At 67.6% G+C, this 43,696-nt stretch carries 46 protein-coding genes and 3 pseudogenes; 26 read left to right on the top strand and 23 right to left on the bottom strand.

Annotation, left to right across the window (positions count from 1 at the left end; genetic code table 11):
• Positions 1 to 166: transposase (locus tag G3576_RS29420; RefSeq protein ID WP_164698059.1), on the top strand; the 166-nt coding region annotated here is incomplete at its 5' end.
• Between the two features lie 64 nt (positions 167 to 230).
• Here the strand turns inward: G3576_RS29420 and G3576_RS29425 are convergent.
• Positions 231 to 1,055: pseudogene (locus G3576_RS29425) on the bottom strand (IS5 family transposase); the annotation flags it as partial.
• Between the two features lie 3 nt (positions 1,056 to 1,058).
• Between G3576_RS29425 and G3576_RS29430 the strand changes: the two are divergent.
• The 8 genes and pseudogenes from G3576_RS29430 to G3576_RS29465 all read left to right on the top strand — a co-directional run.
• Positions 1,059 to 1,792, top strand: a pseudogene (locus G3576_RS29430) (transposase); the annotation flags it as partial.
• A gap of 61 nt (positions 1,793 to 1,853) precedes the next feature.
• A complete protein-coding gene (locus G3576_RS29435; RefSeq protein ID WP_164698060.1) occupies positions 1,854 to 2,696 on the top strand; it encodes a sugar phosphate isomerase/epimerase family protein in 843 nt (280 codons plus the stop codon).
• Between the two features lie 13 nt (positions 2,697 to 2,709).
• Entirely contained in the window at positions 2,710 to 3,450 is a 741-nt protein-coding gene (locus G3576_RS29440) for a maleate cis-trans isomerase family protein (protein ID WP_164698061.1), read from the top strand.
• Positions 3,451 to 3,549: 99 nt separating this feature from the next.
• Positions 3,550 to 4,509, top strand: coding sequence for a tripartite tricarboxylate transporter substrate binding protein (locus G3576_RS29445; RefSeq protein WP_164698062.1), 960 nt, complete (start codon positions 3,550 to 3,552; stop codon positions 4,507 to 4,509).
• Between the two features lie 570 nt (positions 4,510 to 5,079).
• Positions 5,080 to 5,256 (top strand): hypothetical protein, encoded by a 177-nt coding sequence (locus G3576_RS29450; RefSeq protein ID WP_164698063.1) that lies wholly within the window; start codon positions 5,080 to 5,082, stop codon positions 5,254 to 5,256.
• Positions 5,257 to 5,495: 239 nt separating this feature from the next.
• Complete coding sequence (locus tag G3576_RS29455; RefSeq protein WP_235952532.1) at positions 5,496 to 6,785, top strand: cation:proton antiporter; 1,290 nt, start codon at positions 5,496 to 5,498, stop codon at positions 6,783 to 6,785.
• Positions 6,786 to 7,327: 542 nt separating this feature from the next.
• Complete coding sequence (locus G3576_RS29460) at positions 7,328 to 8,383, top strand: thymidylate synthase (RefSeq protein WP_164698065.1); 1,056 nt, start codon at positions 7,328 to 7,330, stop codon at positions 8,381 to 8,383.
• 62 nt (positions 8,384 to 8,445) lie between these two features.
• Positions 8,446 to 9,324, top strand: a complete 879-nt coding sequence (locus G3576_RS29465) for a flagellar protein FlhE (RefSeq protein WP_164698066.1) — start codon at positions 8,446 to 8,448, stop codon at positions 9,322 to 9,324.
• On the opposite strand, the gene G3576_RS29470 is transcribed toward G3576_RS29465, so the two are convergent.
• The 4 genes from G3576_RS29470 to G3576_RS29485 all read right to left on the bottom strand — a co-directional run bounded on the left by G3576_RS29470 (position 9,314) and on the right by G3576_RS29485 (position 12,254).
• Positions 9,314 to 10,426, bottom strand: coding sequence for an ImmA/IrrE family metallo-endopeptidase (locus G3576_RS29470; RefSeq protein ID WP_164698067.1), 1,113 nt, complete (start codon positions 10,424 to 10,426; stop codon positions 9,314 to 9,316). The two genes, G3576_RS29465 and G3576_RS29470, sit on opposite strands and share 11 nt — an antisense overlap.
• Positions 10,419 to 10,748: a hypothetical protein gene (locus G3576_RS29475; RefSeq protein ID WP_164698068.1), complete on the bottom strand. Its 330-nt coding sequence runs from the start codon at positions 10,746 to 10,748 to the stop codon at positions 10,419 to 10,421. The genes G3576_RS29470 and G3576_RS29475 overlap by 8 nt, the downstream gene beginning before the upstream one ends.
• Positions 10,749 to 10,966: 218 nt before the next feature.
• Positions 10,967 to 11,869, bottom strand: coding sequence for a hypothetical protein (locus G3576_RS29480; RefSeq protein ID WP_164698069.1), 903 nt, complete (start codon positions 11,867 to 11,869; stop codon positions 10,967 to 10,969).
• A gap of 67 nt (positions 11,870 to 11,936) precedes the next feature.
• On the bottom strand, positions 11,937 to 12,254 hold the full coding sequence (locus G3576_RS29485) for a hypothetical protein (RefSeq protein WP_235952533.1): 318 nt from the start codon (positions 12,252 to 12,254) through the stop codon (positions 11,937 to 11,939).
• A 243-nt stretch (positions 12,255 to 12,497) separates the two neighbouring features.
• Here G3576_RS29485 and G3576_RS29490 point away from each other — a divergent pair, with 243 nt between their 5' ends.
• Entirely contained in the window at positions 12,498 to 12,695 is a 198-nt protein-coding gene (locus tag G3576_RS29490) for a hypothetical protein (protein WP_164698070.1), read from the top strand.
• A gap of 21 nt (positions 12,696 to 12,716) precedes the next feature.
• Here the strand turns inward: G3576_RS29490 and G3576_RS29495 are convergent, their stop codons facing one another.
• Together G3576_RS29495 and G3576_RS29500 are read right to left on the bottom strand one after the other, a co-directional pair.
• Positions 12,717 to 12,926: a hypothetical protein gene (locus G3576_RS29495; RefSeq protein WP_164698071.1), complete on the bottom strand. Its 210-nt coding sequence runs from the start codon at positions 12,924 to 12,926 to the stop codon at positions 12,717 to 12,719.
• Positions 12,923 to 13,336 carry a hypothetical protein gene (locus tag G3576_RS29500; RefSeq protein ID WP_164698072.1) on the bottom strand — a complete coding sequence of 138 codons (414 nt, stop codon included), beginning with the start codon at positions 13,334 to 13,336 and terminating at the stop codon, positions 12,923 to 12,925. The genes G3576_RS29495 and G3576_RS29500 overlap by 4 nt, the downstream gene beginning before the upstream one ends.
• A gap of 62 nt (positions 13,337 to 13,398) precedes the next feature.
• On the opposite strand from G3576_RS29500, the gene G3576_RS29505 reads away from it, so the two are divergent.
• A complete protein-coding gene (locus tag G3576_RS29505) occupies positions 13,399 to 14,121 on the top strand; it encodes an extensin-like domain-containing protein (protein WP_328730102.1) in 723 nt (240 codons plus the stop codon).
• Positions 14,122 to 14,174: 53 nt separating this feature from the next.
• Here the strand turns inward: G3576_RS29505 and G3576_RS29510 are convergent, their stop codons facing one another.
• Positions 14,175 to 15,509, bottom strand: a complete 1,335-nt coding sequence (locus tag G3576_RS29510; RefSeq protein WP_207623102.1) for a recombinase family protein — start codon at positions 15,507 to 15,509, stop codon at positions 14,175 to 14,177.
• Positions 15,506 to 16,015 carry a DUF2924 domain-containing protein gene (locus G3576_RS29515; RefSeq protein ID WP_164698073.1) on the bottom strand — a complete coding sequence of 170 codons (510 nt, stop codon included), beginning with the start codon at positions 16,013 to 16,015 and terminating at the stop codon, positions 15,506 to 15,508. The genes G3576_RS29510 and G3576_RS29515 overlap by 4 nt, the downstream gene beginning before the upstream one ends.
• A 295-nt stretch (positions 16,016 to 16,310) precedes the next feature.
• Here G3576_RS29515 and G3576_RS29520 point away from each other — a divergent pair, with 295 nt between their 5' ends.
• The 6 genes from G3576_RS29520 (at position 16,311) to terL (ending at position 23,721) form a co-directional block, all read left to right on the top strand.
• Positions 16,311 to 17,204, top strand: a complete 894-nt coding sequence (locus tag G3576_RS29520; protein ID WP_164698074.1) for a hypothetical protein — start codon at positions 16,311 to 16,313, stop codon at positions 17,202 to 17,204.
• 71 nt (positions 17,205 to 17,275) lie between these two features.
• A complete protein-coding gene (locus G3576_RS29525) occupies positions 17,276 to 17,500 on the top strand; it encodes a helix-turn-helix transcriptional regulator (protein ID WP_164698075.1) in 225 nt (74 codons plus the stop codon).
• Positions 17,497 to 20,277 (top strand): hypothetical protein, encoded by a 2,781-nt coding sequence (locus G3576_RS29530; RefSeq protein ID WP_164698076.1) that lies wholly within the window; start codon positions 17,497 to 17,499, stop codon positions 20,275 to 20,277. Before G3576_RS29525 ends, G3576_RS29530 begins: the two co-directional genes overlap by 4 nt.
• A gap of 366 nt (positions 20,278 to 20,643) precedes the next feature.
• A complete protein-coding gene (locus tag G3576_RS29535; protein WP_164698077.1) occupies positions 20,644 to 21,894 on the top strand; it encodes a site-specific DNA-methyltransferase in 1,251 nt (416 codons plus the stop codon).
• Positions 21,895 to 21,896: 2 nt separating this feature from the next.
• A complete protein-coding gene (locus tag G3576_RS29540; protein WP_164698078.1) occupies positions 21,897 to 22,271 on the top strand; it encodes a hypothetical protein in 375 nt (124 codons plus the stop codon).
• The gene (gene terL / locus G3576_RS29545) at positions 22,261 to 23,721 is read left to right on the top strand and encodes a phage terminase large subunit (RefSeq protein ID WP_164698079.1); all 1,461 of its coding nucleotides are present in this window, start codon (positions 22,261 to 22,263) and stop codon (positions 23,719 to 23,721) included. The genes G3576_RS29540 and terL overlap by 11 nt, the downstream gene beginning before the upstream one ends.
• Positions 23,722 to 23,798: 77 nt before the next feature.
• Here terL and G3576_RS29550 read toward each other — a convergent pair whose 3' ends face one another.
• The 11 genes from G3576_RS29550 to G3576_RS29600 form a co-directional block, all read right to left on the bottom strand.
• Complete coding sequence (locus G3576_RS29550) at positions 23,799 to 24,521, bottom strand: hypothetical protein (RefSeq protein ID WP_164698080.1); 723 nt, start codon at positions 24,519 to 24,521, stop codon at positions 23,799 to 23,801.
• 113 nt (positions 24,522 to 24,634) lie between these two features.
• Positions 24,635 to 25,165, bottom strand: coding sequence for a hypothetical protein (locus G3576_RS29555; protein ID WP_164698081.1), 531 nt, complete (start codon positions 25,163 to 25,165; stop codon positions 24,635 to 24,637).
• Positions 25,166 to 25,241: 76 nt separating this feature from the next.
• Positions 25,242 to 25,940: a recombinase family protein gene (locus tag G3576_RS29560; protein ID WP_164698082.1), complete on the bottom strand. Its 699-nt coding sequence runs from the start codon at positions 25,938 to 25,940 to the stop codon at positions 25,242 to 25,244.
• The gene (locus tag G3576_RS29565; RefSeq protein ID WP_207623103.1) at positions 25,940 to 26,692 is read right to left on the bottom strand and encodes a DUF3489 domain-containing protein; all 753 of its coding nucleotides are present in this window, start codon (positions 26,690 to 26,692) and stop codon (positions 25,940 to 25,942) included. Before G3576_RS29565 ends, G3576_RS29560 begins: the two co-directional genes overlap by 1 nt.
• A 95-nt stretch (positions 26,693 to 26,787) precedes the next feature.
• A complete protein-coding gene (locus G3576_RS29570) occupies positions 26,788 to 27,012 on the bottom strand; it encodes a hypothetical protein (protein ID WP_164698083.1) in 225 nt (74 codons plus the stop codon).
• Positions 27,013 to 27,233: 221 nt separating this feature from the next.
• Positions 27,234 to 27,839, bottom strand: coding sequence for a response regulator transcription factor (locus tag G3576_RS29575; protein ID WP_164698084.1), 606 nt, complete (start codon positions 27,837 to 27,839; stop codon positions 27,234 to 27,236).
• 2 nt (positions 27,840 to 27,841) lie between these two features.
• Positions 27,842 to 29,026, bottom strand: a complete 1,185-nt coding sequence (locus G3576_RS29580) for a sensor histidine kinase (protein ID WP_164698085.1) — start codon at positions 29,024 to 29,026, stop codon at positions 27,842 to 27,844.
• A gap of 5 nt (positions 29,027 to 29,031) precedes the next feature.
• Positions 29,032 to 29,403: a response regulator transcription factor gene (locus G3576_RS29585; RefSeq protein WP_164698086.1), complete on the bottom strand. Its 372-nt coding sequence runs from the start codon at positions 29,401 to 29,403 to the stop codon at positions 29,032 to 29,034.
• Positions 29,404 to 29,407: 4 nt separating this feature from the next.
• Positions 29,408 to 30,901: a sensor histidine kinase gene (locus G3576_RS29590; RefSeq protein ID WP_164698087.1), complete on the bottom strand. Its 1,494-nt coding sequence runs from the start codon at positions 30,899 to 30,901 to the stop codon at positions 29,408 to 29,410.
• Positions 30,902 to 31,094: 193 nt separating this feature from the next.
• Entirely contained in the window at positions 31,095 to 31,637 is a 543-nt protein-coding gene (locus G3576_RS29595; RefSeq protein ID WP_164698088.1) for a helix-turn-helix domain-containing protein, read from the bottom strand.
• A gap of 129 nt (positions 31,638 to 31,766) precedes the next feature.
• On the bottom strand, positions 31,767 to 32,714 hold the full coding sequence (locus G3576_RS29600; RefSeq protein ID WP_164698089.1) for a Bug family tripartite tricarboxylate transporter substrate binding protein: 948 nt from the start codon (positions 32,712 to 32,714) through the stop codon (positions 31,767 to 31,769).
• Between the two features lie 83 nt (positions 32,715 to 32,797).
• Between G3576_RS29600 and G3576_RS29605 the strand changes: the two genes are divergently transcribed.
• Positions 32,798 to 35,605, top strand: coding sequence for an ATP-binding protein (locus tag G3576_RS29605; RefSeq protein ID WP_164698090.1), 2,808 nt, complete (start codon positions 32,798 to 32,800; stop codon positions 35,603 to 35,605).
• Here G3576_RS29605 and G3576_RS29610 read toward each other — a convergent pair.
• Entirely contained in the window at positions 35,522 to 36,076 is a 555-nt protein-coding gene (locus G3576_RS29610; RefSeq protein ID WP_207623104.1) for a hypothetical protein, read from the bottom strand. The two genes, G3576_RS29605 and G3576_RS29610, sit on opposite strands and share 84 nt — an antisense overlap.
• Positions 36,077 to 36,361: 285 nt before the next feature.
• Between G3576_RS29610 and G3576_RS29615 the strand changes: the two genes are divergently transcribed.
• The gene (locus tag G3576_RS29615) at positions 36,362 to 36,901 is read left to right on the top strand and encodes a fasciclin domain-containing protein (RefSeq protein ID WP_164698091.1); all 540 of its coding nucleotides are present in this window, start codon (positions 36,362 to 36,364) and stop codon (positions 36,899 to 36,901) included.
• Between the two features lie 105 nt (positions 36,902 to 37,006).
• Positions 37,007 to 37,660, top strand: a complete 654-nt coding sequence (locus G3576_RS29620; protein ID WP_164698092.1) for a beta/alpha barrel domain-containing protein — start codon at positions 37,007 to 37,009, stop codon at positions 37,658 to 37,660.
• Positions 37,661 to 37,684: 24 nt separating this feature from the next.
• Here G3576_RS29620 and G3576_RS29625 read toward each other — a convergent pair whose 3' ends face one another.
• A complete protein-coding gene (locus tag G3576_RS29625; protein WP_235952534.1) occupies positions 37,685 to 38,524 on the bottom strand; it encodes an SDR family NAD(P)-dependent oxidoreductase in 840 nt (279 codons plus the stop codon).
• Positions 38,525 to 38,740: 216 nt separating this feature from the next.
• Here G3576_RS29625 and G3576_RS29630 point away from each other — a divergent pair, with 216 nt between their 5' ends.
• On the top strand, positions 38,741 to 39,571 hold the full coding sequence (locus G3576_RS29630) for an alpha/beta fold hydrolase (protein ID WP_164698093.1): 831 nt from the start codon (positions 38,741 to 38,743) through the stop codon (positions 39,569 to 39,571).
• Between the two features lie 440 nt (positions 39,572 to 40,011).
• Positions 40,012 to 40,188, top strand: a complete 177-nt coding sequence (locus tag G3576_RS29635) for a hypothetical protein (protein ID WP_164698094.1) — start codon at positions 40,012 to 40,014, stop codon at positions 40,186 to 40,188.
• Positions 40,189 to 40,434: 246 nt separating this feature from the next.
• Here G3576_RS29635 and G3576_RS29640 read toward each other — a convergent pair.
• A pseudogene (locus G3576_RS29640) lies at positions 40,435 to 40,854 on the bottom strand (integrase core domain-containing protein); the annotation flags it as partial.
• Between the two features lie 109 nt (positions 40,855 to 40,963).
• Between G3576_RS29640 and tnpA the strand changes: the two are divergent.
• From tnpA to G3576_RS29660, 4 genes are all read left to right on the top strand, one after another.
• A complete protein-coding gene (gene tnpA, locus G3576_RS29645; RefSeq protein ID WP_164698095.1) occupies positions 40,964 to 41,365 on the top strand; it encodes an IS66-like element accessory protein TnpA in 402 nt (133 codons plus the stop codon).
• Positions 41,362 to 41,709 carry an IS66 family insertion sequence element accessory protein TnpB gene (tnpB, locus tag G3576_RS29650; protein ID WP_164698096.1) on the top strand — a complete coding sequence of 116 codons (348 nt, stop codon included), beginning with the start codon at positions 41,362 to 41,364 and terminating at the stop codon, positions 41,707 to 41,709. The genes tnpA and tnpB overlap by 4 nt, the downstream gene beginning before the upstream one ends.
• A gap of 63 nt (positions 41,710 to 41,772) precedes the next feature.
• Positions 41,773 to 43,359 (top strand): IS66 family transposase, encoded by a 1,587-nt coding sequence (gene tnpC, locus G3576_RS29655; RefSeq protein ID WP_164698097.1) that lies wholly within the window; start codon positions 41,773 to 41,775, stop codon positions 43,357 to 43,359.
• A 2-nt stretch (positions 43,360 to 43,361) separates the two neighbouring features.
• Complete coding sequence (locus G3576_RS29660; protein WP_164698098.1) at positions 43,362 to 43,568, top strand: hypothetical protein; 207 nt, start codon at positions 43,362 to 43,364, stop codon at positions 43,566 to 43,568.
• The last annotated feature ends 128 nt before the right edge of the window (positions 43,569 to 43,696 follow it).

Below are 43,696 nucleotides of genomic sequence, written 5' to 3' on the forward strand. Positions count from 1 at the left end.
CAAGCGGCTTGGCCGCCATCGCTGGGTCGTCGAACGCACCCTCGCGTGGATGGCCCGCTTCCGCCGCCTCGTCGTCCAATACGAACGCCGCGAAGACATCCACCTCGCCTTCGTGACCCTAGCCGCCGCCCTCGTCTGCCTCAACCAAATCAACAGGTTCTGTTAGGCGCTCTGAGTTTGTGGCGGCTGGCCGTCGCAGTTTACCGTCTTTGCGCTCGATCTGGCGGCCGTCAGGCAGGCGCTGCCAGCAGCTTCAGTAGGCGGATCGGGTGGTAGGCCGCCACCCGCAGCGTGAAGCTCCATCCGACACGCTCCAGGCCGCGCCGGAGAGTGCGGCGCATGCTGCCGATCTCCTTGCCCCAGCCGAACACCTCCTCGATCCGCTTGCGGATGCGCTGGCTGGCCGCGTAGCCGGGGTGGCGGGTGTTTTGCCCGGCAACCGCCGAGCGGCGGCCGTTCGTGTGCTGCGCCACATGCGGCGTTACCCCAAGGTCGCGCAGAGCCTCCACGAAATTCCTGGTGTCGTAGTTCTTGTCCGCGCCCAGCGTGCTGCGCGGCGCGCGATCCAGCCCCGCCATCATGGTCTTGCCCGCATCCCGATCGGCGGTGCCGGTCGCCCGTGTTGTGGTGGCCGCCACCACCAGGCCGTGCCGGTTCTCCATCACCACATGCCCGGCATAGCAGAGCTTCGAGGCCTGCCCGTTCGACTTCCGCGCCAGCCGCGCATCGGGATCGATCTTCGAGGCGTGGGTCTCGTTGCTGCGCTTCTCGCTGCGGAAGTCACGCCCGCGGTTCCGGCCTGGCCCGGGCGGCGCGCCCGAGCCGTCCTTCAGCCGGGAGCTCTTCATCGACGCCCAGGCCTCGATCAGCGTGCCATCCACGGAGAAAAGCTCCAACGACAGCGGCGGCTTCACCTGCGGGTCCGCCAGCACGGCCGCGAAGAACTTGCTCGCCACCTCGCCCCGCAGCAGCCGGTCCCGGTTCTTGGTGAACACCGTCACGTCCCAGTCCGGGACGTCCATCGACAGCCCGATGAACCAGCCGAACAGCATGTCCCGCCCATCGAGAGCGGTTGGCCCTACCTGTGGCTCGACGCCACCTATGTGAAGGTCCGCGAGGCCGGGCGCATCGTGCCTGTCGCCGTCACCATCTTGGTCGGCGTCAACGGCGATGGCCGGCGCGAGGGGCTCGGCATGGCGATCGGCGCCTCCGAGGCCGATGCACCTCCGCCCATGCCCAGTGGCGCCGCGCCGCCGACCAGTTCCACCCGAATGTGCCCAAATTGGCCGAATTGATGGACGCCGCCGAGCATGATGTCCTGGCCTACATGGACTTCCCGCGACAGCATCGCGCCAAGATCCGGAGCACGGATGAGATGGACAAGACTCCTCCAGCGATTGTTGCTTATCCTTCTCGTGCCAACCTGATCGAGCGCCACAACGGCGAAATCAAGCACCGCACCGATGTCGTCGGCATATTCCCGAACGAAGCCGCCGTCGTCCGCCTCGTCGGCGCCATCCTCCTCGAGCAGTTCGACGAATGGCCCACACAGCGCGCCCGCTATATGACCCTGGAAACAATCGGATCCGTGAGCGACAATCCCGTCGTTAGTCTGCCCCCCCTCAGCCGGATGACGCGGCTGCTGAACCTGCCAAGGATCGCAAGGTCTTCACGACGTGTTGGGACACGACCGGTTCACGCAACCGGGGCGACTGGAGTTCTCGATGGTAAACCGAGCAAGAGAGAGACAAACCCCGTCCTGGTGGCAGCACGGTGGACGATCCCATCCTAATTCGCGCACGACGGACACTGACGCACGCCGCGCAGTGAAACGCTTGTTCGGAGGCGCCGCGGTGGATCGGCTGCGACGCTTCGCGGTCAGTCTCTACGCTGCGCCGCCCGACCTGCCGGTGGCGCGCTTCTGCGCGATGCTAGCGGCGCGCGGGATCGGCGGCATCGGCCTCACCGCGCGCGCGGTGGAGAACCTGGACCCTGAGGCACTGGCGCGCCTGCTGCGCGATCACGACCTTCGCGCCACCTCCCTGAACAGCGCCGGCTACGTGCTGCACATCGATCCGGCCGCCGTCGCCGCACAGGCCGCACTCGACGTGAAACTGCTCGACGCCGCCGCCGCGCTGGATGCGCCCGTCAACGTCATCCTCGGCGGTACGCTGCACGCCGCGGCTCCCGGCGGCGAAGCGCCGCCGCTACGTGAGGCCTGGCGTCGCGCGGCGGAGGGTTTGGCCCGCCTCGCCGAACACGCCCGCGCCACCGGCGTCCGCCTGGCGCTGGAACCGATGCACCCGCTCGCCGTCGGCACGAAGGGCTGTATCAACCAGATCTCCCACGTGCGCGCCCTTGCAGCACGGCATCCGGGCGTGGGCCTGACCCTCGACCTCTACCATTCCTGGTGGGACGCCGACCTGCCAGCCGCGGTCGCGGAGACGGACGTCCTCGTCGCGCAAGTCTGCGGCCTGGGCGTTCCCGCAGATGGCACGCCGCCGGTGCGCGCGGAACTGTCCGCCGGCCCATCCGACCTTGCCTTGTTCCTCCGCGACCTCGACGCGGCCGAGTACGCTGGCGCGGTGGAGTATGAGGTGTTCTGGGAACCAATGGGCCGGCCGGACGCCGACGGCTTGCTCGACCGCGCTACACGCGATTGGCTCGCGCTGACGAGCCCGGCCGCCGCACCGTGAAGGAGCCAGCAGGATGACGCAGAACGACGGCACAACGGGTTCCAACTGGCGTCGTGTTGGCATGCTCATCCCCTCGTCCAACACCTCGATCGAGCGCGAGTACCCGGCCTGGATGCCGCGCGACCTGTCATTCCATTTCGCGCGCCTCACCCTGACGCGGCTGGATGCAGACGGCATGGGGCAGCAAGCGGCCGATATGCGGCGCGCGGTCGCCAGCCTGCGCGACGCGCGCGTGCACGCGGTGCTGCTGTGCCAGACCGCGACAAGCTACTGGATGGGCCGCGACTGGGATGCCGCGATCCAGCGCGAAATGGCAGAGTGGGCAGACGCGCCGTCCCTTACCGCCGCCGCCACCGTGCTGGATGCGTTGGCTGCCCTCGGCGCGAGCCGCATCTGCTTCGCCGCGCCCTTCCCCGCGGAGATCGGCGAGGCCAGCCTGCGCTATCTGACCGCGTGCGGCATCACCGTCCTTCGCAGCGCCTTCGGCGAGTTGCGGGACAACTTCGCCATCGCGGAGATGGAGCGTGCGGCGGTGATCGACCTCGCCTTGCGAGCCGATCACCCAGATGCGCAGGCGCTGCTCATGCCCGGCGGCAACATGCCGTGCCTCGCCCTGGCCGAGGAGATCGAGGCGCGGATCCGCAAGCCGATGGTCTCGACCAACCAAGCGGGTATGTGGGCGCTGCTGCGGCTGTTCGGGATGGGCAACCGCATTCAGGGCGCGGGGCGGCTGCTGCGCGACCGGCCCGGCTGAGCCGCGCTGAGGAGACGCGTTCCGCGTCTCAGCGAGGTAACCCGTTCCGCGTCCGAGACCATCCGTGCTATTCACTCTTGCATACCGGAGAAAACACCGATGTCGCCCTCGCGCCGCGCCGCCCTCGCCTTGCCGCTCGCCGCACTCGCTGCCCCTGCGCGCGCGCAATCCTGGCCGACGCGGCCGATCCGCCTGATCATCGGCTTCCCGGCCGGCGGCAGCACGGATCTGGTAGGCCGCGCAGTGGCCGAAGCCCTGCGCCCGCACCTGCCGCAACCGCTCGTCGTGGAGAACCGCGCCGGCGCCAACGGCGCCATCGCGACGGAGGCCGTGGCGCGGGCTGCGGCCGATGGGCACACGCTGCTGATCGCCTCCTCCACCCACAACATCAACCGCCACCAAGTGACGCTGACCTATGACCCGTTGCGGGACTTCGCGGCGGTTGCGATCCTCTCGCGGCAGGTGATGGCGTTGGCGACCGGCGCCGCCTCGCCCTTCACCGACCTTGCCAGCTTCCTCGCTGCGGCGCGCGCGGCGCCGCAACCGATCACCATTGGCGCGACCGAGGCGCTGACCTCCTTCGCTGGCCAGGACCTCGCCCGTCGCGCCGGCGTTCGGCTGGAGGAGGCGATGTATCGCGGCGGTGCGCCGATGATGACGGACCTGATGGCAGGCCACCTGCCGGTCGGTTTCACCTCCACGGCGACGGCGCTGCCGCTGCTGCCGGGCGGCCGTCTGCGTCTGCTGGCGGTGACCGGCGCGGCGCGCTCGCCAGCGCTGCCGGATGTGCCGACGGTCGCCGAATCTGGCTTCGCCGGCTACGAGGTTGCCGGCTGGGGCGCGCTACTCGGCCCCGCCGGGCTGCCCGCGGCGGTGATGGCGCGGCTGCATGCGGCGCTGGGTGCGGCCTTCACCGACCCCGCGCTGCGTGCGCGCCTGGATGCGCTGGGGCTGGAAGCGGATTTGCGTGGGCCGGAGGACGCGCGCGCTTTTCTGGCAGCGGATGCCGCGCGCTGGGACGCCGCGGCGGCGGAGGGCCTCGTGGGTCGGACGGGGTAACTGGCCGCGCCACCTACTCCGTGCGGCTACCACACGTTGTGGCAGCGCCCGTACATGCGTGGATGCGTGCGTCGTGCCCCAGGTGGTGGCCCCCATCCGCGTCAAGCCAATCAAAAAAGTGGCACCCCTTGCGGCACCCGGAGAGTAGCCTCTCTCGATGTTGATCCGTTGGGGCGTACCTCGGCTTCGAATCTCGAGCTCTCCGCCAGGAGCTACGCCCCAGAGAGAGTTGTGTTCTTGGTTCCCACCGCTGCTCCAGTCGGACTTCCGGCAAACCCTCTCCACCGCTGTGCAGACCGCGCGGAAGCGCCTGTCTGGCCAGGGTTCTTGCACGAGGGTTGATGGGTCGAGGCCGGAACGAACGGCCCGAACAGCTCTCTCGACCCCGGAGACTCTCCGGACCTTGAGGGTAGCCCGATTTACCCCACAAGCCTTACAACGTTGATCTGCCTTGGATTTGCTGCGCCGACCCACGCCGGGAGTTCGCGGTTTCCACCGCTACCCGGTCGCTACTTCGCATTTCCCGCACGCTGGACATCAGCGGCGCCGTCCCGAAAGGACACCAGCAGCATGGCCAAGCTCCCTCCCCTCCCCGCCGCCGGCCGTGCTCCCCAGGGCGGCAACAACGCTGCCGCGGGCAAGACCAACCCGAAGGACGCCCGTGCGGGGTCGAAGAACAGCGGTGACCTCAAGCAGGGGGGCGTGAACAAGGCCATGCAGGCCAGCCGCAAGCATGGAGATCGGTAAGCAGGCGGATTGGTAAGCAAGGGCTTCGCCTAGGCCGCCCGTCGGCAATGGCGGCCATGCCGTGGCGCCATCCGTCGTCGGCAGGCTATTGCCGGCGCTCTCCGCACCATCGTCTTCCGGCAACCGGGGCACGATCGCATCGCCGGAGCCGCCCTCTCCACGGCCGGGACTTCGCCCAACCGCGTGCCGGAACATTGATAGTGACCTGCCGTTAGGCCTGGATGACAGAGCAGGCCTGGTTGCCGGATCCCTACATCCTCGCCCTGACAGGCTTCGGTATCCTCGTCGCGCTGGTCGCGTGGCTCCCCATGGTGCTGACGCGCCTCCCGCTTTCCCTGCCCATTGTCTGCATTGCGCTCGGCGCCGCGGTGTTCTCCCTGCCGCAGGTCACGATCAGTCCCCTGCCGCTCGACCATCCCGAGATCGCCGAACGCTTCACCGAATTCGTCGTGATTATCGCGCTGATGGGCGCAGGCCTGAAGCTCGACCGGATTTTCGACTGGCGCCGGTGGTCGGTGACCTGGCGCCTGCTGGGCGTGACGATGCCGCTCGGCATCGCGGCCATCACCCTCCTGCTCGGCTGGGGCCAGGGCCTGCCCTGGGCGATCGCCCTGCTGCTTGCCGCCAGCCTGGCGCCGACTGACCCGGTTCTCGCGGCCGACGTTCAGGTCGGCCCGCCCAAGACCGGCGAGGAGGACGAGGTGCGCTTCGGCCTCACCTCGGAGGCCGGGCTGAATGACGGGCTCGCCTTCCCCTTCGTCCACCTGGCCATCGCCCTGGCCGCGGTGACCGCCACGGGGGAGAATTGGCTCGTCGATTGGTTCACCTACCGCGTGCTGTGGGAGGTTGGCGCTGGCATTGCGGCCGGCTGGCTGATCGGGCGCGCCTTCGGCTGGCTCACCTTCCACGTTCCCGCCGCCACCAAGCTGGCGAAGACCGGCGACGGGCTGATCGCGCTGTCGGCAACGCTGGTGTCCTACGGGCTGACGGAGATCATGCACTGCTACGGCTTCCTGGCCGTCTTCGTCACGGCGCTGACCTTCCGCGCCTCCCACCGCGACCACGATTTCCATCTCGAGATGCACGAGATCACGGAGCAGATCGAACGCATCGCGATGATGCTGCTGCTCCTGCTCTTCGGCGGCGCGCTCGTCCGCGGGCTGCTTGCACCGGTCACCTGGACCGATGTCGGCGTCGCCGCCGCGATCCTGCTGGTGATCCGCCCCGTGACCGGCCTTGTCGGTCTGCTCGCTTTCGGGGCCAGCCGGAGCGAGACGCTGACGCTCGCCTTCTTCGGCATCCGTGGCGTCGGCTCATTCTACTACCTCGCCTACGGTCTCAACCGCATGGAGGTGGGGGCCTCGGAGCGGCTATGGGGCCTGGTCGGACTGGTCGTCCTGATGTCGATCCTCCTGCACGGGCTGACAGTCACGCCGATCATGCGGGCGCTCGATCGCCAGCAGGGCCGCGATCCGGATGCGGAGGACGGGACGCCGCCGCCCGGGCTTCAGGGACCCGGGGCTCGGTAACGGCCGCTGCCCGGCGCCGCTGCCTTCCGGTTAATCGGGCATCCCAACGGCGCACAGGATCGAAGCGTCGTACTCCTCCAGCGGATGGGCCGGATCGATCCAGTTGGACCTCCCACAAACTCTCTCCACCCTTCGTCAGACCGCGCAAAGGCGCCTGTCTGCATAGGATTTTTGTATGAGGGTTGATGGGTCGGGGCCGGAACGAACGGCCCGAACGGCTCTTCGGACGCCGGAGACTCTCCGGATCTTGAGGGTAGCCCGATTTAACCCTCAAGCTTTATAACATTGATATTGCTGATTTTCCTTTGCGACAAGCTTAGACTGCTTCAACAAGTCGACCGCCTGGCAAAGGGAACTGGAGCACGAAGTTCGTTGCTCACCTACAAGCTTGGTGCCCGGGAGAAGGCCAATCTACCGGCCCGCCTTCCCGCTTGGAGGCGCTCGTGACATCGCCTGGGCGGTAGACACCCGGAACGAGACCTTGGTCAGTAGTGCATTCGCCGGTAGGTTGATCGCGCTGTGCGGTTAGCGAATCGGAGCGAATGTTCATCAGTGCCGACACGCTTGATGACGCTCTTCGTCAGGCATTCACCCGCCTTTTGAGCAGCAAGTCGCGCACGAGCTCGGGAAAGGGTTTGGCGCGCGAAATCGTCGGTGCGATTTTGAAGATCCGAAACCCTCGTGCTCGCTTCAGCAGAACAGAGAATCGAGCAGTCTTGTTTAGCTGCCTCGGCGAAACTCTATGGTATCTCTCCGGATCCAATTCTCTCGATCACATCACATACTACATAAAAAAATATCGGGAGCTCTCGGGGGCAAAGAAAGGCGCAAGACTCGCGAGCGGCGGTTACGGACCTCGCATTTTCGGCACCGCCAATAAAAGCCAGATGAATGCGGCCATACAGTTGATTCGACGGAAATTGGCTGATCCGGATGGAAAATCCGATACTCGACAAGCAGTGATTCAAATTTACGATAAACTTGACCTGTTCAAAAATTCTTCAGATGTGCCCTGCACCTGTACCCTCCAGTTCCTTCCAAGGAGCGGAAGGTTGCATATGGTTGTTCACATGCGATCAAACGATGCCTACATCGGTCTGCCGCACGACGTATTCGCATTTACGTTCATGCAGGAAATCGTGGCGCGTGACGTGGGTTTAGAGCTCGGAACTTATACACACTCCGTGGGTAGCCTTCATCTCTATGATCAAGATGAACGCAGGGCGCGCGATTTCCTGGCGGAGGGTTGGCAGTCCCGGACCGAAATGCCCGCGATGCCGATCGGTGATCCATGGCCCGCTATTGACTGGTTACGAGTAAACGAAGAGGCGATCAGAAAGGGGCGCCTGTCCCCGCTTGAGGCAGATGGTGTTGATCCGTACTGGGTTGACCTGGCGCGACTTCTCCGCATTTTCGCTTTGATTAATGCAAAGAACCGTCGCGGGATCGTGGAGGAGCAGAAAGCAATGCATAGCGGCGCCTACGCTTCATTCATTCGTCGCAAGGCCCAGGCCCTAACAGCAGCTTCGGACGAGCCTCAGAAAGGCCTTCCAGGGATCATAGATGGAGGCAGCAACAAGCTGGTGGCAGTGCCGTGAAGCCTGGGGAGCGTCAACGCGGTCTGCGTCTTTCAGCAGAATTGCAGAGGATTGACGCGCAAGTGCAGCAACTGCCGGGCATCCACCCGCCGGGGCACCTCGACTGCCTTGTTGAACAGCTCGTCGAGAGCCTGCGGCGCATCGAATTTGTCCACTGGGTTCGGGACAACCTTCACGACCCGCGCCGGATGGATCCACATTCTGACTTATTTGACCCGTTGAGGGCCGCAGCTTTGCGGCTTCGGCGCGGTGAGACCGACGAGGCGTATTGGCTGACGTTCATCGCCACGCACTTTGGAAAGCATGCGCGAGATGGCTGGCGCCTGGCCCGCGACGTCTACGGCAAACTAGGCGGACCCGGATTGTGGGACTGGAAAACGATTAGCGCGAACCCCGCTGCATTCCGGGTTTGGTTAACTGCTCACGAGAGACGCCTGTCAGGTGGTGACGGCGTCTCACGCCGGTTCAGCAATCACCGAAAGTATGAGAGCCTGAAGGCGTCGTCGGCAGCCGGAACCGCGGCTGTGTTCGATTCCTACGTTCAGTGGGTTCGGCCACCACGCACCCACCAGGACCTGATCAGGGACGCCCACAAGCTGGTCGGACAGAATCCGAAGGAAGTCTTCAATCACCTGTATGTTCAAATGAATGCAGTCAGCCGCTTCGGCAGGCTGGGGAAGTTCGATTACCTCACGATGTTGGGTAAGCTTGGGATCGCGCCCATCGACCCAGGATCAGCCTATCTAGGTGAGGCCACTGGGCCACTGCGTGGTGCTCGGCTACTATTCACCGGTAATGCACACTCCGCACTCAGCGGGAAAATTCTCGACCAGAGCTTGCTGACCCTAGACGATCACCTGCAAGTGGGTATGCAAACGCTTGAAGATGCCATTTGTAATTGGCAAAAAAGCCCAGGGAAATTTATTTCGTTTAAGGGGTAGCGCTATCGGAGAGGATTGCATCCCAAGAGTATCGCCTCTTTAGATAATTCAATCGATCCTTCCCTAAGCGATTGTGATGCTGTAACTGGCCCACGATCATACCTGGCGCGACCTCTGCTCTCCGCGCGAAATCGAAGATGTCCTTCGGCAACGGGCGGAGCGCACGGAACTCTGTCAGGAGTGCATCGGGGATTAGCAGCCGCGCGGCGAACTCATTCGCTTCAGCCTCCTCCGGTGAGGTGACGTCGCTCCCGTCCTCCAGGAAAAGAGCGTCCTTTCCGTGCAGAAGCAGGTGACCTGCCTCATGAAAAAAGGTGAACCAAAACTGGTCGTCGGTCCGATAGCGAAAGCTCAGAACCATCAACGCCTTGTCAGGCGTCAAGAAGCGGGTTGCCCCACTCGCCGGGCAGCCGTTTGGAGTTCGGGCGACAACAACGGCAACGCCGCAATCAGCGCAGATTTTCCGCAGCTTCGGAAGGAAAACCGAGGGATCCTTGACCCACGTCATGCGCCTGATTTCGTCCAGCTTGGCGCGGAACTTCTCAGGTGCCCATGGGCGACATTCGGCGCGGCCGCTTACAATCTCTGCCCAACGGAGCCAAGTGCTGACCGCACCCGGGCGGGACTCGAACGCGGATGACATGCGAAAAGCCGCGACTGCAGCCGCACCGCCATACTGCCGATGCCAAGCATCGACGTTCGGCACCGCGAAGAACCGGAGGCATTCCGCCAGCTTGTCAGCAAACGTCTCTGTGGCGCGGATCCATCCGAACGCAGCCATATCGCGTGTCGGTAGCCCCTGTATCCATGCCTTGTCTGCAGCCGCAGTCGCGCGAGAGCCCAGCCTGGCTACGTCGGCGCGGTACTGGGCCTCACGGTTGATCCAGAACGTTGCGGATGGACCAAGTGCGCGCTCGAGGCGCTCCGCCAGCGGCCGATCTATTTGAACAAGCCCCCGTGCCAGTTCGTCGGCCGTAGCGACCGGCGTGCCGATACGCTCCGCAAAATCGACGAGAGATAGCGATCGATGGGCCAGCAACTCCGCGATCGTATCGCCAGGTGGCGAGACCCAGTTCGGCTCAAATGTCCCAGATTCAGGCATGGGGTACCTCGATCGACATAACCTGAACGTGGCTGACCCTTCGCCAGTCAGTCGTACCGTCACTCAACGTGGGGTTCTTCGCATGGTTGGCGCGAACGACCAGACGGTGGCCGGACGCGATCTCAATCGTCTTGGACCGACCATTGGTCCCTGGAACGTCCCGAGGGTCGCCAAGGACGAGATCGGAGAGGGAGGTCGATGCACGCAGATCGGCCAAGCGCCGCATCAGCGCCTTGGTTATCTCCGGACCGAATCTCTCCTCCATAAGCTCCTCGTTCTCGCACAGACTCCGCAGCGTCTTGGTCCGGAATGCGACCTCCATGCCACTTATCATGGCAGGGGGCCATCCGAGCCAGACGGCGTGTCGGCTTGCGAGCCTAGGCGCACCGTTCGTGACCTCTCAATGGCAGGAATTGTAACATCGCCGACCGCGCGAGCCCCGCCCGCTGCGCTGCCGGTCAGGCAGCCCTTCGCAGACGGAAGCAAGCGATACAGGGGCGAATCCGGCAGAGAACCTGCGGGCCACGAGGATCGTCATCGTCAGATCTTGAACACCCTCATCGCCTCATCGCCGTAGTGGTTCATCACCTTCACCGCGATCCGTCCCGACTTCGGCTTAGCAAAATGGCGACTTTCCGTGCGGTAGAGGCTCGCCCAGGCGTCCTCGTCCACTTCGGCCTTCAGTGCGGTCTTCAGCTTCTCGAAGGGGTCCTTGCCGCCGAGGAAATAGGCGTGGCGGACGAAGAAGCTGTCGCCGTCATAGTCCGTGTCCACGAACCAGCAGGCCACATCGTCCTCGACACGGCCGGAGGACCGGACCTCGCCCGTGGTGGGGTCGAAGATGTCCACGCCCTTCAGGCGCACGACGCATGCGCCATCGGCCTGGTCGAGCGCGATATCCGGCTCGCCGAACACCACGAACAGGTTGCCGCCGCCGGCCTTGTAGGCTTCGGCGGCGCGCAGCTCCTGGCTCATGCGCGCTTTCAGCACCACCAGGCGCCCGAGGTTCATGGTGCTGTCGCCCACCTGCGGGTCGAAGGCGAAGCCGCACACGACCATGGCATCCGCCCAGTCGCGGCATTCGCGCGCGGCCTCGCGCACCAGGTCCGGGCCGACGGTGCCGTATTCGGGGCCGATGACGATGGCGGCGCGCTTCTTCACGCCGGCTTCCTCGTATTCGCCCTCGGCCGAGACGCGGCTGCCGCCAGGCCAGGGGCGCAGCGTGGCGAAGGTCAGGCGCTCATCCTTCTTCGTGTTCTGCACGCCAGCTTTCTGGAGGTTAGCCTGGGCCTTCACCTTGTGCTTCGGCGGGGGGACGGGGACGATGAATTCGCTGCGCCGCCGGCCGGAGGCCGGTGTGCCAGTGGGGATGCCGTTCTCGTCGAGCTCCCAATGGCGGGACGGTTCCGCGAAGGGGCTATTGAGAATCCGGGTGTCGATCACGGGGCCTGTCACGCCCCGAAGATGCCACGGACTGTGCCTTCGCATAATGGCCATGTGGCCGCGGCCGTTACTTTCCCGTCCGGTCATTGCCGAACAATTCGCCCTGGCTGCGCCAGCATAGGGGGAATGGTTCCAACAGGGCGGCCAGGGCGACCGAGGGCATATGCCGACCGTCCAGAGCGTTGGTTACGAGGTCGGGTGCCAGGAGGGTCAGTCGCAGCAGGCTGCCCAGGTAGCCCCGCTCGATTCGCTCGGTCTCTGCCATCTCGCTGATCGACGCGTATCGGCCCTCGTCCAACAGGCGCTGATACCGAAACCCCCTGGCCAATGCCTTCACCAGCGCCGGGTCGGCCCGCGTAGCGACCGGCGCCACGCCGTTAGTCATCGGTGTAACCACGGTCTTCCTGCCGGGGCGGTGCCGCATCGCGGCGGCACTCGGACCGTGATGCTGGTCGCCGAACTCATGCTGCCTACCTCAGCGCATCCGGCGAGATGGCGGTGAGGTCGCGGATGAGCCCGCCGATGCCGGCCACGGCGCAAGTTGACCGGCCACTGTATCTAGGAACACGTCGACCGTTGCAGCGTTGGCACCGCCGGGTGGCAGCCAGAGCGAGGAGGCCTACAGCGATTGGCGAGACTACTTTGGTCGGCGGGCAGCCTGCTGATTACGTTGGGGATCGCAGCCCTTGTGTTCGGCTGGGATGCGCTGCTGTGGCTGCCAACAGCCGCCATGGAGATGGCCGTGGAACAGCCCGAGACCTACGGGCTGATCGCCGGCGGCATCGTACTCATGGTGCTGGCCCGTGTGCTTGGACGGCACGGCTGAGCGTCAGAACGCAGGGCGTGGTCAGTTCACGGCCGGCATGTAGTGCCTGTCCCCGATCGGCCAGCCGCCGATCTCCTCATCGACCTGCGCCGGCCCCACCCGCAGCGAGCTCCACCGATACACCCGATCCTTCGGCACATGCGGGCCGACGATGTAGACCTCGACTTCCTCGTCCGCGCAGATGCGGTGGATGAGCCCACGCTCGTCCATCGTGAAGGTGATGCGCTTCATTGATGTGCTCCTTGTCGGGGTGATGGTCCTCGACCGAACAACGCTTCCTGCTCGGTCCACGATGTTGGAAACGGCTCCAGCAATCGCGGCAGGCTCAGGCTCTGCTCCTGCCCGTCCAGCAGCGCCTCCACGATCGCCGGCGCCAGGAGCGTCAGCCGCAGCAGCGAGCCCAGGTACCCCCGCTCGATCTCCTCCGCCGCCGCCATCTCGCTGATGGACCCGTAGCGCCCCTCGTCCAGCAGTCGCTGGTACCGAAACGCCCTGGCCAAGGCCTTCACCAGCGCCGGATCGGCCCTGGTGGCGGTGAGCGGCAGGGCTCCCGGCAGCACCGGCGTCACCACCGTCTTGCGCCCAGGCCGATGCCGGATGGTCAGCGGCACCCGGACCGTCATGTACGGCGCGCCGCTCATGCCATCCTCCTCCGCATCACTGGTCGAATTCTCTGCGGCAACTGACGCGTTGTCAGAACTTCGTGCCCTCGCGTTGGTACACCGAGCCGCAGCGCCACATCCGCGCCGTGCGCCCGCTGTTCATCATCTCCCTCCTGATCGTCATAGGGATCATCGCCTATCGGAATCTGCCCCCCGAGTGGGATCCTGCCGTGCCACTTGATCTTCGGGCCGAGCCGGGCCTGATGACGCGCGTCAAGGTCTCGCGGCTCGCCCGCGAACCGGAGGCATGCTTTGCCGCCTTTGCCGCTTCGGGCATGTTGCTTACCCGGGTTCCAGACCGACCTTCCGATGTATCGTGTGGGATTGAGAACGCCGTGCTGCTTCCGAGTAGCGTCCGGGTCACGCCGCGTGGTCCCACAGTCACCTGTCGCGTCGCCGCGGCCTGGGCATTGTTCGAGCGCCATTCCCTTCAGCCTGCCGCAAGGCAGCACCTCGGAACAGAAGTCGTCGGTGTCCGCCATCTCGGCACGTACAGCTGTCGAAATGTGAACAGCGCCGCAGCTGGTCGGCGCAGCCAACACGCGACCGCCAACGCGATCGACATCGCCGCACTTCTCCTCGGCGATGGTCGCGAAGTTCGACTGGTTCGCGATTGGCATGGCGACGACGCTGAGGCAGCGTTCCTCCGAGCTATCCGCGACGGCGCGTGCCGATGGTTTCGGGCCGTCCTCAGCCCAGACTACAATGCAGCGCACGCCGACCACTTCCACTTTGACATGGGTCCGTCGACCGTTTGCCGGTGATGCCATGGCGACAGGGCTGAACGCTCCAACGCGTCGGTCAGCGAGCGACCCCTTCATGCCGCCGCCCTCACCCTACCGAGGTCCCTGACCAGGCCGGCCAGCCCCTCCACCCGCAGCCTGATGTCAGCGCCCGCCGGCCCAACCACCACCCGGTCCACCAGTGCTCGGACCACCCGTGCCTGCTCCACCGGGAACAGCTCGCCCCACACCGGCTCCAGCCGCTCCAGCGCCTCCCGGACGTCGCGCTCCGTGATCTCCGGCGCGTCGGCCCTGGCCGCCATCCAGGTGCCGACCACGATCTCCGGCTGCCGCAGCAGCGTCCGGACTTGGTCCACCACTGCCGTCTCGATCTGCGCCGCCGATACCCGCCGGACCAGGGCGCTGCCGGCGTCGGGCTCGGCCTTCAGCACCTGCTGCGCCACGTAGTAGCGGTAGAGCCGGCCATTCCGCCGGCAGTGCGTCGGCGACAGCGCCCGCCCATCCAGGCCGTAGATCAGACCCTTCAGCAGCGCCGGGGCATGCTGGCGGTTCTGCGCAGCGCGTGTCCGCGGGCTGGTCTGGAGGATGGCATGCGCCCGGTCCCAAAGCGCCCGGGATACGATGGCCTCGTGCTCGCCAGGATAGACGTTGCCCTTGTGCGTGGCCTCGCCGACGTAGGTCCGGTTGTGCAGAATCTTGTAGACGTCACCCTTGTTCAGCGGCCGGCCAGATTTCGCCGTCACCGCCTCCTCCCGCAGCCGGCGCACCGTCTCCACCCCGGACCCAGTCTCGACGAAGAGCTCGAACACCCGCCGGACCCTGGCCGCCTCGGCCTGGTTCACCACCAGCTTCCTGGCCACCACGTCGTAGCCGAGCGGCACCTTGCCGCCCATCCACATGCCGCGGGCGCGGGAGGCGGCGAATTTGTCGCGGATCCGCTCGCCGATCACTTCCCGCTCGAACTGCGCGAAACTCAGCAGGATGTTTAGGGTCAGCCGGCCCATGCTGGTCGTCGTGTTGAAGCTCTGCGTGACGGACACGAAGGTCACGCCATGCGCGTCCATCACCTCCACCAGCTTCGCGAAGTCCATCAGCGACCGGGACAGCCGGTCGATCTTGTAGACCACGATGACGTCGATCAGGCCCTGCTCGATGTCGCGCAGCAGCCGCAGCAAGGCCGGCCGCTCCAGTGTGCCGCCGGAGAAGCCGCCATCGTTGTAGTGGTCCCGGACCAGCACCCAACCCTCGGCACGCTGGCTCGCGATGTACGCCTCGCAGGCATCGCGCTGGGCGTCGAGGGTGTTGAATTCCTTCTCCAACCCCTCATCCGTGGATTTCCGGGCGTAGACGGCGCAGCGACGCTTGGTGACCGTCGACGGCATGGTGTCCGGCAGCTTGCGGCGGCTCATACCCCTTGCCTCCCCTTCAGACCAAAGAAGGTCCAGCCGTTCCAGCGCGTGCCGGTGATGTGCCGGGCGATGGCGGACAGCGACTGGTACGGCCGGCCCTCGTATTCGAAGTCGTCCGCCCGGACCGTGACCACGTGCTGGACGCCGGCATGCTCCCGGATGAGCCTGGTGCCCGGCAGCGGCCGGCTGTCGGCGCGGATGCGGCGGAGCACCACGTTGCCGCCATCGAGCTGCTCGCCCAGCGCCTCGAGCCGCGCCCGGGTCTCGGGCTTCAGGCCGCCATAGGCCAGCTCCTGGACACGGTAGGAAAGCCGGCTGACGAGGTACGGCCGGTTGAAGGGCGGCGGCTCCTTGCCGAACAGCGCGCGCCACTGCGCCTTCAGCTCCGCCGCCGGCGCCGTCTGGAGGGCTGCCAGGCGGCTCAGCACCTGGTCGCGGGGGATGGCGGGGATGACCGGCGTGGGTGGCGCTGCGGGCGCCTGGGTTGCCCTGGTGGGGCGCGTCATCGGGACCTCCTGGTCTTGGGGGTCACACACACGCTCTGCCGGGCGGTGGAGTGTAGCGAAGTCTCTCCCTGCCCCCCGGCATCCTGGTCGAACTCCTCGGCAGTGCGGCTTCGTAGCCGCACCAGGCCCGCGGCCAGGATCTGGCAGACCTCGCGGAGGTGGGGCGGGAGGTGGAGCAAGCCCGGCGCGCTGGATGAATCGGCTCTGCTCATCCGGCGGCCGACCGGCGCCCAGGAGTTGCAGCGAATCGGCCAACGCTGCGGTTATTGACTCCCCGCTGCGCAGGGCCCGAGGAATGAAACAGCCCATCGACCCATCCCAGCCCAAACGGAAGCCTGAGCGGGGGCAAGGGCGACAAGCCGAAGCTGAGGTCCTGTCGATCGGCACAGCCCTCCTGAAATGGTGCCACCCGCGCTTGGTCGCCGCATGGAGCGACGCGTCGCGAGCCCTTGGCGATTTTCGCCTTGAGCGCCGAATTCAAGTTGAGGCGCCCAGCTCTGCGACCTTGGCGAACGCCGCCGCACTTCAGGCGCTCTGGGAAGCGAACGAGCGCGCCCTCGTCTCGCAGTGTGCGCGGGCCCACTCGATGCTTGAAAATGATCTCCGTTGGCGGCTGTCGAACCGAACACTCTTCGCGCGGGGCTTCCTCATCCGGGCGGGCGTCGACGCCGGCAGCTTCACGCTCCCTCACGCACGAGCGGGAGACTTCACTATAGACGCGTTCAGAAGCATCGTAGTTGATGGCGCTGACCGATACCTCGCTGTCGTTGTGGCATGCCAACCGTTCACCGATCCGGCACCGCCCCAGAGCACAGCCACGCCGCTGGCACCGCCGGACGTAGCGCCAAGAAGTGAAGCACGGCCCGTCGAAGATCTCAGCGATGACGACTTGCTGACTATCCTCCAGCGATACCTGGACAGGGTTGCCGCTAGCCCCGACGCCAAACTGAGGGAACCGGGCAAATTCTCGCTGCTGCCGTTCATCGCCCGAAAGATGCGCGACCGAGCTGCAACGGGCGAACTGCTGACGAGCGTCTCCGAAGAAGCTGACTGGCTTGCAGCCTGGATCGAGCAAAAGGTCGAAGGACATCCGAAACCCCGGTCGAAGACGATCAGCAAAGTGCTGGGTCGTGAGTACGCGCAGCTGAAGGCGCGATCCAATGCCGCGATTCAGAAATTGAATCGCTGAATCGCGCCGCTGGATCGCGCGTCAGAAATGCCGTTCCGCTGCTGCCAGACCTCAGGTTTGGGAGCATCAGCGTGCATTACGACAGGAGCGATCAAGGCGGGGCGCAGCAGTCGCGTGGCCACCATCTCAAGCAGCACGAGCTCGCCGAACGCTGGAAGGTCAGTGGCCGGACGCTGGAGAAGTGGCGCCAGACGCGCCGGGGTCCGCCCTACCTGCTGATTGGTGGCGCAGTTCGGTACAGGATCGAGGACGTCCTCGCCTACGAGGCCTCCCGCCTGCAGGAGGCCCTGCGATGAGCAACGCCGCCGCCACGGAGGGCGCCGTCGACGCGGCGCGTCTCTATAGCTTCACCTTCGGCGACCATCAGACCCAGGCAGCCTGGAAGGATGTTCGCTCCCTCACCTGGCCCGACCTGGTCACGCTGATGACCAGCCACCCTGTCGGCCCCAAGAGCGGGTCTTGCATCGTCCCCGCCCGCTTCCACGGTGCCGCCCGCAAGAAGACCGAGGCACAGCAGATCGACGTGGCGCTGCTCGACAGCGACGTCGGCCACACGCTGGAGGAGTTGCGCCAGGCCGTCGCTGGCAAGGGCTGGCGCGCCATCATCACCTCCACCCACTCCCACCTGACGCCGCGGACCAGCAGCAAGCGCGGCGCCTGGGACAAATTCCTGGCCACCCATGGTGATCCAGAGACAGCGCCGGCCGCCTTCCTGCTCAGCAAGGGCTACCTGCCGCACATCACCCAGGGCGCGAAGGTCGTCGGTACCACCACGGAGGAGGTGACCTTCGAACACCAGCCCTGCCCGAAGTTCCGGGTCATCATCCCGCTGGCCCGGGCGTGGCTCGCCGCCGCCTACGACAGCCAGGCCCAGGCCAACGCCGCCTGGAAGGAGCGCATTGAGGCGCTGGCGGCCGCCCTCAGCCTGAACCACGACCAGTCCTGCACCGACACGTCCCGGCTCTTCTACCTGCCGCGCCGGCCGCCGGACGGCCCGCCGCCCGAGTACCTCGTCCTGGATGGCGAGCACTGCGACATCTTCGCGCTGCCGGCGCCACCGCAACCACCCCGTCCCGGCCAGGCTCGACGACGACGGCTCCGGCCCGATGCCAATACCAAGCTGCTGAAGGCCATGGGGGTCCAGGTCAGTGCCGAGGGCGACGGCGTCACCTTCCAGGACCCGGATACCGGCGAGATCGTCGAGCTCCAGGCCTGGGCCAGCCGCGGCGGCGGGCAGTTCCAGCTGCGCAGTGCCCTTCAGGCGCGCAGGCCCGGCGTGTTCCTCGGCAAGGTGGTGGACGGCGTCAAGCACCACCTCACCTGCGTCAATGCCGACGAGCACAGCAGCACCGACGCCGACACCGCGACCATCGTCATCGACGCCTCGGAGAGCGACAGCAAGGGCTTCATCTACTTCTGCCATCACAACCACTGCGTCACCCGCGACAGGCTATACATGCTCCGTCGCATGCTGGAGCAGCGGTGGCTCCTGCCGGAGGATCTGGAGAACCCGGCCTACTACCTGTCGGGCAAGGCACCGCGCCCGCTGATCCGGTACCTCGCCGGAGATCTGCCCCGGATCGTCGATCAGGCGGAGCAGGTGCTGGTGAAGGCCGCCGCCGGGATCTATCAGCGCGGCAGCTACATCGTCCGGCCCGGCGTCATCAAGGTGGACGTCGACCAGCGCGGGATCTCCAGCCTCCGGATCACCGAGGTGCAGGAGATGTCGCTGGTGGAAGAACTGACCCGGCATGCCGACTGGGAGAAGTTCGATGGCCGCTCGGAAAGCTGGGTCCGCATCGACGCACCCAACAGGGTCGCCAAAGCCTACATCCAGCGGACCGGCCGTCGGCGTCTCCCGGTACTGACCGGCCTCGTGGACGCGCCGACGCTGCGCAGCGATGGCAGCATCCTGGACCAGGTAGGCTACGATGCGGCGACCGGCCTCCTTTATGACGCCCGCGGGATGCGCTTTCCGGCGATCCCGCGCCAGCCGAGCAAGGCCCAGGCTGAGCAGGCACTGGCGACGCTCGCTGAGCTGCTGAGCACGTTCCCCTTCGTCGACGAGGCCAGCCGGTCGGTGGCGTACTCCGTCATCCTTACGGCCTGCATCCGGCGGTCGCTCCCGACAGCACCGCTGCATGCCTTTACGGCGCCGGTCGCCGGCTCCGGGAAGTCCACCCTGGTCGACCTAGCGAGCATCATCGCCACGGGCCGCGATGCCAGCGTGATCTCCCAGGGCAAGAGTGAGGAGGAATTAGAGAAGCGCCTCGGCGCCCTGCTGCTGGCCGGTGACCTCATCATCGCCATCGATAACTGCGCGCACCCCATCGACAGCGAGTTCCTGTGTTCCATGCTGACGCAGGCCAAGGTGCGACCGCGCATCCTCGGTCGCTCAGAGGCGCCGGAGCTGCCCGCAAACGGCCTGATCACCGCGACCGGGAACAATCTAGTGCTGGTTGGCGACCTCACGCGGCGCGCGATCATCTGCACGTTGAATCCAAAGGTGGAGCGGCCCGAACTGCGGGAATTCGATCGCAACCCAATGACGACGGCTCGGGAGAACCGCCACACCTACCTCGCCGCGGCCCTCACCGTCTTGCGCGCCTACCACGTCGCGGGCAGGCCGGATCAGCCGCCAGCGCTTGGATCCTTTGAGACCTGGAGCGGCTGGGTCCGCGGCGCGCTCCTGTGGCTTGGCCTAGCTGACCCGGTCAGCACGATGGAGGAACTCCGGGAAGAAGACCCGCAGCTGGAGGCCCAGATCACCGTCCTGAGCCACTGGGCTTCGGTGATCGGCAGCGCCCGCACCTCGACCCGCGCCATCATCGAGCGCGCCACACAGCCGGCGTCGACAGGTGCGGTGTTCGGCATGGGCATCCGCGTCGAGTACCTGTACCCCGACTTCCGCGAAGCACTGCTCGCCGTGGCTGGCGATAACGGCTCGGTCAATGGGCGCAGGCTCGGCAAATGGATCAAGAAACACGAGGATCGCATCGTCCAAGGCATGCGGATCGTCCGTTGCGGCTTCCTCGAGGGCACGATGACGTGGCGGCTCGAACAGAAGGAGTGATGCGCCGTCACGCGCTGAACTACGGCGCGCTACGGCAACCCGGTGGGTTAGGTGGAAGTCGGTCGGTGTTTCTAAGCAAGGCATGGAAAGTGGCAGACAGGTACATCACTATGTGTGTGTGCATGTGTGTTGACAGTTTCATGAGTAGGGCTGGAAACACCGATCGGAATCAACCGAACCCACCGCCACGATCGCAGACACGCGCTTCACGCCGGCGACAGGCTCGGAACAGTTCTTGGTAAATTACTGCACACATCGTAGTCCTACGTATCCCATCGCAAGAACGTCGCGTTGAAGTCGTGATTCCTGCTCGTGCATTCTGTGACGCACGCGGCGCCGACCTCGCGCTGCGGCGAGAGGCGCAGGATGACCACGAGCCACTGTTTCCCTGCCTACAACACCGCCCGCGTCGCCGACCTGGTGCCGTATGCGAGGAACGCGCGCACGCATAGCGACGCGCAGGTGGCGCAGATTGCCGCGTCCATCCGCGAGTTTGGCTTCACCAACCCCATCCTCGTCGATGGTGAGCGCGGCGTCATCGCCGGCCACGGGCGCCTGCTGGCCGCGCGCAAGCTCGGCATGGCGGAAGTGCCGACGCTGGAGCTGGGCCACCTGAGCGCCGCACAGCGCCGCGCCTATGTCCTCGCCGACAACCGCCTCGCGCTCTCCGCCGGCTGGGACGAGGCGATGCTGCGGCTGGAGCTGGGCGACCTTCAGGCCGAGGGCTTCGATCTAGCGCTCACCGGCTTTGACCGCGACGAGATCGTAAAGCTGCTGTTCGACGAACGCGGTGGCCTCACGGACCCCGACGCCGTGCCGCCGGTGCCCGAAGCGCCCGTCAGCCAGGCTGGCGACGTCTGGCTGCTTGGCCGGCACCGCCTCATCTGCGGCGATGCCACCAACGCCGGCACCGTGGAGCGCGTGCTCGCCGGCGTCCGTCCGCATCTCATGGTGACCGACCCGCCTTACGGCGTGGAGTACGATCCGGCCTGGCGGAATTCGGCGCTCGCCGGCAGCAAGACCGCTCGTACGGGCAAGGTACTGAACGACCACCGCGCTGACTGGCGCGAGGCCTGGGCGCTGTTCCCGGGTGATGTTGCGTATGTCTGGCACGGTGGCCTGCACGCCACCACGGTCGCCGAGAGCCTCGTCGCCTGCGGCTTCGACATCCGGGCGCAGATCGTCTGGGCGAAGGATCGCCTGGTGCTGGGGCGCGGGCATTATCATTGGCAACATGAACCCTGCTGGTACGCCGTCCGCGGTACCGGCCATTGGATGGGCGACCGCAAGCAGACCACGCTCTGGCAGATCGCCAGCACCGGCCAGGATGCCGAGACGGTCCATGGCACCCAGAAGCCCGTGGAGTGCAGGCGCCGGCCGATCGAGAACAACTCCAGTCCCGGCCAGGCGGTCTACGAGCCCTTCTCCGGCTCCGGCACCACGCTGATCGCCGCCGAGATGACCGGGCGCGCCTGCTACGCCGTGGAGCTCTCGCCGGCCTATGTCGATGTGGCGGTGCTGCGCTGGCAGGCCTTCGCCGGGCAGGCAGCGTTGCTCAGCGGCGACGGACGCAGCTTTGCCGAGATCGCTTCCGCCCGCGCCGCGGAAGGTACCTGATCATGTCCGGCACCACCTACCAGCCGACCGAGGAGCAGCGGCGCACCGTTCGGGCCATGTCGGGCTACGGCATCCCGCAGACCGACATCGCCACCATCCTCGAGATCGACGCCAAGACACTGCGCAAGCACTTCCGGCGTGAGCTCGACCGCGGCTCCATCGAAGCCACGACCAAGGTGGCGCAGACGCTGTTCAGTATGGCCACCTCCGGTCAGAACACGGCGGCGGCGATCTTCTGGATGAAGGCCCGCGCTGGCTGGCGCGAGAAGCAGGAGATTGTCCTCTCCACCAAGCCGGTGATCGAGATGACGGACGAGGAACTTGCGCAGGAGATCGCGCGGGAACGCACTGCGCGCCTGACGATCGATGGAGATTAGCCCAGCCGCCCTACTCGCCCAGCGCCGCGCGCTTCGCCGGGATTTCGGCCTGTGGTGCGAGCACGCCCTGGCACCCCAGGGCTTTGTGCCGGCGGCGCATCACCGCCTGCTCATCCGAGAGCTTCAGGCGGTGGCCGATGGTCGGCAGGATCGCCTCATGGTGTTCATGCCGCCGGGGTCGGCGAAGTCCACCTACACCTCGGACCTCTTCCCCGCCTGGTTCCTGGCCCAGGGCGCCGATCGCCGCGTCATCGCCACCAGCAACACCGCCGACCTCGCCGGCGCCTTCTCCCGCCGCGTCCGGGGCCGCATCCGCAGCCATGGCCTGGCGCTGGGCTACAGGCTGGAGCGCGAGGCCGAGGACCTCTGGACCACGACGAATGGCGGCGAGTACCGCGCTGCCGGCATCGGCGGGGTCATCACCGGCCTGCGTGCCGACCTGGCGCTGATCGATGATCCCGTGAAGTCGCGCGAGGAGGCGGACAGCGAGGTCCGACGGAACCGGGTCTGGGAATGGTTCCAGGATGACCTCCGCACGCGGCTGAAGCCTGGCGCATCCATCGTCGTGGTGCAGACGCGCTGGCATGAGGACGACCTGGCAGGCCGGCTGCTGGAAGCGCAGCGCGGCCAGTGGCGCGTGGTGTCGCTGCCGGCGGAAGCCGAGGCCGACGACCCGCTGGGCCGGGCGCCCGGCGAGATGCTCTGGGGCGATGACGGGTACGGCTATGCCGCCTCGCTCGCCCGTGTGAAGGCCGAGGCGAGCACGCGCAGCTGGTCCGCGCTCTACCAGCAGCAGCCCGTGCCCGACACTGGCGACTACTTCCGGCGGGAATGGCTGCAACTGGCGGACCAGCTGCCGGACCAGGCCACGATGCGGATCTACGGCGCCTCGGATTACGCGGTCACGGCGAATGGCGGCGACTACACCGTCCACGTCGTGGTCGGCATGGACCCGCAGGGGCGGCTCTGGTTGCTGGACCTCTGGCGCGGCCAGGCGGCGTCCGACATCTGGATCGAGGCCTTCTGCGATCTCGTGCGGCAGTGGCGTCCGATCGGCTGGGCGGAGGAGACGGGGCAGATCCGCGCCGGCATCGGGCCCTTCCTCGGGCGCCGCATGAGGGAGCGGCAGGCCTATGTCGCACGCCAGGCTTTCCCGACCCGCGGCGACAAGGCGGTGCGGGCGCAGTCAATCCGAGGCCGCATGGCGCTGGAGGGGCTGCACGTGCTGCGGCAGGCGCCGTGGCGGCAGGCCTTCGAGGCGGAGCTGCTGACCTTCCCTGCCGGCAAGCACGACGATCAGGTCGATGCGCTCGGCCTGGTCGGACAGCTGCTGGATCGGATGGTATCGGGCCGGACGCCGCGGCACGAGAAGGTGGTACCGATCGACCGATGGGCGCGGGCCTTCGATCGGGATCGCGATGGATCAGTCAGCGGCTGGAAGGTCGCGTGACGGCGGCGCCCCTGTTCACCACCGACCTACGACAGTTGGTCGGTGGTGAACAGGTTGGTGCCAAACGCTCCGCAGGCTCACTGGACCGTCGAAGTCAGCAGGAACTCGCTAGCGATTAATGGCGCCACCGCAAAGATCTGCATCTCAGCATCCAAGATGGACTTAGGCGCCGTCGACGCTGGGAGCGCGACCATGGCTCGGAGGAGTTGCAAGTATTCAATGTAGCCGGACCAATCGGCTTGGAGATGCGTCTTACGTCGGCACGTCCTCAGTCGGATAGCGGCTGGTCTTATCACGCGACTCTGGCTCTGCGGCATCGCAAACGCGCGCTGGTCCCCGAGGTGAGAAAGTACACAGTTCAACGCTACGGCTGTCCGTGCGTCATAGATCGCGTGCTCACCAGGGCGCGCAAGCGCGATGACCTTGCTCCAGCTGGAAACGCCCTCGGTACCCTGGCTGGCAATGAAGGAGGCGATGCTCGCGTCGTCGAACGCTTTCAGGCGATGAGCATAGCCATCGAGCTTGGCAGCGTGATTTCGCTTTATCCCGCCCCACTCCACGATGATCCAAGCGATCAGCGACCTACGAAGATCTGGGTTGCCACCACGAAGGTGCGGCGAGATGATTTCGCGCAGTTTGCGATTGAAGGCGCTGGAGTCTTCCGGCGCCGAAGCGAGATCGATTTTCTCGGACAATGCAACCAAGCGCTGCCGGGCTATCGGGTTGAGCTTCCAATTGTAGCTCGCCGGCCTGTCAATCTGAGACCAGATCTTGGCAACTAACCCCGCCTCCCATGACATCGGCCAACCCCGCCTGCACCAATCCGCGACCCGAACTGCACAGCAGCTCAGCATCGCTCATTACGATATTGCAGTATTGGCGCCTTCGCTAGACGCTCTGGGCATGATGAGCCCTACGCCCCGATCCGTCCTGCCATCGGCACCACCATCCCATACGGCAGCGGCGGCAGCTTCCCGCCCACCGCGGCTTCCACCAAGTCTCGGCGCCGCCATGGATCGCCACCGAAGGGCATCTCCCGCGGCGCCCGGAAATGCCTGGCCGCGAGAGTTCGTGCCCCATCCTCGTCGGCTGCGCTGACGAAGCAGGGACCGGCGTAGCGGCTGGCCAGCCAGTCAGCATGCCAGCGCCGATCGGGATGGGGTGTGAGCCGGAAGGTGACTGGCTGCCCCACGCCATGGTCAAGCCGCCCCTTGCCGGCGGGTCGCGCCGGCGCCGAAGCAAGAGCGTCGAGCGCTTCACGCAGATGCGGCCGGGGCAGCGCCGGAAACACGGCGAGCGCCAGCTGACGGGCCGACTCCAGCGCATCCGCCGGGGTCGCGCCCGCGGCCAGGGCGGCATCCCGCGCCGTCCTGATGGCGTGCCAGACCACCGGCGAGATCAATGGCGGCGCGCGGTGCGCCGGAGGGGTCGATGGATCCGGCATGATGCGTCTTCCTGGGCTCAGGGAGCCCCAGAACAAAAACAGAACTCGCGATCAATGGCAAGCGCAGCGTGATGTCCTATGCGCCGCCGCTCCGCGCCATCACCCGCGCCACCGTCGTATGAGTCCAGGCACCCCTGCCCTGCGGCGTCGGCACCCCGCGCTCATTCAGCGCCCGCGCCATCGCCGCCTGACCCTCGACGCCCTCGGCCCGCAGCCGCTCCACCTCTAGCACCAGCCGATGCGCCGCCCGTTCTGCCGTCTCTCGCCGCGCCAGGGCGGCCGCAGCGGCGTCGGGTCCGGCAGCTGGCCGGTAGCCCCGGTCGCCGCCTAGCAGCCGCCCACGGGCCTTGGCGGCGGCCAGAGCGGCCCTGGTCCGCTCGGCGATCAGCTCCCGCTCCTTCTGCGCCATTGCCGCATACACCCGCATCATCAGGTCGTCCGCGCCCGGCATGTCTGCCGCCCGGATTGAGACGCCGTCCTCCAGCAGCTGCGACAGCGTATGGGCGCGGCGGGTGATCCGATCGAGCCGCGCCGCCACCAGCACTGCGCCAAGCTGCCGGCACCGCGTCAGTGCCGCCTGGAAGCCCGGCCGGCGGTCGTCCTTGCCGCTGGCGATGTCGGAATACTCGGCGACCAGGAACCAGCCCTGGCTCGCCGCGAAGGCGCGGACGGAGGCGGCCTGCGCCTCCAGCCCGAGCCCACTCTGCCCCTGCTCAGCGGTAGAGACCCGGTAGAGCCCGACCGCGTAGCGCGGCGCCGCAGCACCAGGCCGCATCAGCCGGCCTCGGCGATGCGGTAGATGCTGTAGGAGCCCTTCGCGCCGGTGTTGTTCGGCCCGACCTGGCGCACCCGCTCCATGACCTCCACCGCGATGCCCTGGCGCTTCTTGATGCCGGCGAAGAACCCCCGGACCGTGTGCTGCTGCCAGCCGGTCGCCTCCATGACCTGGGCGATCGTGGCGCCCTCCGGCCGGCGCAGCAGGGCCAGCACCTGCTCCTGCTTCGTGCCTTGGCGCGGTGCGCGGGGAGCGCCTGGCTCGCGGGCCGGTCGGGCGGGCTTACCGGCGACGGCAGCCTGGAGCGTGGCGATGGCGACCTCCAGCGCGCCGGGACTATCGCTGCGGGTCTCCCAGGCGGCCCGGACGGCTGTGGCGGCGTTGCGCACGCCGCTGGGGCGCTGATGCGTGGACACGGTCGCCAGGGACTCTGTGGGCGCCGTGTGGGGCGGTGTCGCCTCCGCCGCGCCGTCGCGGCCGCCGGGGGCCTCAATGGCCTGTACGGCCGCCGTAGCGGCTTCTGCGGGCCCCTGCGCCACAAGACGATAGGTAACCGGCCCGGCCTCAGTAATCCAGGCGTCGCGCTCGTCGGCGGCATCAACTTCCACCGCCTCGATCAGCGCCTTCGCGAGCAGGCTCTTGCGGACCGCCTCGCGGGCAGCGGTCGGCAGCTTGGCGGGCGGGATGGCAAGCCGCATCGGGTGCGTCGCCGCCGCGGCCAGGATCTGCGTCTGCGTGTCGGAGAGCTTCATCGTCGGGGTCCTCGTGCCGCACCCGACCATCCGGGTGCTACGAGCCCGAGCCCCGCAGGCCTGGCCTGTCGGGGCGTGGCGGGGTCAGCGCCGCGTTACGGCGCGTATCCGCCGCGCCGAAAGTGCTGGTCAGCAATGTCCTTCAGCTTCGCAGTGGCGTCGGCGAGCCAGGCCGCCTCGCCCCAGAGCACCGCATCAGGGTCGGCGCCGAAGTGGTCCGCGCTGGCCTGCTGCAGCTCGCCGAGCACCGCGTCGAACTCCGCCTTCCTCGCCATGAAGGCGTCGAGGCTGCGCTGCTGGTTGGCTTCCTGCTTCGTCATCGCCGTCTCCGTCTCGCTCTCCGCGTGACGGACACTTCGCTCTACGGCGCGCGGTAGCCAAGCGAAGTCTGGAGCCAAGCGAAGTTAGTTTAGCGCGGATCCCCTCGGCAGCCCGCCTCTAGTTGTCTCAATGCCAGCCTGTCGGGTCGCCGCCAGGCGCGGACAGCGTCTATTGAAGGGGCAACATCCTGCAGCTGAAGGCTCCTTTCGAAGATCTTGCCTCACAGCCGCCGAAGCCGCTCCATCAGTCTCACAAGGTCAGCCAACGACTTTGTGCCCATCTTCTGCATCACCGCGCGCCGATGGATTTTCACCGTGATTTCGCTCAAGCCCAGTTCCCACGCGACCTGTTTGTTCATCAGCCCACGCACGATCAGGCCACCGACCTCCTTCTCTCGCGGTGACAACGTCGCGTAGCGGGACTGCACATCCATCACCTCCCCGTTTGAGGCTCGACGCTCTCGATCGCGCTCGAGCGCCACCTCCACGGCGGCCAGGATGTCAGCGTCCCGGAAGGGCTTTGCCAGGAAGTCTACGGCGCCGGCCTTCATGGCGCGTACCGACATGGGGATGTCGCCATGTCCCGTGACGACAATGGTCGGAAGGGTGATCCCGAGCCCATTGAACTGCGCATGAAGGTCGAGGCCGTCCATGTCTGGCAGGCGCACGTCAAGAATCAGGCAGCCCGGCCGATTAACATCCCGCTCCTCGAGAAAGGACGCGACCGAGGCGTAAGCCACCGCATCTAGCCCCGTGGAACGGAAGAACCGCACAAGCGCATCACGAAGCGAGGCATCGTCCTCGAGTATGTGGATCAACGGTTCCATGGTCAGGGTGCCGCCGGCAGCACAACGTGGAAGATTGCGCCGCCTGCGTCACCATTCGTCACCCAGATGCGCCCGCCATTTGCCTCCGTGCACCGCCGGCAGATGGCGAGACCCACCCCCAGCCCGCCATCCTTCGTCGAGTAGAAGGGTTCGAAGATGCGGGTCAGCTGCGTCGCGGAGATGCCTGGCCCGCTATCGGCGACCTCGATGAGAACGCCATCGTCATGCGGGCACAGGCGAAGCACGACGTCCCGTCTGCCAAACGCCCCTTCAACGGCTTGCGCCGCGTTGCGCAGCAGGTTCACCAGGATCTGGCCGAGCTGGACGGGGTCTGCCAGAATCCTGGGAGTAGTGGCGGCTGCCTCCAGGTGCAGCTCAGCCCGCGCGGCGCGCATGTCGTGCTCGACCAAGCGGGTTGCGTCGTCGGCGGCGCGCCGTGCATCCACCGCAAGGGGCCGAGCCATGCTCCGTGATAGCAGAAGACGCGTGCGGTCGACGACGTCACGTGCGCGCAACGCATCTTCAATCAGCGCCACGATGGCTGCATCGGCTTCGGCGATATCAGGGTGGAGGCGACGAAGCCAGCGCAACGCCGCCTCCGCATTGGTGACAACGGCGGCCAGGGGGTTCTTGACTTCATGGGCGATCGCCGCCGTCAGCACATCGACGGCCGATGTCCGGAACGCGCGGTAACCCTCGCGCTCGGCCTCCGCCAACCGCGCCTGATCCGCCTTGTAGTCCGTGATATCTGCTACGCAGACGAGCAGCCGCGCGAAGTCCGCCTCCCGCACCGGAAGCTTCGCCATGACGAGACAGTCCCGCAGCGCTCCGTCGGCGCGCCTGACATGACTCTCGACGCGCAGGAAACTGTCGCCGCGCGCCAGGGCCGAAACCCACGCAGTGAAGGTCTGCGCCGAGAATGGCACGATATCGGCTAGCCATCCGATCAGCGCGTGCCGGTGCGTGACACCCATCAGTTGCAGCGTGGCCTGATTGACATCGGTGATCCGCACGGTGCCGTGCAACCTGCTCAGCAACGCCGGCTCCTCTGCCAGTCGCGCGAGGGGGTCGTGACCTGCGGCCCGCATCGCCCCCAGTGCGGCACCCACGGCCGACCAATCCTCCTCCCAGATGGAGATGCCCGTCCGGTCCAGCGTATCGGCGAAGGGTGGCCGGGCGTTGTCCATCGTCGTCAGCCGGTCTCGTCGAGCGCTTCGGTCAGGCAGCGCAGGATGGCCTCGGAATCGAAGGGCTTGCTGAGGAAGCAGCGCGCGCCATCGGCCATGGCCTGCTTGCGGATTGCCTCCTCAGGAAATGCTGTCACGATGATGACGGGAAGGTGAGGATACCGGGCTCGAACGGCGCGCTGCAGGTCGAGCCCGCTCATTCCGGGCATCTGGATGTCGGTGACGAGGCAGTCTGGCGGTGTGGGGTCGGCATCGGCAAGGAAGCTCGGCCCGTCGGCGAAAAGCTGAACAGTGTAGCCGACCGATCGGAGAAGACTGCGCAACGCCATCCGTATGCCCTGGTCGTCATCCACCACGGCGATCACACGGGCGTCCATCACCTCAGCCCTGCACCGGCAAGGTGAAGTGGAAGGTCGTGCCTTGCCCCGGCGTGCTGTCGGCCCACAGCCTTCCACCGTGCGACTCGATGCAGTTGCGACAGATGGCAAGGCCCATCCCCATGCCGCCGGGTCGCGTGGTCTGAAAGGGCATGAAGATACGCTCCATCAATCCGGCGGCGATGCCGCAGCCGCAATCCTGCACGTCCACCTGCACGGCCTCGGCCGCCGCATGCAGCCGGATGGTCAGGTCCCGGGGCCCGGGAACCTCTGACATCGCCTGTGCGCCGTTCAGCAGCAGGTTCACCAGTACCTGCTGGATCTGCACGGCGTCCGCGGAGACACGTGGCAATCCGGCATCGGCATCGAAATGAACGGAGATGCCGAGCTCCCTCATCTCTCGGCCGACCACCATGATGGCATCACGCGCTGTCTCCGCTAGATCCACGAGTCGGCGGTGGCGGGGTGTGTTGCTAAGAAAGGAACGGGTGCGCGCCACCACGTCGCGTGCCCGCGTCGCCTCCTGCATCAGTTGAGCGATCGCGGCCTCGGCCTCCGCGATCTCCGGGACCGGTCGTCGCAGCCAGCGCATGCAGGCTTCTGCGTTCAGCACGATGGCGGAAAGGGGAGAGTTCACCTCATGCGCGAGGGAAGCCGTGAGCGTACCGACGGTGATGACGCGCGACGCGCGCGCCAGTTCGGTCTCCGCGGCCACTAGGCGCGCATGGGATGCCTTGTAGCCGGTGATGTCGATGGCGGTGACGATGATGTGGCGGAACCCATCGAGGTCGGATGGCAGTTCGGCGGCGAAGAGTGTGTCGATCACGCTGCCATCCGGCCGCGTGATGTGGGCTTCCGATCGGAACACCGGCGCGCCGGCCGCCAGCGCCACCAGCCACTGCACGAACGTCTGGTCGGTGTCCGGCAGGATGCGGTCGAGCGGACCGATGAAGTCGGCGGGGCTCCGCGCCCCCATCATCTGCACGGTGAAGGCGTTGACGTTGCGGATCGTCACCTGCCGGCGCAGCGCGCGCAGCGCGTCCGGATGGGCGGTGAAATGGGTCTGCATGTCGTGGATGCCGGCGCGCTTGAGCGCGATGATCGCCTGCGCAACGGGGCTCCAATCCTCCTCCCAGAGGGAGACGCCAGCGCGTTCGAAGATCGCCAGCGCGCGCCTCTCCGCCCGGACCAAGCGAAGAGCAAGCAGCCCGGATCCTGCCAGCGCCAGGCAGACGGCAAGGACGCCGACGACGATGGCTGGCAGATGCCAGGCGCCGGGCGCGTCATCGCCGGCCAGGCCGAGCAGATAGCCCCCAACGGCCGCGGCCAGGACAAAGCCAAGCGCGACGAGACCCAGAGCGGTAAGACGCCCCGGCGCCCGCCGGGCAGCACTGGCCCAGGCCGGCATTCCGGTGGACGGCGTGCCGCCTTCCGCAGGCGCCGCGCCCGGCTGCCCCGGCCACAGCGAAAAAACGGGCTTCGCTGTCTCGGCCCGCATGGGGACGTCTCCTTCCACCTCCAGGCCCAGGGGGACCGCTGGAACGCCAGCCTAGGCCTTGCGGTGCTTCCAGCAAGACCGCTTCTGCCCCTTCAGGTCCCAGATCGCCCTATACCTTCGTATAGGCGACAGCCAGGTCAGAGCCTTGGCAGGTTCCTGGCCCATGTCCGCAGTGGAAGCAGGCCTGGAGGCTTCAAATGGCAGCAGCGTGCCGGCGCCGCCATGCGCTCGGGCTGCTGCCCGTCGCCTGGCGGAAAACACGCGACATGTGTGCCTGGTCGGCCAGGCCGCACGCCAGCGCGATCTGGGCCAAGGGCTCAGACCCCTCCAGCATCATGCGCTGCGCCTGCTCGACCCGCATGCGCAGCAGATAGCCATGTGGCGTCTCGCCGAAGCTCGCCTTGAAGGCTCGGGTGAAGTAGCTCGTGCTCAGCCGGACCGCCGAGGCCAGGTCCTCGACGCGCAAGGTCTCATGCAGGCTCACCGCGACGAGTTCGCGGACGCGGCGCTGCTGCCAGGGCGCGAGGCAGCCTGCACGGGCGGCCTGCGGCGCAGCCGTCACGGGGCGCAGCAGCGCCGTGGCGCGGGCGAGCAGCCCGCGAGCCGCAACGATGTCCCGGCCCATCTCATGGTCGGCGCGTTCGAGCAGATCGGCCAGGATCGCGGTGGCCAGATGCGGCGGCCCGCCCGGCGTAGTGCCGGCGGAGACACTAATGGGCTGGTGCTGGGTCTGCATGGCTCGATTCCTTCCTTATCTCGGCGGTGCCCAATGGGCCAGGGCGACCGTGGAGGGAAAGTTGCCGGGCCAAGCCTGCGCAGCGTGAGTGAAGGCTTGCGAAGATTCGCTGCGCTGCCGCTGGCCGGCCTAGGGCGAGATCATGCCACGCCAACGCTCCACTTCCTGCATCGCGAGATCGGCAAGCTGCGCTGCACCGCCCGGCATCAGCGCCGCGCCCAGCGCCACCAGCGCGGCATCCAATGCCGGTTCCTGCTTCGCTGTCCGCATCGCCTCCTCCAGCCGGCGGGCGACAGCGTCGGGCAGCCCGGCCGGTGCGAAGATGCCGCACCACCCCTGCACGCGCACCGCCGGCCATCCCAGCTCCGCCGTCGTCGGCACGCCAGGCAGCAACGCTGCCCTTTCCGGGGCCGTGACAGCGAAGGGCCGCAGCACGCCATCCTCGATCTGCCCGCGGAAGATGCCGGGGTGGTAGAAGATCGCATCGACGCGGCCGGCCAGCAGGTCGGCGACCGCCTGCGCGGGGGCGTTGTAGGGCACGTGCTCGACCTGGATGCCGGTGGCGCGAGCGAAGAGGATCATGGCGAGGTGCGCCGTAGTGCCCGTGCCGGTGGATGCGAAGGAAACCGACCTGCGCCTGCCTGCCGTGAGCAGGGCGTTAAGATCCGTGAATCGGTCGCTGCGGGCGAGCAGCACGTTCGGCGTCTCCGCATAGGGCGAGATCGGCCTGAAGTCGCGCAGCGGATCGAAACCCTGATCGGCATAGAGGCTGGCGTTCACGCCATGCGTGCCGATCGTGCCGAGCAGCAGCGCATAGCCATCCGCTGGGGCGCGGGCGACCGTGACAGCACCGAGATTCCCGCCGGCCCCACCGCGATTATCCACCAGCACCGGCTGGTCAAGCGCGTCGCCGAGCGGGCCGATGAGCCGGCGCGCGAGCGTGTCCACGGTGGTGCCCGCTGCGAAGGGCACGACGAGGCGGATGGGGCGCGATGGCCAGCTTCCCTGGCCGAGGGCGGGGCGGGACAGCACCGCACCGAGAAGGCCGGCGGCAACGGCTCTGCGGCTGGTCGACATCGGTCGCCTCCTGTCGTCCTAGCCTGTAGCACGGCGCCGCAGCGCATCGCACACCAAACCATCGCGACGGGCGAGCCTGCCACATGGTGCTGATGGCCGACCTCGTGACCACCGCCCCGATCTGGACCTTCGGGACTTTCCGTCTCGACATGCAGCAGCAGGCCCTCTTCGATGGCCAACGCCGCGTGCGCCTCGGCGGCCGGGCCTTCGACATCCTGCGCGCACTGGTCGAGCAATCGGGAGAACTGATGACGCGCGATGCGCTGGAGGCGCGCGTCTGGCCCGGCGTTTTCGTTGATGACAGCACGCTGCGCGTTCACGTCGCCGCGCTGCGCAAGGTGCTCGGTGCGGATGATGCCGAGCGCCGCTACATCGTGAATGTCCCTGGCCGCGGGTATGTCTTCGCCGCGCCGGTGCAGCGGATCGATGGCCCGGGCGCGGCGCTGCCGGCACCCCGCCCGGCCGAATCCCGCCTTCCGCCAACGCTGGTTCGGATGCTGGGGCGGGAGGACACGCTCCGCGACCTGGCCGCGCAGATGGCGCAACGCCGCTTCATGACGATTGTCGGCCCGGGGGGCATGGGGAAGACCACGCTGGCCGTCGCGGTGGCGGAGGCGTTGTCGGAACGCCATGGGCAGGATGCCCGCTTCGTCGATCTCGCCCCGCTGTCCGATCCCGCGCATCTCGCGACGGCCATTGCCGGCACGCTCGACGTGCCGCTGCCGAGCGGGGAGGCGCGCGACCTGGTGGCTGCCCTGCGTGGCCGGTCGCTGCTGCTGGTGATCGATAACTGCGAGCATCTGGTGGATGCCGCGGCCACGCTGGCGGAAACGCTGCTGGCTGGCCTGCCAGGCCTGCGGCTGCTTGCCACCAGCCGCGAACCGCTGCGCGCCAGCGGCGAATGGGTGCATCGGCTGTCGCCGCTGGCGCTGCCGCTTGCGGGGCCTCTAACGATGGCGGAAGCCATGCGCCATGCAGCCGTCCAGCTCTTCCACGAAAGGGCGGCGGCCTGCATGGATGGCTTCGCGCCGGGTGACGCGGAAGCGCCGCTCATCGCCGCCATCTGCCGCAGGCTGGAGGGCATTCCGCTGGCGATCGAACTGGCCGCGCCGCGGGTCGAATTCCTCGGCCTCGCCGGCCTGGCTGAAGGCCTCGACGACAGCCTGTCCTCACTCGCGGCGGGCCGGCGCACCGCGCTGCCCCGCCACCGCACGCTCCGCGGCACGCTGGACTGGAGCCATGCGCTGCTGGAGCCCGCGGAACAGGCGCTGCTGCGGCGCCTCGCCGTCTTCCGGGGCAGCTTCACCCTGGCGGCCGCGCATGACGTGGCCGGCGGCCCGCAGGCCAACCGGGGCGACACGATGGAAGGGCTGGCGAGCCTCGCCGCCAAGTCCCTGTTGTCCGTCGACATCAGCGGCGAGGTGCCGCGCTACCGGCTGCTCGCGATGACGCGTGCCTATGCCGCGGAGAAGCTGGCCGCCACGGCGGAGGAGCCCGAGGTGGCGGCGCGCCATGCCCGGCTCTGCCTCGCCACGCTGGTCGGGGCCGAGCGGGACTGGGAGGTGCTGGAGCGGTCGGCCTGGCTGGATCGGCACGCCGCCTGGATCGACGACGTCAGAGCCGCGCTCGACCGCTGCTTCGCCCCGAACGGCGCGCTGGAGACGGGTATTGCGCTGGCCGCCGCCTCGGCGCCGCTCTGGTTCGCCCTGTCGCTGGGCCAGGAGTTTCGGGCCCGCGCCGAGGAGGCGCTGGCCAGACTGCCGCACACCGCGCTGCGCGGCAGCGAGGTGGAACTCACCCTCTGCCTGTCAGCCGGCGCCGCCATCTTCAACACGCGAGGCCCCACGCCGGAGATGGCGACGCTGTCCGCCCGTGCGCTGGCGCTGGCCGAATCGCTCGGCTCCACCCTGCATCAGCTCCGTGCCCTCTGGGCCCTGGCACGGGAGCGGTATGTCCAAGGCGACTACCACGGTGCCCTCGGCTTCTGCGAACGCTTCGCGGCCGTCACCGACGCCTGCGGCGACATCCCGGAAACGCTGGTCAGGGACCGCATGATGGGCCTCGGCCTGCACCTGGTGGGCCGACAGGCGGAGGCGCGGCGCTACGCGGCGCGCACCCTGGGCCATCCGGCGGAGGCTTTCCGCAACACCCACAAGAGCTTCCACGAATACGATAACCGCGTCGCCGCGCGCTCCCATCTATCCCGCATCCTGTGGATCCAGGGCGAGCCTGACGCGGCGGCGGCGATGGCGGCGGAGGGGGTCGAGCAGGCGCAATCCCTCGGCTACCCGCCACCGCTCTGCTACCTTCTGTCGTTTGCCGCCTGCCCGATCGCCTTCTGGAACGGCGACTTCAGCGCAGCGGCAGACTATGTGTCGCTGCTGCTCGACCAATCCGCCAATCTCAGCTTCGGCTACTGGGAAGGCTGGCGTCGCCTCCACGGCCAGGTGCTGGACTTCGCACGCGCCGATGCGGACACGCGGCCGAGGATCGCCATGCAGTTGCGGAGCCTGCCGTTGGGCGCACTCCAGGCGGACCTCCTCGGCACCTTTGATCCGCTTCTTGCCTCGCCACTGGCCCTTCGGCGCGCGGCAGAGCATGGGGATACCTGGTGCGGCCCGGAGATCCTGCGCGGCGAGGCGCTGGCGCTGCTGCAGCGGGGCGACGGTGCGGCGGCGGCGGAGACGCTGCACCGGGCCCTGGAACTGACGCGACGGCAGTGCGCGCTGGGCTGGGAGCTGCGCGTCGCCACCAGCCTCGCGGAGCATGACCTGCCGGGCGAACGGCGCCGCGCGGCACTGGACCGGCTAGAGGCGGTGCGCGCCCGCTTTAAGCAGGGCGTCGCCACCGCCGATCTCCGCCACGCCGACGCCCTGCTCGCCGCGCCGTGACACGAAGCCGCGCCAGGTGACACGGCCCAGGATCAGGAAGCCGGCCAGCAGCGCAACCTGCGTGCCCACGAAGGCGGGCTCCGTCTGCGTCGGAGCCAGCAGGGAGAGGCTCGGGAATTTCTGGAACATCTGCACCACGGCCACGAAAAGGTTGAAGTACAGCGCGGCCGCGGCGCCGACGATGAAGACGCCGCGCCAGGCGCCGCGCAGACCTGATGCGTAAAGCGCCCAGGCGCTGGCCAGCAGCGCCAGCATGGTCAGCACGCCCACCACCTGCGCCGGCGTGATGCCGGAGGGGAACATGAAGCCGCTCAAAGCGGACAGCGTGGTGGTCAGCAGGAAGGCCGCAGTCCAGCGCGGCAGCCAGTGACCGCTGAGAAGCGCGCCCTGCACCACCAGCCCCGTGCCGATGCCGGCCAGGCTTACCCCGATGTGCAGCGCCGTGAAGACCTCGAAGGATACGCCAGGCATGATCGCACTCCCTTGTTGCGCTGCCCCCGTATGGGCAGCCATGGCGCCATCATGGCTTTGCGTGGCGCGACCCCGCTTGGCGTGGCGTAGCGGCCTTGGCGAAATGCGCCGTGCCGCGCGAGGGGCGGGGACGGCGGCACGGTCCAAACCGCGAGCCATTCATGCAATCGTCAACAGGGTGGCGCTGCGATGGTTTGCCCCGTCGCGACACGGCCGGAAGGCCATGGCGGGACGCCCAGAAACCCGGGTGAGCCGCACGGCGCCCGACATCGCGGAGACCAAGCCATGACCAGCCGACCGATCCTCCCGCGCATCGCTGCCGCCACGCTCGGCCTCGCCGGCCTCGTGCTGACCGCGGGCGGCGCCGCGGCGCAGAACACCAACTGCATCGACACGCTCGCCGCCATGCCCGGCGCCTCGCGTTTCGTCGATGTCGCCGTGCGGACCCATGTGGCGCAGGACCTGCGCGAGGTCGGCCCCTTCACCATCTTTGTGCCGACGGACGACGCCGTCGCGAAGGTGGCGCCGGGGCTTGCCAATGTCGTCTTCCCCGGCCAGACGAGCGGCGAACGGACGGCCGATCCGGTCGTCGGCCCGGCGGTCATCAACGCGCATATCCTGCCGGGTCGCTACACCTCCTCCTCGCTGCGGCCGGGGGAGAGTGTCACGATGCGCACGCGGGCCGGCACGCAGCTGACCATCGCCAATGAGGGCGGTGCCTATGTGCTCACAGCCCCGAACGGCCAGCGGGCGGTGGTGACGCTCGGCGACCGCCTGTGCTCCAACGGCGTCGTGCATGTGATCGACACAGCGCTCGTGCGCTGATCCGGAAGCCGCCGCGCCGTCGAACAGCGGCGCGGCGTCGTCTCGACCCGAGCCAGGGCCCGGCGCCCATCGCCGCTTACCCAGCGGGACCAGGCCCCAATGAGCATGGCCGCCACCCCCAAGATCCTGACACCGCTGACGCTGGGCGCCATGCATCTCTCGCACCGCGCGGTGCTGCTGGCCCACACGGTGCCGGCCGCGCTGGATCGGCACGCCAGCCTGCGCGCCGGCGGCGTCATCATCGCAGCCGGCCAGGATTGGGCCGGCGCCGCCGCCGCGGTGCACGCAACAGGCAGCCACATCGTCGCCGCCCTTCCTGCCGAAGGGGCGGCGCGCCTGGCAGCCGCTGCCATGGATGGCGGCTGCGACGGGCTTGAACTGGACTCCGCGGGCCTGACGCCGGCGCGACTGCTGCCCATCCTCGATGACGCCATTCGCCGCTGGGGTCCCGCCCGGCTGGCCGTGCGGTTGCCCGGCAGCGGTCAGCGCGCGGCTTTCGATGCCACGGCTGGCCTGCTCGCGATCCTGAACGAGCTGGAACTGGGCTTCGTGCATCTGCCGGATCCGCCGGCCCATGGCGAGGCGCGCCAGCGGCTGCGGTCGGTGTTCCGCTGGCCCATCATCGCATCCGGCGCATTGGCGGCCGCGGAGGCCGCGGGCCTGGTGGAGAGCCGTTGGGCCGACGCGATCGGTTTCGACGCCGATGGCGAGTTGCCGGAGGCACTGTCCAGCAGCAAGCCCGCGGGCCGGAGGCGCTGACGAACGCGCCCCCGGCACCATCCTTCAGGCCGGAAGGCGATAGCGCGCCGCAGGGTGGCGCCGCGAGAGGTCGGGCGCCATCGCCTGACGTGCAGCAACCAGCGCCGCCCAGAGACCGGCATCGGGCAGTGACGGGATGGTCACCAGCTCGCCCTGGTCCAGCCCGACCAGGGCGGCTGACACCATCTCCTCCGCCTCCATCACCATCTCCGGGTCGAGGCGGTTCGCATCATGGCCCGCCCTTTCGAAGATCTCGGTGCGCGTCAGGCCCGGCATCACCGCCTGCAGGCGCAGGCCGCGGCCCGCCGTCTCGCCGGCCAGGGACTCGGTCAGCGCCAACACGAAGGCCTTGCTGGCTACATAGGTGGGCGGGAAGACGCCCGGGTTGAGCGCGACCACGGAAGCGATATTGACGAGCGTGCCGCCGCCGCGCCCGATGAAGGCCTGCGCGGCCGCCAGCGCTAGGCGGTGAAGGGCGGCGACGTTCAGGGCCAGCATGCGATCGAGTTGCCGAAGGTCCGACGCCAGTGCCGGCCCGGTCGGCCCCAGCCCCGCATTGTTCACCAGCATACGGATGGCGGAATCCGACTGCACGCGATGTTCCACCGCCGCCAAGCCTTCTGCTTCCGTCAGGTCAGCCACCAAAACGTCCACCATCACACCGGCCTCGGCGCGCAGGCGATCGGCCAGCGCGCGCAGCCGTCCCGCATCGCGTGCCACCAGGAGCAGGTCATGGCCACGGCGAGCGAGCAGGGCCGCGTAGGTTGCGCCGATGCCAGAGGAGGCGCCGGTGATGAGGGCAGTGCCCCGTTTCTCCTGATGATCCATGCTGTCAGCTCCCATTCCAAAGGATCGCGGCGCCATCACATGGCACCGCGCGAAGCATGGCGAGGTACGGTAGCCGCGGCTTGCATGAGGCATCCTGATTTGCCGTTAGCCGCCGCCTGGCATGCGACAACACGGCGGCAACTTCCGACATGTTCGGGAGGTCCTGAGCAAGCGCTCCCCTATGCCCCTGCAACATGCTGTCGCCACGCGCCGGGACGTTCCGGCCGGGATGGGAATGAGGAGCACCTGCCGATGCCTACGATCACGACGCGCGATGGCACCGAGATCTTCTACAAGGACTGGGGCCCGAAGGACGCGCAGCCCCTGGTCTTCCATCACGGCTGGCCGCTGAGCGCGGACGACTGGGACGCGCAGATGACCTACTTCCTGGCCAAGGGGTTTCGCGTGATCGCCCATGACCGCCGCGGCCATGGACGGTCCAGCCAGGCCTGGCTCGGCAACGAGATGGACACCTACGCCACCGATGTGGCGACCCTGGCGGCAACACTCGACCTCCAAGGTGCCGTGCATATCGGCCATTCGACCGGCGGCGGCGAGGTGACGCGCTACGTCGCCCGCCATGGCGGGAGGCGCGTCGCGAAGGCCGTGCTGATCGGGGCGGTTCCGCCCATCATGGTCCGCTCCGCCGCCAATCCGGGTGGCTTACCCATCGAGGTGTTCGACGGGTTCCGCGCAGCGCTCCTTGCAAATCGCGCGCAGTTCTATCGCGACGTGCCCGCCGGCCCGTTCTACGGCTTCAATCGGCCCGGTGCCGCAGCCAGCCAGGGGGTAATCGACAATTGGTGGCGCCAGGGAATGATGGGCGGCATCAAGCCCCAGTATGACTGCATTCAAGCCTTCTCCGAGACAGACTTCACTGAGGACCTGAAGGCGATCGCCGTGCCGGTGCTGCTGCTGCACGGCGACGACGACCAGATCGTTCCCTATGCGGACTCGGCGCCGCTCGCAGCCAGGCTGATCCGCGACGGCACCCTGAAGACGTATCAGGGTCTCGGCCATGGGGTGTGCACCATGAACGCGGATCTGGTGAACGCGGATCTGCTGGCCTTCATCCAGCGCTGAGCCTTCGGTCGGCGCCGAGAGGCGGTTGTCGCAATCCGCCTCTCACCAACGCCGCCTGCAGGCGATGCCGCGGCGGTCTACGCAATGAGCCCAGAGAACTTCATTCCCCGGTTTCCACCGCTGCTCCAGTCGGACTTCCCGCAAACCCTCTCCACCACTGTGCAGACCGCGTAGAAACGCCCGTCTCGCCACGGTTTTGGCGCTAGGGTTGATGGATCGAGGCCGGAACGAACGGCCCTAACAGCTCTCTGGACGCCGGGGACTCTCTGGACCTTGAGGGTAGCCCGATCTACCCCACAAGCCTTACAACGTTGATCTGCCTTAGCTTTGCTGCGTCGACCCACGCCGGGATTCTGCGGTTTCCACCGCTACCCGGTCGCTACTTCGCATTTACCGCACGCCGGACGCCGGCGGCGCCGTCCCGAAAGGACACCAGCAGCATGGCCAAGCTCCCTCCCCTCCCCGCCGCCGGCCGTGCGCCCCAGGGCGGCAACAACGCCGCCCCCGGCAAGGCCAACCCCAAGGACGCCCGCGCGGGCTCCAGGAACAGCGGTGACCTGAAGCACGGCGGCGTCAACAAGGCGACCCAGGCCAGCCGCAAGCACGGCGATCGGTGACGGCCGACCAGAGCCCTGCCCGGCTTAGACAGCTCGCTGTTCGGCGCGGTCTCGCCATGGCCGCCAGCCGCGACGCCATGGCAACACCGCTAGTCAAGACGGACGGTGCGATTTGGCCATGAAGGGGAAGACCAGCGGGGCGCACTGTCGCCGAAGGCATGGACCGCCTTCCTGTCACGGACCCACGACTTCTTCGGCCGCCATTCGCAGGACAACGGCATGCTGGCTGACGTGCTCCCCGCTTTCCTACCGCGGATAACTTGGACCCGTTCTTCGTTTGCCCCTGGTCGGGGCTGTGGTGGATCGGGCCGAGGGCGCGGAGCCCTCGAGTAGCGCAGCGCCCTCGGCCCGATCCTTCGCGCGGGCGCTGTGTCTCGCAAACTCCTCCGGCGTCAGGCCGCCGAGGCTGCCGTGGGGCCGGACCCGATTGTAGTCCTCGCGCCAGGCCTCGATCAGCCGACGCGCCTCGCTCAGCGAGCCAAACACGTGCTCGTTCAGGCATTCGTCCCGCAGGCGGCCGTTGAAGCTCTCCACGAACGCATTCTGCTGCGGCTTGCCCGGCGCGATGTAGTGCCATTCGACGCCGCGCTCCTCCGCCCACCGCAGCACCGCCACCGAGGTCAGCTCCGTGCCGTTGTCGCTGACGATCATCGCAGGCAAGCGCCGCTCGGCGTATTCCTCCGGTGAGGGCCGCCTTCCGGCGCGGGGGTGAACCTGCCTTCTGATCTTATCGACGCTCGTAAGAGTGTTGCTAAGGACGGAGCGGGTTGGCGGCATGGAAATCATCAGCGGCGTCGAGCGTCGGCGCCGATGGCGTGTTGAGGATAAGCTGCGGATCGTCGCTGAGGCTGAACGGCCGGGGGCGTGCTTCGCGGAGGTGGCGCGGCGGCACGAGGTGAGCCGGAGCGTGCTGTGGTCCTGGCGCAAGGAGGTTCGCTCAGGCGTCCTGGTGGCGGAGGAGACGCCGTCCTTCATGCCGGTGCAGATCGCGCCGGAGCGGACATCGATGGCAGCGCCGCCATCGGCCGGGATCACTGCACCGCGGCCTGCGGCCGATGCGTCGGTCGAACGCGACGACCGCATCGAGATCGTGCTGGCCGACGGCACGGCGGTGCGGGTCCCCGAGACGGTCGGCACCGCAGCCCTTCGTCGTGTGCTGTCGGCGCTGCGCGGATGATCCCGGTCCCCTCCGGCGTCCGCGTCTGGCTGGCGATGGGTCACACGGACATGCGCCGCGGCATGCAGTCCCTTGCGCTGCAGGTGCAGCAGACGCTCGGGCGCGATCCCCATGCCGGCGATCTCTTTGTTTTCCGAGGCCGCAAGGCTGACCTGGTCAAAATCATCTGGCACGACGGGGTCGGCATGTCGCTCTACATGAAAAGGCTGGAGCGCGGTCGCTTCATATGGCCCTCGCCGACGGAGGGCTGCGTGGCGATCTCCGGCCCACAGCTGGCCTACATGCTCGACGGGATCGACTGGCGGAACCCGCAGCGAACTTGGCGGCCCGAGGTCGCTGGATAGACTGTCGTCGCAGCGAATTTCGGCTTCCTGCCGCGGGTCGGGTGTGATTCGATCCTCGACGTGATGCCCGCGCCGGACAGCACCGCCGACGACCTCGCCGCCCTGCAGGCGGCGCTTGCGGCCGAGCGCCTGGCACGACAGGAGGCCGAGGCGCGGGCGACCGGCGCCGAGGCCATGGTGGCGCACCTCAAGCTGCTCATCGCCAAGCTCAAGCATGACAAGTTCGGCGCCTCCTCCGAACGCGGGCGCAAGCTGATCGACCAGCTTGAGCTGGAACTCGGCGAGCTCGTCGCCGCCGCCAGCGAGGATGCCGCCAAGGCCGAGGCCGCCGCGGGCAAGGATAAGCCGTCCACCGGCACGTCACCACGCCGGCATCCAGTCCGCACTTCGCTGCCGGAGCACCTGCCGCGCGAGCGCGTGGTGATCGCCGCGCCCTCCGCCTGCCCGTGCTGCGGCGGCAAGCTCTCCAAGCTTGGCGAGGACATCACCGAGACGCTCGAGGTTGTGCCGCGGCAGTGGAAGGTCATCCAGACCGTCCGCGAGAAGTTCTCCTGCCGGTCCTGCGAGACCATCACCCAGCCGCCCGCGCCGTTCCACCCGATCGCGCGTGGCCGCGCCGGTCCCCAGCTGCTGGCGATGATACTGGAGGCCAAGTTCGGCCAGCACCTGCCGCTGAACCGCCTCTGCGAAACCTACGCCCGCGAGGGGATCGAACTCAGCGTCTCCACCGTCGCAGACTGGGTCGGCGCCTGCACCGCCGGCCTGGCGCCGATTATGGCGCTGATCGACGCCCATGTCCTCGCCGCCGCGCGGCTGCACGGCGACCACACCACGGTGCCCGTGCTGGCCCGCGGCCGCACCATCGTCGGCCGGGTCTGGACCTATGTCCGCGACGACCGGCCCTTTGCCGGGCCGGCACCGCCCGCGGCGACCTTCCGCTACTCCCGCGACCGCACCGGTGAGCATCCGCAGCGGCACCTCGCCGGCTACGCGGGCATCCTGCAGGCCGATGCCTATGCCGGGTTCAACGAGCTCTACGCGCCCGACCGAAAGCCAGGCCCGATCACCGAGGCCGCCTGCTGGGCGCATGGAAGGCGCAAGCTGTTCAAGCTCGCCGAGGTCGCCCGCGCCCCGCTGGCCGCCGAGGCGGTCCGGCGCATCGACGCCATCTTCGCGGCAGAACGCGCCATCAACGGCATACCCGCCGAACAGCGCCTTGCCGTGCGGCAGCAGCAAATCGCACCCCTCGTCACCGACCTCGAGACCTGGATGCGCGAACAGCGCGCCCGCATGTCCCGCCACGCCGAGGTGGCCAAGGCGATGGACTACATGCTGACCCGCTGGGACGCCTTCAGCCGCTTCCTCCACGACGGGAAGATCTGCCTGACGAACAACGCAGCCGAGCGACAGCTCCGTGGCGTAGCCCTTGGCCGGAAGGCATGGATGTTCGCCGGCTCCGATCGCGGCGGCGAACGTGCCGCGGCGATGTATTCGCTCATCGCCACCGCCAAGCTGAACGACGTCGATCCCCGCGCCTGGCTCGCCGATGTGCTGGCCCGCATCGCCGACCACCCGGCGTCGCGCCTGCACGAACTGCTGCCCTGGAACTGGAAGGCAGCGCAGGCCAGACCCGCCGCCGAAGCCGCCTGACCGTGGCCGCCCCAGGCGTCGTCTTCACCATCGCCCGCGCCGCCGAGATGCTCGGCGAGACCGTTGATCTCCTCGACGAGATTGCCGACCAACTCGAGCCCGAGGACGGCTGCCTCTGGATCTACGACACCAACGAGCACGCCACCCTGGGCTTCACCGAGCGCGGCATCGAAAGCCTCAAGGAACTAATCGCCGATCAGAAGCGGTGACCAGCCACCTCGTACCAGTGCTCAGCACCCGCGGCCTTGGCCGGATGGATACCGCTCGGCCACCAAGCGCTCCAGCTCGCGCACCACCCGCGCGCCGCTGATCGAGGTGTCCACCACCGTCGCCAGCG

Source organism: Falsiroseomonas algicola (assembly GCF_011040385.1).
Taxonomy (GTDB): domain Bacteria; phylum Pseudomonadota; class Alphaproteobacteria; order Acetobacterales; family Acetobacteraceae; genus Falsiroseomonas; species Falsiroseomonas algicola.

Excerpts from the sequence above, each read along its gene's own strand:
- G3576_RS29440 (WP_164698061.1), top strand. The coding sequence starts at position 2,710 with ATGACGCAGAACGACGGCACAACGGGTTCCAACTGGCGTCGTGTTGGC.
- G3576_RS29445 (WP_164698062.1), top strand. The coding sequence starts at position 3,550 with ATGTCGCCCTCGCGCCGCGCCGCCCTCGCCTTGCCGCTCGCCGCACTC.
- G3576_RS29450 (WP_164698063.1), top strand. The coding sequence starts at position 5,080 with ATGGCCAAGCTCCCTCCCCTCCCCGCCGCCGGCCGTGCTCCCCAGGGC.
- G3576_RS29460 (WP_164698065.1), top strand. The coding sequence starts at position 7,328 with ATGTTCATCAGTGCCGACACGCTTGATGACGCTCTTCGTCAGGCATTC.
- G3576_RS29470 (WP_164698067.1), bottom strand. The coding sequence starts at position 10,426 with ATGCCTGAATCTGGGACATTTGAGCCGAACTGGGTCTCGCCACCTGGC.
- G3576_RS29475 (WP_164698068.1), bottom strand. The coding sequence starts at position 10,748 with ATGGAGGTCGCATTCCGGACCAAGACGCTGCGGAGTCTGTGCGAGAAC.
- G3576_RS29485 (WP_235952533.1), bottom strand. The coding sequence starts at position 12,254 with ATGACTAACGGCGTGGCGCCGGTCGCTACGCGGGCCGACCCGGCGCTG.
- G3576_RS29495 (WP_164698071.1), bottom strand. The coding sequence starts at position 12,926 with ATGAAGCGCATCACCTTCACGATGGACGAGCGTGGGCTCATCCACCGC.
- G3576_RS29500 (WP_164698072.1), bottom strand. The coding sequence starts at position 13,336 with ATGAGCGGCGCGCCGTACATGACGGTCCGGGTGCCGCTGACCATCCGG.
- G3576_RS29510 (WP_207623102.1), bottom strand. The coding sequence starts at position 15,509 with ATGAGCCGCCGCAAGCTGCCGGACACCATGCCGTCGACGGTCACCAAG.
- G3576_RS29515 (WP_164698073.1), bottom strand. The coding sequence starts at position 16,015 with ATGACGCGCCCCACCAGGGCAACCCAGGCGCCCGCAGCGCCACCCACG.
- G3576_RS29520 (WP_164698074.1), top strand. The coding sequence starts at position 16,311 with ATGAAACAGCCCATCGACCCATCCCAGCCCAAACGGAAGCCTGAGCGG.
- G3576_RS29530 (WP_164698076.1), top strand. The coding sequence starts at position 17,497 with ATGAGCAACGCCGCCGCCACGGAGGGCGCCGTCGACGCGGCGCGTCTC.
- G3576_RS29535 (WP_164698077.1), top strand. The coding sequence starts at position 20,644 with ATGACCACGAGCCACTGTTTCCCTGCCTACAACACCGCCCGCGTCGCC.
- G3576_RS29540 (WP_164698078.1), top strand. The coding sequence starts at position 21,897 with ATGTCCGGCACCACCTACCAGCCGACCGAGGAGCAGCGGCGCACCGTT.
- terL (WP_164698079.1), top strand. The coding sequence starts at position 22,261 with ATGGAGATTAGCCCAGCCGCCCTACTCGCCCAGCGCCGCGCGCTTCGC.
- G3576_RS29550 (WP_164698080.1), bottom strand. The coding sequence starts at position 24,521 with ATGTCATGGGAGGCGGGGTTAGTTGCCAAGATCTGGTCTCAGATTGAC.
- G3576_RS29555 (WP_164698081.1), bottom strand. The coding sequence starts at position 25,165 with ATGCCGGATCCATCGACCCCTCCGGCGCACCGCGCGCCGCCATTGATC.
- G3576_RS29560 (WP_164698082.1), bottom strand. The coding sequence starts at position 25,940 with ATGCGGCCTGGTGCTGCGGCGCCGCGCTACGCGGTCGGGCTCTACCGG.
- G3576_RS29565 (WP_207623103.1), bottom strand. The coding sequence starts at position 26,692 with ATGAAGCTCTCCGACACGCAGACGCAGATCCTGGCCGCGGCGGCGACG.
- G3576_RS29570 (WP_164698083.1), bottom strand. The coding sequence starts at position 27,012 with ATGACGAAGCAGGAAGCCAACCAGCAGCGCAGCCTCGACGCCTTCATG.
- G3576_RS29575 (WP_164698084.1), bottom strand. The coding sequence starts at position 27,839 with ATGGAACCGTTGATCCACATACTCGAGGACGATGCCTCGCTTCGTGAT.
- G3576_RS29580 (WP_164698085.1), bottom strand. The coding sequence starts at position 29,026 with ATGGACAACGCCCGGCCACCCTTCGCCGATACGCTGGACCGGACGGGC.
- G3576_RS29585 (WP_164698086.1), bottom strand. The coding sequence starts at position 29,403 with ATGGACGCCCGTGTGATCGCCGTGGTGGATGACGACCAGGGCATACGG.
- G3576_RS29590 (WP_164698087.1), bottom strand. The coding sequence starts at position 30,901 with ATGCGGGCCGAGACAGCGAAGCCCGTTTTTTCGCTGTGGCCGGGGCAG.
- G3576_RS29595 (WP_164698088.1), bottom strand. The coding sequence starts at position 31,637 with ATGCAGACCCAGCACCAGCCCATTAGTGTCTCCGCCGGCACTACGCCG.
- G3576_RS29600 (WP_164698089.1), bottom strand. The coding sequence starts at position 32,714 with ATGTCGACCAGCCGCAGAGCCGTTGCCGCCGGCCTTCTCGGTGCGGTG.
- G3576_RS29605 (WP_164698090.1), top strand. The coding sequence starts at position 32,798 with ATGGTGCTGATGGCCGACCTCGTGACCACCGCCCCGATCTGGACCTTC.
- G3576_RS29610 (WP_207623104.1), bottom strand. The coding sequence starts at position 36,076 with ATGCCTGGCGTATCCTTCGAGGTCTTCACGGCGCTGCACATCGGGGTA.
- G3576_RS29615 (WP_164698091.1), top strand. The coding sequence starts at position 36,362 with ATGACCAGCCGACCGATCCTCCCGCGCATCGCTGCCGCCACGCTCGGC.
- G3576_RS29620 (WP_164698092.1), top strand. The coding sequence starts at position 37,007 with ATGGCCGCCACCCCCAAGATCCTGACACCGCTGACGCTGGGCGCCATG.
- G3576_RS29625 (WP_235952534.1), bottom strand. The coding sequence starts at position 38,524 with ATGGCGCCGCGATCCTTTGGAATGGGAGCTGACAGCATGGATCATCAG.
- G3576_RS29630 (WP_164698093.1), top strand. The coding sequence starts at position 38,741 with ATGCCTACGATCACGACGCGCGATGGCACCGAGATCTTCTACAAGGAC.
- G3576_RS29635 (WP_164698094.1), top strand. The coding sequence starts at position 40,012 with ATGGCCAAGCTCCCTCCCCTCCCCGCCGCCGGCCGTGCGCCCCAGGGC.
- tnpA (WP_164698095.1), top strand. The coding sequence starts at position 40,964 with ATGGAAATCATCAGCGGCGTCGAGCGTCGGCGCCGATGGCGTGTTGAG.
- tnpB (WP_164698096.1), top strand. The coding sequence starts at position 41,362 with ATGATCCCGGTCCCCTCCGGCGTCCGCGTCTGGCTGGCGATGGGTCAC.
- tnpC (WP_164698097.1), top strand. The coding sequence starts at position 41,773 with ATGCCCGCGCCGGACAGCACCGCCGACGACCTCGCCGCCCTGCAGGCG.